Below are 56,026 nucleotides of genomic sequence, written 5' to 3'. Positions count from 1 at the left end.
GACGGGCGCGGTGTGCCGGCGGGCCCTGAAGGACGCGGGCATGGCGGCGGGTGAGCTGGACGGCGTCATCCTGGTGGGTGGCTCCACCCGCGTGCCCGCGGTGCGCCGCTTCGTGGCGGAGCTGTTCGGCCGCGAGCCCCTGGGCGACATCGATCCGGATCAGGTCGTGGCGCTGGGCGCGGCGGTCCAGGCCAGCCTCCTCACCGACGGCGACCGCCAGGACGAGGTGCTGCTGCTGGACGTCATCCCCCTGTCGCTGGGCCTGGAGACGATGGGCGGCATCACGGAGAAGCTCATCCCCCGCAACTCCACCATCCCCACCGCGGCGGCGCAGGTGTTCACCACGTTCAAGGACGGCCAGACGGGCCTGGACGTGCACGTGGTGCAGGGCGAGCGCGAGCTGGTGCAGGACAACCGCAGCCTCGCGCGCTTCACGCTCTCCGGCATCCCCTCCATGGCGGCCGGCATGGCCCGCGTGGAGGTGCGCTTCCAGGTGGACGCGGACGGCATCCTGTCCGTCACCGCGAAGGAGCAGAGCACCGGCGTGGCGCAGGCCATCACCGTGAAGCCCAGCCACGGCCTGTCGGAGGAGGAGATTGAGAAGATGCTCCTCGACTCCATCGACTTCGCGGAGGACGACATCCAGGCCCGCCAGCTGCGCGAGCAGCAGGTGGAGGCAGAGCGCGTCCTCTCCGAGGCCGACCGCCAGCTGCGCGAGAACGCGACCCTGCTCCAGGCGGGCGAGCCGGAGGCCATCCAGGCCGCCATGGGCCGCGTGCGCGAAGCCGCGCAGGGCAAGGACTACCTGGCCGTGAAGGAGGCCCTGCACGCGCTGGACGAGGCGTCCCGGGCCTTCATCGAACGGGTCATGAACCGCGCCATCACCCAGGTGGTGTCCGGCCATTCCGTGGAGGAGTACTGAGCCGTGCCCAAGGTCACCTTCAAGAGCCCCCTGGCCGAGGTCGCCGTGGACGTGCCCCCGGGCACCACCCTGCTGGACGCCGCCGAGAAGGGCGAGGCCCAGGTGGGCCACAGCTGCGGCGGCGTGTGCGGGTGCTCCACCTGCCATGTCTGGGTCCGCAAGGGCCTGGACTCGCTGAGCGAGCAGCGGGACGACGAGATGGACCGCCTGGACATGGGCTTCGACGTCCGGCCGTACTCCCGCCTGTCCTGCCAGACGGAGGTCGGCGGCGAGGACGTCACGGTGGAGATCACCGAGGAGTCCCTGGTCGCCTTCATGGACGAGAACCCGGCCATCCGCCGGAAGCTCGAGTCCGAGGGCCGCTGGCCGCTGAAGAAGTAGGCGGAAAAAAGGGTGTTGACCGGGCGGGGGAGGTTCTTTATACGTCTCGCCCATCACGGCGCCGCGAGGCACCGCGAGCCACCTGCCCAGGTGGTGGAATTGGTAGACACACTAGATTCAGGGTCTAGCGCCTGCAAGGGCATGGAGGTTCGAGTCCTCTCCTGGGCATGAAGTAATCGAAGGGCCCCGACCACAAGTCGGGGCCCTTTTTGTTTTTCCGGCTCAGGGCGGCGCGGGCTCCACGGCCTCATGCGCCACGTGGTGCGCGGCGGCGTTGGCCAGCCGGCCGCCCTTGCGCAGGTCGCGGATCCGCAGCTTGGAGCGGTGCACGCACCAGGCGCCCACCGCCACCTGGCTGATGACGGTGCCCAGGTGGGTGAGCGTGGCGAAGGCCGCCGCGTCCTCCGGGTTGGAGCCCAGCGCGCGCGCCGCCCAGCTGGTGACGAAGTAGTAGATGCCCATGCCCGCCGGGACGCCCGGCAGCGACTGCCCCAGGGAGATGGCGCCCAACACCACGGCGCCCGCGAAGAGGCCCCCGGGGATGTGGACGCCGTGCAGCGCCAGGCCGTACGCCAGCGCGGAGGCGAACACCGGGAAGATGGAGAAGAAGAACACCTTCGCCATGCCCTTGAAGGAGCGCGCGGTACCCAGGCCCTCGCCCACGTGGTTCAGGAAGCTGTCCACGCGGGGCATGGTGTGACGCTGGTGCAGCCAGCGGCCCAGGGGCGCCGCCCAGTGGGCCAGCAGCACCACCAGCGCCACCAGGCCGATGCACAGCGACAGCGCCACGTGCAGCTCCGTCCGGAAGTGCGCCATGGTCTCGCCGAAGGGGCCCAGGAAGGACAGGGCCACCAGCAGCATCAGGCAGGCGAACTCCATCAGCTTGCACACGCCCACGGAGCCCAGGCTCCGGATGAAGGGGAGGTTGTGCGTGCGCGACAGGAGGAAGGAGCGCGTCACCTCGCCCAGCTTCCCCGGCAGCGCGTTGTGCACGAAGACGCCAATGCCCACCAGCTGGAAGCGGTCCTTGAATGGGATGTGCCTGCGCAGCGTGGCCTGCCACTGCACCGCGCGCAGCGGCACCAGCGACGCCTGCAGCAGCATGAAGGGCACCAGCCACACCAGGTGCCCCGGCAGGTCACGGACGAACTTGTCCAGGGGGAAGCGCGGCGTCAGCAGGTCCCCGGAGCCGCTCAGGTTCCATTTGAAGAACGCGGTGGAGAGCAGGAGCAGGGACAGGACGAGCCCCACCACTCCGCCCAGCACCTTGAGCCACGTGCGTCCACCGGCGTTGGGAAGCCGCATGGTCCTCCCCTTCCTCGGTTTCAATGGAGAATCCGCGGTGAGCCGGTGTCCAGGTAGGCCTCCGCCAGGCGCTCGTGCAGCCGCGCGCAGTGGCTCAGGCCGGACAGGTCCACCGGGCCGTTCGCGGGCCACATCACCAGACTGTCGGACTCCACGCGCGTCAGGCCGCCGTGCGAGCCGAACTCCCACGCGAAGCCCACCGTGCCGCCCTTCTGCACGGCCTCACCGAAGAGGACCAGGTCCCCCGCGGTGTCCATGCGCGGCAGCCCGTGGAGGAAGTCCGCCACGGCGCGCTTGCTGTACTCGGTGGTGAGCGGCGCGCGGTCCAGGTCGTCCACCCCGTAGACGCCTCCGCCCATCACCACCACCGCCTCCGCGCCCCGGCGCATCGCCACCATGCCGATGTCCGGGTTGTTCGTGGCCCGGGCAAGCACCTCCGGATGCCGCGCCAGCAGTTCGCGCGACTCCAGCGGCACGGGACGGCCGCTCAGGTAGATGTGCGCGAAGTTGCCGGCCTCCACCACCACCGGGATGAAGGGCTCGCGCGCGGCGGTGTCCGGGGCTGGAGGCTGGCGCCCATCCAGCAGGCCGCGGCGCACGTCGTCCTTCAGCGGAGGCACCTCGCCCTCGAAGAGGACGGCCTCCAGGCGCCGGCCCTGGCGCTGCTCCAGCGGCAGGCTGTCCACGTGGCCGTGATCCGACAGGAGGATGACGTCGTAGGGCTCCGGCGCGGCGCGGGCCACGGCGAAGAGCTCCGCCAGGGACGCGTCCACGCGGTGGAGCTCCTGCATCGCCAGCTCCGAGCGCGGGCCCCGGCGGTGGGCCACCTCATCGTAGTTGCCGTAGACCAGGTAGATGAGCGGCACGCCGCGCACCATGTCCACCAGGGACTTGGTGTACGCGAAGCTCCAGCCCAACCGCTGGAGGAGGATGCGGCTGACGAGGAACCCCTGCTCGTGGCGCCAGTCGTTGACGGAGCGCGCCCACTGGCGCACCTCGCGCATGGCCTGCCAGGACTCCATGCCGAAGGAACGCAGGAAGTCCCACGCGCTCTTCGTGCGCGCCGACCCCAGGCCTTCAATTTCGTAAGCGAACGAGCGCGCCATCAGCTTGAAGCTCGACAGCGTGCTCATGCACATGCGGTTCATGGCGCCCGCGTGGAAGAGCGAGAAGTACGTGTGGCCGCCGTGGTCCAACAGGCTCGTGCGGCCGTGGCCGCGCAGGCGCGCGTCGATGGCCATCGCGTCGCCCGGGGTGTTCATCTGCACCTTGCGGCCGAGCGCCCGGTCGTACCAGCTGTAGCCCGGCAGGTTCGGATGCCTCAGCCCGTAGAGCAGCCCCGCCTGGAAGAACGGCGTGGACGTGGGCGCTCCCCAGAATGCGTTCTCCAGGTGATACGCGCCAGAGCGGACCAGCTGGGAAACAAAGGGCATGCGCCCTGTGACGACGGCCTCGTCGAGGAGCGCCTTGGGCACACCGTCCAGGTGGACGAGCAGAGCGTTCCGGGGCCGACGCGCCGCCACGGGCGGAACTTTCGCTCCAATCCTCCGGACGAGGGTATTCGCCCAATTTCGTGAATTCTCGCTGACGAGCTCGTTGAGACTTTCGCGCACGTTGACGGCTCCCCCATCCCCCAAGGCAAAATGGGCATTCAGGGGGACAGGAGCTTCCGGGGCCGTGTTGCTCTCTTGGAGAGCAGGCGGGCGGATGAGCTGGCTGTCCCGGGCTGGAATCGACGCGCCCCCTCGGGGCTTCACGGGGTTTCGATGCTGGCTCCAGTCGTCTTCCTCTTCTTCATGCTGCTGTCGCTGAGCGCCGTGGCGGCAGGCCGCTCCGCGCCCGGGCTCGTGCCGGTGAAGCGGACGCCGACGATGGACGGCATCGCGCTGCCGCTCGTGTCCTTCAGCTCGGATCAGGGCTTCGGCTACGGCGCTGTCGGCGGCATGTACCTCTATGGCGACGGCAGCAAGACGCCCTACGCGCATGCCCTGTCCGCGCAGGTGTTCTTCACCGCGCGCGGCGCCATGAATCATTACCTCCGTTACGACGGGCCGCAGTTGCTGGGGCCCCTGCGTCTGGAGGGACGGCTGGAGTACCGCCAGGAGAAGAGCAGCCCCTTCTTCGGCGCGGGCAACCTGTCCGCCCCGGACTTCCGGGGGGACGTGGACAACCAGCGCTACAACTACGACAAGGGCTCGCCGGGCCTCTGGGTGCGTCTGCGCGGGCGGCCCTTCGGTGAGAAGCACCCGTTCCAGTCGTACGTGGGCTACGGCTGGCGCTACACGCGCGTGTCACCCTACGAGACGTCCATCCTGGCGCAGGAGAGGCCCATCGGCATCGAGGGTGGGCCCAGCGGGCAGCTGCTCGCGGGCGCGCTCTGGGACACGCGTGACGACGAGTCCGACCCCACGTCCGGCGGTGTGGAGGAGGTGGCGCTGCGCGTGTCGGGCCTGGCCACCTTCAGCCGCTACCAGTACGCGGGCGTGACGCTGAGCGAGCGCCGCTACATCCGCATCACCCCGCGGCTCGTCTTCGCGCAGCGGCTCACGCTGGACATGCTCTTCGGGGAGGTGCCGTTCTTCGAGTGGATGACCACGGGCGGCGTCAACGTGTCCGAGGGCATTGGTGGCATGAGCAGCGTGCGCGGCATCGAGCGCAACCGCTTCGCCGGCAACGTGAAGGCGTTCAGCAACTCCGAGCTGCGCTTCCAGGCGGCGCGGATGGGCTTCTTCGGGCAGCCGCTGACGCTGGGCGCGGTGGTGTTCCTGGACCTGGGCCGCGTGTGGCATCCGGGCGTGACGGACGGCAAGTGGCATGAGTGGCACCCGGGCATCGGCGGCGGCCTGCGCTTCTCGCGCCGCGCGGCCGTGGTGCGCATGGACTACGCGCGCTCCACCGAGACGGGCCGTCAGCGCTTCTACATCACGTTCGGTCACATGTTCTAACGGCGGGCCCGGGCGCGCGCCGCGCGGAATTTCACGTGAGCGCGTCCACCCAGCCGCGAAGCCGCGCATCCGCCTGCGCTTCGCCGCGCACGCCCTGCTCCACCTCCAGCGTCAGCGTGAGGAAGCCGCGCGACTCCAGGCCCTCGCGCAGCGCTTCGCGCGCCTGTGCGTCCGGGGCGAAGAGGATGCAGCCGTCACCGCCGCCCGCGCCGGAGAGCTTGCCCGCGCAGTGGTAGGACGCGGCGATGGCCAGCACGCGGCGCATGCCTTCTGTCTCCAGCGGGCCCAGTTCCAGGAGCAGCGCGTGCTGGGCCTTCACGGCTTCGGCGAAGGCGCGGAAGTCACCGCCGCCCAGGCCGTTCTCAATGGCATGGCCCAGCGCGTCCGAGCGCTCCACGTAGGCCTTGCGACCTGCCTCCGCGAGGCGGGCTTCCACCTGGCCGATGAGGAGCTTGGTGGACGCGCTCTCGCCGGTGAAGGCGTAGAGCATGGACACGCGCGGCACGGGCATGCGCCAGAGGTCCACGGGCGGGGACTCGGCGAGCGCGGCGTTGAAGCGGCCGGTGTTGGCGGCGTCCGCGAGCGCGGTGACGTCGTAGCGCCGGTAGCGCACGGCACCGCCAGCGAAGCTCGTGGCCACGTCACCGCCGCTGCCCTTGCCGCCCTGCCCCAGCGTGTGCGCGGTGAGGGCGAGCTTGAGGACGTCGAACTTCTCTTCCAGCACGAACCGCGCGGCCTCCGCGGCGAGCACCGTCGCGGAGGCGCTGCCGCCGATGCCCAGCTTGTGGCCGCCCGGGCCGAGCGCGCCTGGAGCCACCGCCACGTCGAAGCCCACGCTCGCGCGGCCGTGCGCTCGCAGGGCCTCATCCAGCGTGCGGGCGACGAAGGAGAAGCCGGCGGGCACTTCGCGGTCCCACTTCACGCCCCGGGGCGTGGTGAGGCCCTGGAGCGTCCCCTCCTCCAGGCAGATGTGCACGCGCGAGTCCTGGCGCCTGCGCACATAGGCGGCCGTGCGTGGCGCCACGGCCGCGAGGCGGGACACGCCGCCCCACAGCACGGCGTACTCGCCGGAGATGAACAGCTTTCCCGGGGCGGAGAGCGCTCGGTCCATCAGAACAGGTGCTCGGTGAGCAGCGTCGCGTCACCGCCGGGCACGCAGCGCACCACGTCCACGGCGCCGCAGGCGCGGGCCAGGGCCTCCGCCGCGACCTCGTGGGCCGCGTCCGTCAGCAGCACCGGGTTCGGCCCCGCGTCGAGCGTGAACCACACCGGCACGCCCTTCTTGCGCTGCTCGCGCAGGTGCTGGATGAGCCCCAGCGTCGCCGAGTTCAGGTAGCAGAGCGGCGGATCCGCCGCGAGCGAGGTGGAGTGCATCCGCCATGCGTTGCGCTCACACAGCTCGCCCAGCGCCTCCAGGTCCTTCTTCGCGATGAGCTCCCGGGCGCGAGGCACTTCCGCCTCCGCGTCCTTCACCCACGCCGGATAGTAGGGGCTCGTCTCCACCGTGTTCTTCATCCCGTCCCGCGACTTCACCTCCTTCTCGCCGCGGTCGAGGATGGCCACCACCATGCGCAGGTCCGCCCAGTGCCCCGCGTCGAAGCGCTGCACGGCGTAGCTGTCCTCGCCGTCCTCGCGCTCGCCGCGCATCCACTCGCAGAAGCCGCCCTGCACGCTGCGGCACGCGGAGCCGCTGCCCCGCCGCGCCAGGATGCTGGAAGCCCGCGTGTCCTGCGGCAGCCCCGCCGCCGCGCGCCCCGCCACCGCCAGCGCCGCGAAGCCCGCCGCGCTGCTCGCCAGGCCCGCCGCCATGGGGAAGTCCCCGCGCGACACCACCTTCGCGGGCCCCAGGTCGCGCCCCGCCTGCACGCGCACCGCGTCCAACAGGCGCAGCACGCGGTCGCGCTCGCTGCCCCTGGCCACGTGGCCGTGCAGCTCGACCGTGTCCGACGGCGCGCCGAACTCCACCGTCGTCGTCACGTGGATGGGAGCCAGCGTCAGCGACAGGCTGGACTGGTGCGGGAGGATGAGCGCCTCGTCGCGCTTTCCCCAGTACTTCACGAGCGCGATGTTGGGATGCGCCCGGACCGTTGCCTTCATGGAATGTCTCCCTGGACCCGAGGCCCCGCGAGCTGACTCGCGAAGCAGCGCACGCCGTCGCGCGTCAGCTGCGCGACCACGGGCTCCGGTTCGGGGAAGAGGCCGATGACCGCGCCACCGTCACCTCCTGCCCCCGTGAATTTGGCCCCCAGCGCGCCCAGCGAGCGCAGCCGGAACACCATGTCCTCCAGCGCTGGTGACGACAGCCCCAGCGCGTTCAGGAGGCCCTGGTTGACGTTCATCGCGTCCCCCAGCCCCTCCAGGTCGCCCGCCTCCACCGCCTTCGCCGCCTCGGTGACGAGCCTCCCCACCTGACCGAAGAGCCGCTTGTAGCGCTCCGGCCACCGCGCCTGCCGCTCGCGCAGCGCCCCCACCGTCAGCTTCGTGGGACTGCGCGCGCCCGCCAGCGCCACCACCACCGACACCGGCTTGGGACTCTTCAATTCGCGCGCGCGGCCCGTGACGCCCGCCGGAGCCTGCACCCGCCGGTAGAGGATGAGCTTCTCCTCCGCGCTGGTGGTGTGGTCCACGCCGGACGGCGTGCCGTGGAACTCCTGCTCCATCTCCCACGCCAGCCGCGCCGTCGCCTTCGCCGTGGGCGCCTGCCCCGCCGCCTGCAACAGCACGCGCGACGTGGCCACCGCCAGCGCCGCGGAGCTGCCCAGCCCCGCGGACAGGGGCAGCTGCGGCTCCAGCGTCACCTTCACCTTCGGCTCGCCCACGAGCTTCGCCGCCCGAGCGAACGCCTTGCGCATCATCCGCTTCTGCGCCGCGTCCGCCGTCACCGGCACGTCCAGCACGCACGAGCGCGAAGGCCCACCGCGCGCCACCACGCCGATGCACAGGGGACCCGCGATGGCAGGGTAGCCGTACACCACGCTGTGCTCGCCCAGCAGGATGACCTTGCCGGCACCGAAGGCGACCAGGGGATTCATTGCGGAAGTCATGGCACCAGGCACGCGAAGGGGGCGGGCGCCTTCATTCCGCGCCCCGCCCTGCCCCGTCAAGCGCTCCCTGTGTCAGGGGAGCGCCCGGGGGCGGACGTCAGCCGTTGGTGAGGGTGGCGACGGCGGGCGTCTCCGGCGGCAGGTTCGCGAGGATCTCCCGCGCCTTCTCCACCTTCACGTGCCCGGCCTTCACCAGCAGGTTGGCCACCTTCTCCACGTCCCCGCCGCGCGCGCCCGCCGTGACGGCGACGCTGCGCGCGTGCATGGCCATGTGGCCCTTCTGGATGCCCACGGAGCCCAGGGCGCGGAGCGCCGCGAAGTTCTGCGCCAGGCCCACCGCCGCGAACACCATGGACAGCTCACGCACGCTGGTGGCGCGCATCAGCTTGAGCGCCACCTGCGCGCCCGGGTGGATCTTGATGGGGCCGCCCACCAGCCCCAGCGCCAGCGGCAGCTCGATGCGGCCCACCAGGTGCCCCTCCTCCAGGTACCAGGTGGACAGCGGGCGGTACTGCCCCTTGCGGCACGCGAACGCGTGCGCGCCCGCCTCGATGGAGCGCCAGTCCTGCCCCGTGGCGATGGCCACCGCGTCGATGCCGTTCATCACGCCCTTGTTGTGCGTGGCGGCGCGGTACGGGTCGGCTTCCGCGAAGCGGCTCGCCTGCGCGATGCCCTCGGCGATGACCTCGCCCGGCAGGCCGAAGTCCGCCAGCAGCGGCAGCGGGATGCGGCACGTGGCGCGCGCGAGCCGCTTGTCCGCGAGGTTCGACAGGATGCGCAGGTACACCCGGCCGCCCGTGAGCTGCTCGATGAGCGGCGCCACGCCCTCCGCCATGGTGTTGATGAGGTTCGCCCCCATCGCCTCCTGCGCGTCGATGAGCAGGTGGACGATGAGCAGCGGCTCGCCGCGCGGCCCCTCCGGCGCGGGCAACAGGCGCACCTCCACGTCCTTCGCCCCGCCGCCGCGGGCCACCATGGCCGGGTGGAAGCTGTTGGCCAGGGCGAGGATTTCATCCTTCGCATCCAGGATCTTCTCGGACGCGCGGCCGGGGTCTCCGTAGTTGGAGACCTGCACCTGGCCGATCATCATCGACTCGTCGGCCTCCGCGATGAAGCCGCCCGACTCGCGGACGATCTTCGACGCGAACGACACCGCCGCCACGACGGAGGGCTCCTCCACGGCCATGGGCACCAGGTAGTCGCGCCCGTTGACGGTGAGGTTCAGGCCCAGGCCCAGCGGCAGGGAGAACGTGCCCACCGCGTTTTCGATCATCTGGTTGGCGATGGACAGGTCCAGGCCGTTCTCGCCGCGCAGCTGATCCAACTCCGCCTCGGTCAGCCGGAACATCTGGCCAATGCGCGCCAGGCGTTCCTCCAGGGGCAGCTTGTGGAATCCGGCGAGCCGGGACGTCACGGTGTCAGACATGTTCTTCCTTCCCAACCTGGGATCCACCCTGCATCACAACGCCGCCAACCAATCCTTCAACGCGCCGGTCACCACGCGAGGCCGCTGCCGCAGCTGAGCGACGGTGCGGCTGCCCGTCAGCACCAGCGCCTGGCGCAGGCCCGTGAGGATGACCTTCAGCGCCTCCTCCGCGGCCGGCAGCCCGCCCTGCTGCTGGGCCCGGAACAGCGGCAGCGCCATGCCCGCCAGGTCCGCGCCCAGCGCGAGCACCTTCGCGGACTCCAGCCCGCCGCGAACCCCGCCGCTGGCCACGAGCCGGACCTCCGGCCCCACCGCCTTGCGCACGCTGGCGATGGCCGCCGCGGTGGGGATGCCCCAGCCGCTGAACTCCTCGCCCACCTGGACCTGCGAGCCCACCGCGCGGAGCTGCTCCACGCGCACCCACGACGTGCCGCCCAGCCCGGAGACGTCCACGTTGCGCACGCCCAGCTCCACCAGGCGCCGCGCCACGTCCGGACCGATGCCGCACCCGGTCTCCTTCACCAGCAGCCGGTCGCCCATGGCGCGCGCCAGCTCCTCCACCACGCGGTAGCCGCCGCGGAAGTCGCGGTCGCCTTCCGGCTGCGTCAGCTCCTGGCCCGCGTTGAGGTGCAGCGCCATGCCGTCCGCGCCAATGGCGTCCATCAACCGCCGCACGCCATCCACGCCCAGGCCAATGGCCTGGTACAGCCCGATGTTGCCCAGGAGCGCCACCGTGGGCGCCACGTCGCGCACCGCGTACGACGCCGTGCGCGAGGGGTGCTCCGCCATGGCGCGCTGGCTGCCCACGCCGAAGGCCAGGCCGTGCCGCTCCGCGAGCAGCGCCAGGTCCCGGTTCACCGCGCCCGCGCGGTCCGTGCCACCCGTCATCCCGGTGACGAGCAGCGGCGCCTGCAGGCGCTTGCCCAAGAACGGCGTGGACAGGTCCACGTCCTCCACCGCCATCTCCGGCATGGCGCAGTGGATGAGGTGCACGCACTCCAGCAGCGTGGAGTTCTGTGCCGGTTCCACATCGCCGGTCGCGCACAGGTCGAGGTGGGCATCCTTCCGTCTGGCTGTCGTCTCGTCGCCCATGTCGCTGAAAGCCACCCGCGCTGTCGCTGCAAAAAACCTGTAAGCCTGGAAGGTCGTTAGGTTCCTACCAAGCGCCAGGGCCGAGGTGCAAGCCAAAGGGCCCCACCGGCCGCCCTCCGGGTGTGAATGGACGCGGTGGCTTCTGGACGGTATGAGCGACCGCGTGAGCGCGCCGGACAACAGGGTCGTCGTCTTCCTGCACAGTGGCGAATACGACCGGGTGCACCAGGGGCTCTCCATCGCGGCGGCGGCGACGGCCGCCGGGCGGCGTGTGGAGGTGTACCTGTTCTGGTGGGCGCTGGAGCGCTTCCTCCTGGACAGGCTGGACGAACCAGACTTCGCCGGCCGCGAGGACGTGGCGGACCGCTTCGAGGCGCGGGGCATGCCCACCGTGCGTGCGCTCCTCGAGCACGTGCGCGAGTCCGGGCTGGGCACGGTGGCGGGCTGCACGGGCTCGCTCGGTGCCCTGGGGAGCGAGTCGAAGGCGGGCGACAGTGGCATTGACGTCTGGCTCGGGTGGAGCGCCATCCTTCAGCGTACGGCGGGCGTGGCGGATCGTTTCTATCTTTAAGGCCGGCACTACCTTTGGGACGGGCGGCAGCCGGGGCCATGGGCCTCCGGGGTAGCCTGGACCCGTTACGTTGACGCCCCCTTGCTCCTGCTTACGTTTCGTGTGGCCCCCATGGCGGGGCGAAAGGCACGGAACGAGGAACATGGCGCAGCGTGACCCCCACATGACAACCCGAGGACCGGCCGCACCGGCGCTCAAGGGCGGCGGGTGGCACCGGCTGGGCAATGCATTGAAGACGACCGTGCTGCTGGCGGGCTTGACGGGCCTGGTGCTCGTCATCGGACAGCGGCTGGGCGGCGCGCAGGGGCTGATGATGGCGGGCCTCTTCGCGGTGGTGATGAACTTCGGCTCGTACTGGTTCAGCGACCGCATCGCGCTGGCCATCCACGGCGCGCAGCCGCTGTCCTACGAGCAGGCGCCGTGGCTGCATGAGATGGTGGAGCGGCTGTCCGCGAGAGCGGGCATGCCGAAGCCGAAGGTCTACCTGCTGCCCACCGCGCAGCCGAACGCGTTCGCCACGGGCCGCAACCCGAGCCACGCGGCCGTCGCGGTGACGGCGGGCATCATGGACATCCTGGACCGGCGCGAGCTGGAGGGCGTGCTGGCGCACGAGATTGGCCACGTGCGCAACCGGGACACGCTCATCGGCACGGTGGCGGCGACGCTCGCGGGCGTCATCAGCTACGCGGCGCAGATGCTGTTCTGGTTCGGCGGCAGCATGCTCAGCCGCGGCGACGACGACAGGGACGGTGGCGTGGCCGGAGCGCTGTCGAACCTGGGCCTGCTGCTGGTGGCGCCCATCGCGGCCACGCTGCTGCAGCTGGCGGTGAGCCGCTCGCGCGAGTACGGCGCGGACGCCACGGGCGCGGAGCTGTGCGGCGACCCGGACGCGCTGGCGAGCGCGCTCCTGAAGATGGAGCGGAGCGCGGAGGTCATGCCGTATGACCGGGCCCCCGCGACGTCGCACCTGTTCATCGTCAACCCGCTGCACCGCGGCGGGGTGATGTCGCTGTTCTCCACGCACCCGCCCATCCCGGAGCGCGTGCGCCGGCTGCGCGAGATGAGCGCGAGGATGGGCCAGCGCGCCCGCGGCCGTGGCGGCTGGGAGTACGCGTACTAGCGGCTCGTAGGAAACGGAGCATCCGGCGGGGGACCGAAGGCCTCCACCGGGTGCTCCAGCATCTCGCGCAGCGTGCTGGCGATGACGCCCGCGTGGTAGCCGTCGAGGAAGCGGTGGTCGAAGGACGCGTTGATGTTCATCACGTGTCCGGGCACCACCCTCCCCTCCTCCACCACCGCCACCTCGCGCACCGCTCCGGGCGCGAGGAAGATGGGCACGCGGGTGAAGGGCGCCAGCGGCAGGTACGCCGTCTCCAACCCCAGCTCGCCCACGTCCACCACCACCGCGGCGCCGAACGGATCCCTGGGCAGGCCGAGCCACGACGGATCCACGTTCAACGTGTACGTGAGGAACGACACGAGCCCGGTGAAGCGGTGCAGGAGCAGGTGCGGCACGCGCGCGAGCAGGCTCCGTCCCTGCTCCACCTGCGCATCCCGGCCCTCGCGCACGCGCGCCGCGGTGGACTCCACCTCCAGCGCCAGCGCGTGCACGGACTTCTGGTCCACGTCCTCGATGCGCACGGGCGTGAGGCCGCGTTGTTCAGCGCCGGGGAGCACCGCGCACACGGTGATCCGCTGGCGCAGGTAGATGCGCTGGTAGCGCAGGAGGGCGTTGGCGTCCGGGCAGCGGCGCAGCGCTTCGCCCATGGCCTTGAGGACCAGGTGGGTGGCGGTGAGCCGCACGCCGGTGCGCTGGTGGATGGTGTCCATCCAGGCGAGCGCCGCGTCCATGCGCACCGCCAGCGTGCCGTAGACCGTGGGGTCATACGCGGTCGCCCAGCTGCCGATGGCGAGCTTGCGGAAGCTCGACACGTCCCGCTTCGGCTTCAGCTCCAGGTGCGCCATGGGACGCGAGCGTGCCCCAGGATGGCGCTGACTGGGGAGCCAGAATGCAGGCGGACGCCACGACCCGGCCAGCGCGGCGGGTGGGGCCCGCCGGGTTGCCTGCCAGTGAAGCCTTGACGCGCCATGTCCCAGCGGTAGGCTGCCCCGCTTTTTGCATCTTTCTGTGGAGGTCGTTCCCTTGCTGGTTGCACTCATCCTTGTATCGATCGGGTTCGCCGTGACGCTCGGTCTGCTGCTCTTCGGAGACAAGAGCGGCGCTGGTGCCAACGCGGGCCGTCCCTCGCTCTCTTCTTCCTCTTCCGCGCCGTCGTTCCGGGGCGAGCTGGAGTCCGAGAGCAAGGCGCGCGCGAAGGCGGAATCGGAAGTCCAGCGCAAGCAGAAGGAGCTGGACGAGCAGCGCGCGCAGCTCCAGGAGGTCAAGGAGCAGCTCAAGCAGACCAAGCGGAAGCTCTTCGAGCAGAAGGAAGGCGAGAAGGGCTCGAACGACCTGGTGAAGGCCCGCGCCGAGGTGGAACGCAACGCCAGCATCCAGCTGGAGCAGACCCGCGCGGAGCTGTCGCAGGCCCTGACGGAGAACGCCCGGCTGCGCGCGGAGACCGAGTCGCGCAATGGCCCCCGCCGCCGTGAGGCCCCCGCGCAGACGACCGCGCCCGCCGCCGTCCCCGCCGCCGCTGTTCCGGCCGCGGCTCCGGCGGATCAGATCGCCGCGCCCGCGAGCGAGCCCGTGGTGAGCGCGGCGGTGGCCGTGACGCCCGCGCCCGTCGCCCCGGCGGAGCCCGTGCGCCGCTACCGCGAGCTGAACGACGCGGACCGCGAGAAGATGAACCGGCTGGAGCAGGCGGCGAACAAGGACCGCGCGCGCGCCGCGGAGCTGGAGAAGGAAGTCCGCCGCCTCAAGGGCCGCGCCGACACGCACGCGCGCATCCTGTCGGTGACCAAGTCCGAGGCCGACCTGGGCAAGGACAAGTACAAGGCGCTGGAGAAGCGCCTCAACCGCACGCTGCTGGAGCGCGACCTGCTTCGCCGGGCCATCAAGGACCTGGAGAAGAAGACGGGCATGCTCGCGGACCGCACGGAGCTGACGCCGGACGAAGTCGCCGCCAGCGACCAGCGCAGCGACGAGCAGGCCCGCGCCCGCGCCGAAGCAGAGGCCCGCGCCACCGCCGCGGCCACGCCCACGGAGGCCCCGGCCGCCACCGAGCCGACGGCCGCCACCGAGCCGACGGCCACCACCGAGGGCGAGGCGAAGCCCTCCGAGGCCCCGCCGTCCAACGCCTGAGCCGCACCCCGGCGTGAAGCACAGAGGCCCCGCGGTCCCCTCACCGGGACGCGGGGCCTTCGTGTTTCAGCGATAGGACTCGACGATGTCGACGCCCGCCGAGGAGAACTCCAGGATGGCCGTTCCTGGCTTGGAGTCGGGCCGCTTCCGCAACTGCCCCTTGGAGAGCCGCGCCACGGCGCAGATGGGAATCTTGTCGCCGTCGGGTGGATGCGCCTCGTAGTACCGGACCACCACCTGGGGTCCTCCGGTCCACACCCGCCCGTAGAGACGGGTGGTCGTTTCAAGAGGCCCGAGGCTGGAGATGAGCATGCTCTCCACGGGGCCGTCGTAAAGCGTGATGGGGCTGACGTCGTCCTGATTGATGTCGAGCGTGACATTCGCTCCGTCACCCACGCGCAGACGGAGGATTCGCATCGTGTTCAGCGCGTCCTCGGGGCAGTCCTCGGGCTTGGGCGTCCCATCCGAATGAAGCCCCACGCCCCCTCGGGTCGTGGTGCAGCCCAGCGACAGGGCCAGCACGAGGGCAACCGGGGACCACTTGCGCGGTGCGTTCATGTCGCGTCGATCTACTCCCGGATGAAACGCTGTTCCAGGACGAGGTAGGCCTGCGACAGGCCGTCGGACCGGAACAACTCCAGCGCCAGTTGCTCCAATCCCTGTGGTGACTGGAAGGCGCTGTCGTCAGCGACGACGGCGATGCGGCCCATGGCGCCCGGAGCAATCTCCTCCTGCTGCATGCGCAGCGCGAACGCACGTGAGTTCCCGCCGGAGACCGTGGACAGCCGGGCCTCCATCATCCGCCAGGGCTTCTTCGCATCGCGGTTGGTCAGGGTGAACAACACCGCCATCTTCGGAAGCGTCTTGCTGGAGAGCACCTCCACCAGGATGTCCGCCCCTTCTTCCTTGAGGCGCCAACCCTGGCGGCGGGTGAAGGGCGTGTGCTTGAGGTTCCCCTGGGCCAGGAGCGTCGCGAGCGCATGATCCGCGGAGAGTTCCTCCACCCGCAGGCGCTGGTTCTCCTCCTCCAGGGCGCGACGCTGTTTGAGCGAGTCCATCAGCGTCGAGTACATGGCGTCATAGCCGCGCGGGTCCTCGAACACGTTCACCTGTTGATCCACCGCGTTCCGCCCTCCCTCCTCCGCGGGCTTGAGCAGGAACGGCACCTGCTTGCCGTTCGCGAGCGTCACCAACAAGGGAACACCTTCGTCCTCCCCCAGGTCCCGGAGAGGCTCCACGACCACCTTGCGACCACCCACCAGCAGCGGCTCGAACCGGCCCTCCCACGCCAGCATGCGGGTCCGCGCGGGGTCCACGGACGTCTCGAAGCGGAGGACGGTGGCCACCTTCCCCCTCACGTAGAGGGTGGGCACGGAGTCCGACGGGTGCTCCGACAGCAGCACCGTGCGGATCGCGAACTCCTCCTGCTCACGCGCGCTGGCTTCCGCGGTCGTCAGGAGAAAGGCCAGGGCCAGAGCAAACCGGGCAGGCAGACAGTCCCTCATGGGACCTGGAGCGTAGCAGCTTCAGTCGCGCGGGGGCGGCATCACCACCAGGGCTTCGGTGTTGGCGCGGGTCTCCCCGGTGCTGTCGTCCACGCCGCCCACCACGAGCACGGAGCCGTCTGGCAGCGCGGAGCACGTGTGCCACACGCGCGGCTGCGGCATCAGCGTCAGGCCCAGCACGGTGGCCTGCGCGCCCGCGTACAGGGTGATCAGCTCCGCCCACGGGACCGCGTACGTCGTGCCGATGCCGGTGCCCCGTCCGCCCAGCGCCACCACCCGGCCGTCCGGCAGCGACACCGCGCACGGGTTGCTCCGGGGCATCAGCGCGGGGCCGTCGCTCACGGCCATCACGTCCTCCAGCATTTCGGAGGCGCCCACCGCCCGCGCGTCCAGGGTGGGCTCCACGTCGTCGAAGCCGCCCATCAACAGCGGGCGCGGGGCCTCGTCCGGCCGTCCCAGCACCGCCACGGTGGCGCCCACGCGGGGTACGCGCAGCCGGGGCGGCGCGTTCGACAGGCGCTCCAGGTCCGTCCCACTGAAGCCGACGGCCACGACCTCCGCAACGGGCCCCTGGGTGTCCGCGCCGCCCGCAATCAGGAAGGTTCTTCCGTCCGCCATCACCGTCAGCGTCGTGTCGACGCGGCGCACCTCACCGGCCACCTCCACGAAGCGGCCGGAGGCGCTGTCGAAGGCCTCCGCCGTGAACACCCCGCTCCCTTCCGTGGCACGCCCGCCCACCAGCAACACGTGGCCCGCCGCATCCACCGCCGCCGAGTGCTGATAGCGCGCCACCTTGGGCGTGAGCTCACTCACCGCGCCCGTCGCCACGTCCACGAGGCGCGCCGTGGACTGCAATGACACCGGGGCGAAGGACTCCGCGCCGCCCGCCAGGAACACGCGGCCATCCGGCAGCAGCGACGCCGTGTGGAACGCCCTCGCGCCCACGTCCGGCCCGGCGCTGAACGTGCCGTCCGCCGGGTCGAACACCTCCGTCGTCCCCGACACGGGCCGCGTCCCGTTTGCCTCTGGCAGATAGCCCCCGGTGATCAACACCCGTCCATCCGGCAGCGTCGTGGCCGTGTGCGCCGCGCGCGCTTCGGCCGGCAACGAGCACGTCCTCGGGTCCGAAGCCAGGTTCACCGGCACGAACTCCCCCAGCCGCCGCAGGAACACCCGCACCTTGGGCGCCTGTCCCTCCGCCACGTCGAACGGCGCCGTTCGGCCCACCGACACCAGCTGTCCGCCCTGGCCCGGTGCCCCCACGTAGGCCCGCACCTCCAGCACCCGCGCGCTCCCCGGCGGCAGGGCCGGCACGTCCTCGGGTGCCCACTCCACCGTCGACACCCGCTCACGGGGCGTGTCGATGCCCGGCCCCGTCACGCGGAAGCGCAGGTGCGTCACCCCGGACAGTGGCTGGGTGCCGGCGCAGGAGTCGGTGAGCAGGTCCAGGGCGGGGCGGACCTCCTTCTCCCCGCAGGCGGGGGTGAGGGACACCAGGGCGGCGGCGAGGAGCGTGGAGCGGACGAAGCGCGGAGCCATGCGGTGGACGCTACCAGCCCTCCTCCCTGGAGAGGTGGAGTCCAGGCGGCCGGAAGCAGGCGGCGCGGCGGGGATTGCGCTGTAATGCGCCCGCGCCAGGACGTATGTCCTGTCCCCTCCTCCATGAAGCTCTCGCTCGCCACCCGCATCTTCCTGGGCTACGCGCTGGTGCTGCTGACGTTCGGGGCGGTGTCCCTCTTCAGCGTGGCGGAGCTGCACCGCAACCGGCTGGAGATCCGGCTCGTCAGCCAGGGCTACCTCCAGCTGTCCCAGGACGCCGCCGCGCTGGAGACCTTCCAGACCAGCCAGGAGAAGGACACCGAGCGCGTGCTGGAGCAGAACAGCGTGGAGACGCGCCGCGCGCTCATCCGGCTGGCGAGCCTGTACTACGCGCCCCAGATGGCCCAGCGCCTGGAGGCCGCCCGCGCCAAGGCCCGCGAGGTGCTCACCTTCGCCCCGGAAGGCGAGGTGCCCTTCGTGATGGAGCTGGACTCACGCTTCGCGGAGCTGTCACGCAACTCCAAGGCCTACGGCCACGCGGTGGAGGCCGTCTTCACCGCGCTCGCGTCCGAGTCCCCCGAAAGCCAGGAGGTGGCGCGCGCCACCAACGAGCTGCGCCAACTGGAGAGCGTCATCGGCCGTGAGCTGCGCGTGCTGCGCGCGACCTTGACCAACCGCATCCGCGAGCGCGTGGACGGCGCGGAGGAGCGCGAGCGCAGGACGGGCCTCACCATCATCGCGCTGTCCATCATGGCCATTGGCGTGGGCGTGGGCGTCACCGCCTGGTCCGCCCGCACGCTGCGCCCGGTGCGCACGCTGATTGAGGGCGTGTCCCGCATCGGCCGGGGTGACTACTCCGCCCAGCTGGGCGTGCGCGGCGAGGACGAGGTCGCGCTGCTCGCGCGCGAGTTCGACCAGATGGCCCGCTCGCTCCAGGCGCGCGAGGCGCAGCTCAAGTCGCAGGCGGAGGCGCTGATGCGCGCGGAGCAGCTGGCCGCGGTCGGCCGCATCTCCGCTCAAATCGTGCACGAGGTGCGAAACCCCCTGTCCTCCATCGGCCTCAACGTGGAGCTGCTCCAGGACGCGGTGGACAGCGCTCGATTCGATTCGCAGGACACCGCCACGGAGGCGCGCGAGCTGCTCTCCGCCGTCACCCATGAGGTGGACCGCCTCACCGACGTCACCGAGCAGTACCTGCGCATGGCCCGCCCCGCCCGGCCGGACCTGGAGCCGGAGGACATCACCGCGGTGCTGGACGGCGTGCTCGACTTCACCCGCGAGGAGCTGGTGCGCGCGGGTGTGGAGGTGGTGCGCGACTTCGCGCCCGGCACGCCCCGCGTGCTCGCGGACCAGGGCCAGCTGCGGCAGGTGTTCCTCAACCTGCTTCGCAACAGCCGCGAGGCCATGCCCACCGGGGGGCGGCTCACGGTGGCCACCGTCCCGCGTGAAGGGGACGTGGAGGTCACCGTGCGGGACACCGGCGCCGGCATGACGGAGGAGGCCCGCCGCCACCTCTTCGAGCCCTTCTTCACCACCAAGGAGGGCGGCACGGGCCTGGGGCTCGCGGTGAGCCAACAGATCCTCCAGGCCCACGGGGGCTCGCTCTCCTGCCAGAGTATTCCCGGCCAGGGGACGACCTTCGTGTTAAGGCTTCCTCGCGCATGAGCTTTACACCGTACCGGGACGTGCTGCCCTCCGGGCTGCGCGTCGTCACCGTCGAAACGCCCCACCTGCACACCGCCCTCCTGGCCGTCTACGTAAGGACCGGCAGCCGTCATGAGACGGTGGAGAACAACGGCGTCAGCCACTTCCTGGAGCACCTCTTCTTCCGGGGAAGCGAAGCCTGGCCGGACACGGTGAAGATGAACGCGGCCGTGGAGGAGGTGGGCGGCAACCTCAACGGCGCCACCACCCGCGACCACGGCTACTACTACACCCCGCTGCACCCGTCGCACCTGAGCGTGGGCCTGGACGTCATCGGCGACATGCTCACCCGCCCCCGCCTCACCGACATGGAGGTGGAGCGGCAGATCATCCTGGAGGAGATGCTCGACGAGGTGGACGACAAGGGGCGCGACATCGACCTGGACAACCTGTCCAAGCGCCTGCTGTTCCCCGGCCACCCGCTGTCCCTCAAAATCGCCGGCACCCCTGAGTCCGTGAAGGCCCTCACCCACGCCCAGGTGCTGGAGCACTTCGCCCGGCACTACGTGGCCGGCAACCTGGTGGTGTCCGCCGCGGGCAGCGTGAAGCACTCGGAGGTGCTGGCCCTGGCCGAGCGCGCCTTCGCCCACCTGCCCAAGGGCAGCGCCACCACGGAGAGCGCGCCGCCGCCGCTGGGCCCCGGGCCGCACTTCCACTTCGTCTCCCACGACGAGTCGCAGACGGAGTTCAAGCTCACCTTCCGCGCCGTGCCGGAGCAGCACGAGGACTTCCCCGCGCTCCAGATTCTGCGGCGCCTCCTGGACGACGGCCTGTCGTCGCGGCTGCCCTTCGAAATCGTGGAGAAGCGCGGCCTCGCGTACTCGGTGCAGGCGGGGCTGGACACGTACCACGACCTCAGCCTCTTCGAGATTGAAGCGGCCAGCGCGCCGGAGAAGGCGTCGCTCGTGGTGGCGGAGTCGCTGCGCGTGCTCTCCGAGCTCTGCGAGAAGGACGCGAGCGAGGAGGAGCTGAACCGCGCCAAGCGCCGCCACCGGATGCTGCTGGAGTTCTCCCAGGACTCGCCGGGGGAGCTGGCCGGGTGGTTCGGCGGCGTGGAGCTGTTCCGCCGTCCGGAGACGTTCGGCCACCGCGCGGATCAGGTGGACCGCCAGACGGCCGCGCGCGTGCGGGAGGTGGCCCGGCGCTACTTCACGCGTGAGAACCTGCTCGTGGTGGCGGTGGGCCAGCGCAAGGGGCTCAAGGCGCTGGAGAAGGTCGTCATGGACGCGGAGGGGCTGCCCTCCCCCGCGCCCGCCGTCAGCGCCGCCCGCGGATGATGACGGGCCCCGTCGGGGCCTTCTTCTTCTTGGGCGTCGCCTTGTCGATGGCCTTCTGGATGCGCAGGTACTCGGGGTTCTGCGGCTCGCGCTTCAGGGCCTCCTCGATGAGCTTCTTGCCGCGCGGCAGCTGCGTCTCGAACCGGGCGTAGAGGTTCGCGAGCGCGGCCTTCTCCTCCACGGTCGCCTCGTTCAGGCTCGCCAGCCGCTCCAGCACCTCCTGCGCCTCCGGCTTGCGGCCGGCCTTCAGGTGCAGCCTCCACAGGCGTGACAGCGCGGGCGGGAAGGCGGGCTCCGCCTTGAGGGCGAAGCGGTAGCTGTCCTCCGCCCCGCGCGCGTCGCTCTGCTCCTCCAGCACGCGGCCGCGCACGTACAGCGCGCGGGCGAAGCGCGGGCGCAGGTGCAGCGCGCGGTCCACCAGCTGCTGGGCCTCCGACGCGCGGCCCTGCGCGCAGACGATCTCCGCCAGCCACGCGACGGCCTCCGCGTTCTCCGCGTCGTCCTCCAAGAGCTTGCGGAGCGCGCCTTCCGCTTCGGCCGGGCGTCCGAGCGCCATGAGCACGCGGGCCTTCATCGCCACCACATCCGTGGTGTCCGCGTCCTCGGGCGGCACGGACTGGAGGTCCGCTTCCGCCATGTCGTTGACGCCGCTCATCAGGAAGTAGCGCGCACGGAGCAGCCGCGCGGGCGTGAAGCTGGGGGTGCCCTGGAGCACGCGGTCCATCAGGTTGGCCGCGAGCAGCTCCTCGCCCTTCATGAGCAGGATCTCGGCCTCCACCGTCTTCGTCGGCGCGTCGTCGGGGTTCTCCCGGAGGATGCGCTCCAGCGTGGTGAAGGCCTCGTCCGGGTGGCCCTGCCGCGCCTGGAGGCGGGCCAGCGATAGGATGTCCTCGTTGGACAGCTTGCCCTCGTCCCTCAGCGACACGAGCGTGGAGATGGCCTGGGGAATCTGCCCCTCCCCCATGTACAGGTCGGAGAGCTGCTTCTGGATGACGGGGTCGGTGCCCGGGATGAGGCCCTCCGCCTGCTTGAGCGTGAGGATGGCCGCGCCCGGGTTGCCGGCGCCCTGGTGGGCCCGGGCCAGGAGGAGGAGCGGCTCCACGCTCTCTGGCGCGGCGTTGGCGGCCTTCTGCAGCTCGGAGATGGCGCGGACGTACTGGCCCTTCGTGAGCGCTTCACGACCCTGGGACAGGGAGTTCTGGACCTGGACGGCCTGTTTCTGCGCGGCCGCCGTCTCTGGGTCCTTGCAGGCAAGCGGCAGGAGCAGGACGAGCGTCCAAGGACGGGGGAAAAATCGATGGGGCATCGCTGAGGGACAGGGTAGCGGATGTTATCCTTCTCCGTCGATGGACCCCTTCGTGCGCCGCCTCGTGGAGAGGCTTCATGATCCCAGCCGGCCGCTGTCGCGGAACCGGCATTTCCACACGTTCGACACCCCCGAGGGTCGAATGGCGCTGAAGGTGTTCCGCCGTCTGCGCAGCCTCCAGCAGGACATCCTGGCCTGTCACAAGGAAGGCCGCCGCGCCCGCATCTCCCGCCAGGTCAACCCGGACGGCGACCACCGCATCGAGCTGTGGATGGAGCGCGTCGCGGGCCGCCGCGTGTCCATGCTCCAGCCCGCGGAGTACGAGCTGCTCGCCCGGCTGCCGGGTGTCCGGGACGCGCTGGAGATCCTGGACGAGGCTGCCTGAAGCCCCGGCGCCGCTAGAAGACCCAGGGCCCCAGGCCCGTGGGTGCCCCGTCACATGCGGCCCTGAGCCGCGCCTGGGCGTCCTCGTAGGAGAGCCGGGCCGCGTCCGCCTGGAGCGTGGGTGACGCCCAGTCCCGCCACGAGCGCAGCACCGCGACGTGGCGGCCGTCTTCCTCCTGCGCCTCGGAGAAGTGGACCAGCAGCCGTTCCTCCAGCGCCTCGCGCGCCTTGGTCCACGGGCCTTCCTTGTCCAGGGGGACGCGCTTGTCCCGCTCCACGGTGGAGAGCAGCGCGCGGGCGTCCGGGGACAGGCCCTGGAGTGACGGACGGCGGCGCGAGGGCTCCATGGCGACGCGGTAGACGGCGGGCCAGAGCGTGAGGTCCACGAAGGCGACCTTGCCCTCCACCAGCCGCACCGCGAGCACGTCCTTCGACGCGCGCAGCATGCGCCCCAGCCGGTACGCGAGGCGCCCCTTCGCGTGGTCGCGCCAGCTGCCGGTGGGCCTGCCGCCCATGACCTGTTCGACGAGGGACGTGGGCCCGTGGGTGGGCACCTCGGTGATGACGTGGCGCGTGCGCACCAGCTCCTCCGCGTCCCTCAGCGTCTTGATCATCCGTGCTCCCCTCCTGTGGAGAAAACATTCCGCGCGGCGGACGGATTCCGGCGCCTGCCTCCTTCAGGGCTTCGCGGCCTGGGACACCTGCCACTGTCCCGGCGGCATCCCGCTCCAGCGGCGGAAGGCGCGGGTGAAGGCACTGGGGTCGCTGAAGCCCAGGAGGAAGGCGATCTCGAAGTGGGGCAGCTGTCCGTCGCGCAGCAGTTGGAAGGCGCGGTCGCGGCGCACGGCGTCCTCCAGGCCCGCGAACGTGACGCCCTCCTCTCGCAGGCGGCGCTGGAGCGTGCGCTCACTCACCGCGAGCCGCGCCGCCACGTCCGCGGGGATGAGGTCCCCCGTGCGGGGCTGGGCCGCGAGCACCTCCGCCACGCGCTCGCGCCAGGAGCGGACCTCGTGGGCCTCCACCCGCGCCAGCTCCGCTTCGGCGCGGGCGTGGAGCAGGTTGCCCAGCTCGATGTCCGCGTGGCGGATGGGGAGGTTCGCGGCGGCCTCGTCGCCCTGCACCAGGTTGGCGCTCGCGCCGTATTCGATGCCGACGCCGAGGAACTCCTCCACGGCCGGCGAGGCCGCATGGCGCGGATGCGTGACGCACACGCGCGTGGGGCGCCAGTCCTCGCCGCTGAGCTCGCGGCCGCTGGCCACCATCGCCACGAGCAGCCCCTCCACGGGGTGCTTCAGGCGCGAGGCCCATTCATCCCGCGGATCCAGCTCCAGCTCCACGCGCATCATCCCGGGCAGCTGGAGGACGCGCCACGTCGTGCGCGGATCCAGCAGCGCGTGGATGCGGCAATAGCGCTGGAGGGACGTGCGCAGGTCGGGGCTGTTGACCAGCACATAGCCCACGAGCCCCACGTGGGTGGGCTCCAACGCCTGCGCGAGCCGTACGGCCAGCGGCTCGGAGCCGCCCACCTCCACGAGCAGGGTCCACACGCGCTGGAGCGCCGCGTAGGGAACCCGCACGTCCGGCCGCGCGAGCAGGGCTTCATCCACGCCCACCGCTTCGAGCAGCCGCTCCCGGGCGATGCCCAGCGACATGCCCACCTGGAACAGGGGGCGGAACAGCGAGGATTGGAGCGTCTGGGGACGCATCGCGGGCCAGCATGGCCTGACGTCCCCTCGCCTCGCAATGCGCGGTGGCGCCCGCGGACAATGCGTTGGCGCCCCGGGACCATGCACGCCGGGCATGTGGGGCGCGATACCTCCCTCCAGGAGGAAGCGCCCGATGACCACCGCCGCCGCCACCGTCACCCGCCAGCCCCCAGGCCCCAGGGGCCATCTGCTCATGGGCATCCTGCCCGACGTGCGCCGCGACCTCCTGGGATGCCTGGGCACCCTCCATCGCCAGTACGGAGACGTGGTGCGCTACCGGCTGGGCCCCATGCGCTCGCACCTGGTCGCGCATCCGGACGCCGTGAAGCACGTGTTGCAGGACCACGTGAAGAACTACACGAAGGACCACCTCACGTACCGCATGGGCCGGTGGATCACCGGCAACGGCCTGCTCACGAGCACGGGGGACTTCTGGCTCCGGCAGCGGCGCCTGGCCCAGCCCGCCTTCCACCGGCAGCGCATCGCGGGCATGGCGGCGGGGATGGTGCGGCAGACGCAGGGGCTGCTCCAGCGCTGGGAGACGGCCGCCGCGGACGGCACGCCCGTGGGCATCAACGAGGAGATGATGCGGCTGACGTTGGCCATCGTCGGGGAGGCCCTCTTCGGCACGTCCGTGGAGGCCCAGGCCGGACAGGTGGGCGCGGCCTTCACCGAGCTGAGCCAGCAGATCGCCGAGCGCTTCCGCACCTTCCGCATGCTGCCGCCCGTGCTGCCCACCCGCTACGACCGCGCCTTCCGCGACGCGCGCGCCACGCTGCTGGGGACCGTGCGGGGCATCATCACCACGCGGCGCGAGCGCGGCGACGACACGGGCGACCTGCTCTCCATGCTGATGCTCGCGCGCGACGAGGACACGGGCGAGGGCATGACGGACGAGCAGCTGGGGGCCGAGGTGATGACGATGCTCCTCGCCGGCCACGAGACGACGGCCACGTCGCTGAGCTGGGTGTGGGGACTGCTGGCGAAGCACCCGGAGGTGGAGGCCCGGCTCCATGCGGAGCTGGACGCGGTGCTGGGAGGACGCACGCCCACGGTGGAGGACGTGCCGAGGCTTACGTACACGAAGCAGGTGGTGGAGGAGGCGATGCGGCTGTACCCCGCCGCGGTCATCTTCAGCCGCGGCGTGGAGGAGGACGACGTCATCGGCGGCTTCCGCATCCCGAAGGGGACGTCGGTGGACGTGAGCCCCTACGTCACGCAGCGCCATCCGGAATTCTGGGAGGAGCCGGACGCGTTCCGCCCGGAGCGCTTCGCCCCCGAGGCCGCCGCGAAGCGCCACCGCTTCGCGTACTTCCCCTTCAGCGGCGGGCCACGACAGTGCATCGGCAACAGCTTCGCGATGATGGAGGCACAGCTCGTGCTGGCCACCGTGGCCCAGCGCTACCGCCTGCGCGAAGCGCCCGGCTTCACGCTGGAGCCGGATTCACACCTGACGCTGCGTCCGAAGGGCGCGCTCCCCATGTACCTGGAGCGCCGGAGCTGAGCACTCACTGAGGCGTCACGGACGCGCGCTGCACCTGCGTGACGCCGGGCAGCGTGGGCGCGGGGTTGAGCGCCTGGACCAGCATGGCGCGCAGGGCCTCCGTGAGGTCTTCACCGGGAGCGATGACACCCGCCGGGGCGCCCTGCAGCGGCCCGGGGACCTCCGTGCCCACCACCACGATGGGGATGCGGACCTCCCACGCCAGGTAATGCGCCAGCCGCACCGCCGACTCCGAGGTGTCCATCAACAGCGCGCCAATGGACCCCGCGCTGAACGGGCGCCACAGCGGGCGCGCGGCCTCCGCGGGCGGCAGCACGCAGAAGTCCACGTTGAGCACGTCGCTCAGCTCCAGGCGACCCAGCGTCCCGAAGCCGCTCTTCACCGCGGTGGGGTCCGCGGACATCGCCTCCAGCCCCGGCACCCGCGCCAGGATGCGGCGCGCCGCGGACGAACCACTGCCACACACGAAGACCTTCGCCGTCGCCACCTTCGTCAGCGTCCGCGTGCGCAACAGGCGCCCACGCAGCGCGTGCACCTCCGCCGCGCCGATGAGGTCGCCCGCGCCCAGGTTCTGGCCTTCGCTCTCCGTGGGGCGCGCCACGCCCTTCTGGAGCAGCGTGGACAGCACGCCCAGGACCTCCATGTCCGTCGCGGGCGCCAGGTCCAGCACCTCGCCCAGCGCGCGGGGCTGGCGCAAGAGCTCCATCACCTGCGCCGTCACCGGGTGCTGCTCCTCGGACAGGTCCACCTCCGGCGCCAGCATCAGCCGCGTGTGGCGCGGCGGCAGGCCCGGCAACAGGCGGTTCACCTCGTCCGACTGGCGCATGCCCTCCAAGAGCGCGTCGTCCATCGCGCGGTTGATGCGCGGACGCGCGGCGCTGGTGCCGGGCGTGAAGGTGAAGTTGCCCTCCGTCCACGACAGGAGCCGGAACAGCGCCTTCTCCCCTTCCACCCTCCCCAGCCGCGCGTTCACCGTGCGGCCGTCGGAGACGGTGATCTCTCCGCGCTCCGCCCCGCGCTCCAGCGCCAGGCGCCCGTTGCGCTTGTTCATGCCCAATATCTGCATGAGGTCCGGGATGCTGAGCTGGCTGAGCGAACCTTCGATTTCCTGCTGCTCGCTCTTGAGGTCCTTGGCCGCTTCGTTGCGGCGGAAGATGTGCTCGATGCGGCTGAGCACCTCATCCAGGTTGAAGGGCTTGCGCAGCGTGCCGTCCCGCATGCCCCGCGCCCGGTCCGAGTCCAGGCTGGACGTGGTGAGCACCACCGGGATGTCTTCCGTGCGCGGGTTGGTGCGAAGAATCTGCACGAACGTACGCGCGTCCAGGAGCCGGCACGCCTCGTCGAAGAGCGTCAGGTCCGGGTGCCGGAGCACCGCGACCTCCAGCGCCCGCGAGCCATCCGGCGCGTAGTGCACCTGATAGCCCTTCGTGCGCAGCGCCCGCGACAGGGCGCGCACCGAGTCGAGGTCGGGGTCGGCGATGAGGATCTTCCGCACCTGGGCCAAGGTCGCTTGCTCCGCTTCGTGACGTCAGTAGGGCTGCAGGTCGTATTCGGCCTGCAGCTTGGAGATGAGCCCGTCCACCACCGCGGTGTCCGAGGTATGGAACCCCCACGTCGCGCCCCGCCCGCGCCGTTGGATGAGCGCGTACGACGCGCTCTCCGACAGCCAGAGGATGAACTCGTGGCGCGCCACCCGCTCATCCCCTTCCAGGAACACCGGCGTGAGCGCCGCGTGCGATTCCAAATCCACGCGGCGGCCCAACAGGTAGATGCGAGACGACAGGTCCGGCGGCGCCTGCTCCAGCCCCACCGCCAGCGGCAGGTCCGCGCGGATCTCCGGGCCGCCCACGTAGAGCAGCCCGCGCGAGCCCGGATCGCGCACCAGCTCCCGGGCGATCTCCACCTGGAGCTCGTCGAAGAGCACGTCCGCCACCTTGCCCCGGCGGCTGGGCTCCGCGCGGTCGTCCGTGGGCAGGCGCGGGCTGTTGGGCGTGCCCAGGAGCAGATCCACCTCGTCCCAGAACGGCAGCCCGTCCAGCATCAGCCTGCGCTGGAGCGACGCGCGGCGCTCGTCCATGCGGCGGCGGCAGCGGTGCACCAGCTCGTCGAAGTCCTCGCCGTCCTTGGGGAACGTGCTGGCCCCGCCCACGAGCGCCAGCGGCAGGCGCTGCTCCACGTCCTGCACCTCCGGCTCGTCGCGCACGGCGGCGACGGCGCGGCGCACGAACATCATGGCGCCGAAGAAGTCCGTCTCCGGCAGCAGGAGGTAGAACTCCTGGTCGCTCGCCTTCGCGATGACGTCCGAGTCGCGGATGATTTTACTGAGCGCCTTGATGATGCCGCGCACCGCCTTCTTCGCGTCCTGCGCGCCCAGCCGCACGCGCACCAGCGGGAGGTTGTCGATGCTGAAGGTCAAGAGCGAGAACGTGCGGCCGTACCTGCGCGCCTTGTAGATCTCCTTGGACGCGTAGTCGGTGAAGTAGCTGAGGTTGTACGCGGCGGTGTCGCGGTCGCGCAGGCCCAGGCGCTGGAGCGCCATCAGCTTGCGGCCGTTCTTCACGCCCACCGCGGCGAAGTCCGCCAGCACCTTCGCGTCGCGCGTGTGCTCCAGGCGGAAGTCGCCGGTGAGCGGGTCGGACAGCTGCGCCAGGCCCATCACCTCCCCGGCGGCCACCAGCGGCACGTACAGCACCGGGGAGCGCTCATCGCGCGCGAGCCACGGAGCGGCCTCGCGCAGGCGCAGGGACAGCGGCCCCTCCGGGCTCATCTTCTCCGGCAGGAACTGCTTGTCGAGCAGGCCCCGGTAGGAGCGCAGCGCCAGGTCTCCCCGGTCGTCCACCACCCACAGCGCGGCGCTCTGCGCGTCGCACACCGCGCCCAGGTCCGCGATGACGCGCTCCTGGAGCCACTCCAGGTCCGGATGGGAGAGCAGCTCCAGGCAGCGCTGCTGGAGGTTGTGGAAGCGGGCGAACTCCAGGTTCTCGTCCTGGAGCCGGGCGCGCTCGTGGCGCAGCTGGGCGCGCTCCATGGCGCGGTCCACCGCGAGCAGCAGGTCCGACTCCTCCACGGGCTTGACGAGGCAGTCCGCCACGCCCAGGCGCAGCGCGACCTCCGAGCCCTGCACGTCGTCGCGCGTGCTGACGAGGATGACCTCCTGCTCCGGGTCGCGTTCGCGAAGGCGCGCGGTGAGCGAGAAGCCGTCCACGCCGGGCATCACCACGTCGGTGAGCACCAGGTCGAACGTCGCCCGGCCCACCTCTTCCAGGGCCAGGGTGGCGTTCTCCACCGCCACCACGCGGTGCCCCCGGCGCGACAGCAGGTCCGTGGCGAGTTGTCGGAAGAACAGGTCGTCGTCGACGACGAGGATGGGACCGGCCACGGCGCTCGGGGGGCGAAGGGAGGAAAGACGAAGGCTATCGGGCCCTTGGAAGCGCGACAACGCCTTCGAAGACGAAGGCCACCGGGCCTCGGAGCCGGATGTCGGACAGGTCGTCCGGAACGCGGATTCTCAGGTCGCCGCCCGGCAGCGTGACGCGCAGCCAGGCATTCGAGGGCAGGCGCTTCGCCAGCACGGCCGCCACGGCGGACGCACACGCCCCCGTGCCGCAGGCCTGGGTGAGGCCGCAGCCGCGCTCCCAGACGACGACGGTCAGGCCGTCCTCGTCCACGCGGACGAACTCCACGTTGGTGCGGTCCGGGAAGGCGGGGTGCCGCTCCAGGCCGGGGCCCAGGCGCTCGGCGGCCTCCAGGGGCTGGTCCAGGAGCACCAGGTGCGGGTTGCCCATGTTCACCGCGGTGCCGAGCAGGCCCTCATGGCCGGGCACGGGGGCGCCCACGAAGGGCTGGCCGGTCGTCCCGGAGGGCAGGTTCGCGGCCACCAGCCGGGCCGGGCCCATGGAGATGTCCACGCCGACGACGCCGCCGTCGCCGTAGCCGGGCTCGCAGGTGAGCACGCCGGCCCCGGTCTCCACGTCGATGAGCGCGGGGTGCTCGCCGGAGTGGTCCACCAGATACTTCACCGCACAGCGCAGGCCGTTGCCGCACATCTCCGCGATGCTGCCGTCGGCGTTGTGGACGACCATGCGGGCAAGGCCGCGGGACGACGGAAGGAGGGCGAGCACCCCGTCCGCGCCGATGCCCCGGCGCCGGTCGCACAGCCAGCGGGACTGCTCCGCGCCGATGTCCACGCCCGTGCGGCGCCGGTCCAGGACGACGAAGTCGTTGCCCAGGCCGTGGTACTTGAAGATGCGTTCGCTTGCGTCCACGGGAGGAAGTGTAGACGCCCGCGTCTATTCGCGCTCGCCGACCTTCTTGGGCGGGGACGGAACGTCCAGGGCAGGCATGGCCAGGCGCGAGGAGCCAGGGGCGGCGGGGGCACTGCTGGCGCGGCGCAGCTCGACCAGTTCGGCCTCCCGGGCGGCGAGCTGGTCCTGCATCTTCTCCACGTGGGCCTGGAGGACCTCCATCTCCGCGGCCATCTCCAGCACGTCCTCCGGGGGCGCGGGGGTGGCGGACTTCGCCTCCTCCAGGGCCTGGACCAGGGTCTCGCGTTCGGTCTCCAGCGCTTCCAGCCGGGCCTGCTGTTCGCGGATCCGTGCGGAGAGCTGGTCGCGTTCCGCGCGCTCGGTGTCCAGGAGGCGCGCGGCATCCGCGGCGGCGGTCTCCAGGGAGTTGGTGCGGCCCTCCAGGCGGACGCGGGCGGCGCGGGCGACCGTCAGGTCCGACTGGAGGCGCTCGCGCTCGGAGTCCGCGCGGCGGGCATGGGCCTCGGCGTCGGCGGCGGCCTGGGTCAGGGCGGCGACGCGGGACTCCAGCGCGGCCTGCTCGGTCCGCGCGTTCTCGAGCGCCGTGGCGAGCCGGGCCTCCATGGCGGCGAGGGATTCGCGGGTCTGTTCAGCGGACTGGGCGAGGCGGGCTTCGAGTTCAGCCTGGTTCGTCCCGGCGTTCGCGAGGAGCTCGTTGAGGCGCGTCTCCAGTTCGGCCTTCTCCATGCCGGCTCGCGCGAGTGCTTCGTTGAGGCGAAGCTCCAGCGTGGCCTTGTCCGTGCCGGCGCTGGTGAGCGCTTCGGTCAGGCGCAGCTCCAGCTCGGCCTGCTCCGTGCCGGCCTGGGCGGTGGCTTCCGCGAGCCGGGCTTCCAGGTCGGTCCGCTCCCGCTCCGCGCGCGTGGTGAGGTCCGCGAGCTGTGCTTCCAGGGTGGCGGTGCGCTCGTTCCCGGTCTGGACGGTCTCCGTGAGCCGGGCCGCGTCCGCGCGCGCGGCATCCAGCTCCACGCGCAGGCTTTCCAGCGAGGACTCCAGGTTCGTGGCCTTGCCCGCGAAGCGGCGCGCGGTTTCGAGCTGCACCACGAGCACTTCCGCGTGCTCGCGTGTCGCGGCGAGCCGGTCGCTGGCGTCCACCAGCTCCGCCTCCAGCCGGCCGACCTGCTGGCTTCGCTCATGCAGCGCGACGTGCGCCCGTTGCAGCTCGGAGCCCAGGCGCATCAACTCCTGGTGAGCGGCACCCAAGCGGGCCGTCTCGGCGCGCAGGGCCGTCAGCTCCTGCTCCTTCAGCCCCAGCTGGGCGCGCAGCTCGTCCAGGTCCTGCTGCTGTCGCTCGGTCCGCGAGAGCGCGCCTTCCAGCTGCGCTTCCATGGAGACCCGCAGGGCGCTGGCCTCGCGCAGTTCCTGTTCGCGCGCGGTCAGGGACTCCGTGAGACGCGCGGCCCGGGCTTCGGACTCGCGTGCCGCGTCCTGCGACTGAGAACCCTCCGCGAGCCGGGACTCCGCCTGAGCGAGCGAATCCTCCAGCGCGCTGAGGTTCGAGGTCTCCGCGGCGAGCCGGAACTCGACTTCCGTCAGGGAGGCTTCCAGTCCGACACGGCGCGAAGTCTCGGAGGCGGCGCGCTGCTCCGCGTCCGCCAGCGCCTGCTCCAGGGTGGCGAGGCGGGCCTCCGCCTCCTTCAACGAAGCTTCCAGCTCGGAGCGGCGAGCGGACCCGGCGGCAATCGTGGACTCCGCCGTGGCGATGGACGCTTCCAGTTCGGAGCGCCGCGTGGACTCAGCGGTCCGCCGGGCCTCCGCGTCCGCCAGGGTCTGCTCCAGCGAAGCCAGGCGCGCGGCATCCGCGGCATGACGCGCCTTCGCGTCCGCGAGCGCCTGCTCCAGCTCGGCCCCCTGCGAGGACACGGCGGCGTGCCGGGACTCCGCCTCCGCCAGGGACTGCTCCAGCGTGGTCCCGCGCGCGGTCTCGGTCGCGAGGCGAGCCTCGGCCTCCGTGAGGGCCTGCTGCATCGCGTGGAGACGGGCGGCCTCTTCGGCGAAGCGGGACTCGGTGTCCGACAGCGACGCTTCCAGTTCGGTGCGGCGGGCTTCGGCCTCCGCGAGCCGGGCCTGGACAGCGGCCCGTGCCTGCTCCGCTTCGGCCAGGCGCTCGCGCTGAGCCACGGACTCCGCGCGCAAGGTCTCCAGCTCCGAGCGGAGCGCAGCCTCCTCCTTCGCGCGCGACTCGCGGTCGCGAGCCTCCTGCGTGCGCGCATCATCGAGCGAGGACAGCGCCTCGGCCTCGGACCGCCGCGCGTCGGTGAGCTCCGAGCGCAGCTCGCGCACCGTCGCCTCCAGGGCCGCCTGCGCTTGCTTCGCCTCTTCCAGCTCCCGGGCGTAACCACGCGCCTCGTCCGCCGACGCCGCGTGCGACTGCCGCAGCTCCAGCAACGCGGCTTCGTTCGCGCGCTGCGCTTCGGCGAAGGAGGCCTGGACCTCCGAAAGGGTCTGGCGCGTCTGCTCGAAGGCGGCCTCGGTGGACAGCCGCGCGGCACGCGCCGCCGACAGGTCCGTCTCGAGCTGCGCCCGAGCCTCCTGCGCCGAAACCCGCGAGGCTTCAGCCCGGGCACGCTCCTCCTCCAGCGCCGCGGTGGAGTCCTGCTGGAGCTGGGCGAACGACGCCTCCAACCGGGCCCGCTGCGCGCGCTCATCCTCCAGGACCGTGCGCGCCACGCCCAGCGCGGCATCCAGCCGCAGCCGGTCCGCTTCCAGTGCGCTCTGCGCCTCGTTCCACGAAGACTCGGAACCCTCCAGCTTGGAGCGCAGGGCCCGCTCCGCGTCGAGCGACTCCTGGAGGTTCGCGAGCGCCACCTGTGCGCGGGCCTGCTGCTCACGCTCCGACAGCAACTGCGCCTGCGTATCGGCGAGCAACGCCTCCCAGCGAGCCGCGCGCTCCTGCTCGTTGCTCAGCGATTCGCGAGCCGCGTCGAGTTCCGCCTGCGCCGAGGCCCGGGCCTTCTGCTCCCGAGCGAGGTCCTCCTGGATGAGCGCCGCCAGGGCTTCCGAGTCGGTCAGCTCCTGCCGCAGCGAGCGGAGCGTTGCCTCCAGCTCCGTGTTGCGCGCCTCGGCGGTCTCGCGCGCCTGGTTCGACTCCGCGAGCCGGGCCCCGTGTTCCCACACCTCACGGGCCAGGGTGTCCCGGGCTTCGGAACGGACCTGTTCGACCGCGGCCTCGAGGTCCTCCGCGGCACGAGCCTCCGCCGCCGCGAGCCGGGCCTCCGCCTCGGCGCGCACGTTGGCGAGCACCTGCTCCGTCTGGCCGCTCGACTCGGCGCGGGCGTCGGCGAGCGCGGTGGCCGCGCGGGCTTCGACTTCGGCACGCACCTCCGCGAGCATCCGCGCCGCGCGGACCTCGGCTTCCTCCAACTGGCGGACGCGCTCGGCCTCGGACTCGGCGCGGGCTTCGGCCAGCGCCTGGGCCCGTTCGGCATCCGCCTCGGCACGCGCTTCCGCGAGGGCCTGCGCCGTCCGTACCTCGACATCCGCCAGTTGCCGGCTCCGCTGGGCCGAGGCCGTGGCACGGACCTCGGTGAGCGCCTGCTCGCGTCGGTCCTCCGCTTCCGCCAGGGCCGCGGCCCGTTCAGCAGCGGCGTCCGCGAGCGCCTTCGCCACCCGAGCATCCGCGTCGGCCCGCGCTTCGGCCAGGGCCCGCTCGACACGGGCATCCGCATCGGCCCGAGCCGCATCCAGCGCCTGAGCCGCGTCCGCAGCCGCACGCGCAACTCGGGCGTCCACATCGGCCCGAGCCGCATCCAGCGCCTGAGCCGCGTCCGCAGCCGCGCGCTCGACACGCGCATCCGCATCGGCCTGAGCAGCCTTCAGCGCCTGAGCCGCGTCCGCGACCGCGCGCTCGACACGCGCATCCGCATCGGCCTGAGCAGCCTTCAGCGCCTGAGCCGCCTCACGCGCATCCGCCAGCGCGCGCTCGACCCGGGTATCCGAGTCGGACCGGTTCGCCTCCAGCGCCTGAGCCGCGTCGCGCGCATCCGCCAGCGCACGCTCGACACGGGCATCCGCGTCGGACCGGGCCTCCTCCAGCGACTGAGCGAGCCGCGCCGCCGCGTCGGACCGGGCCTCCTCCAGCGACTGAGCGAGCCGGGCCTCCGCCTGCTCACGGGCCTCCGTCAGCGCGAGCTCCGTGAAAGCCCGTTCGTCCTCCAGCGCCTTCGCGAGCCGCGCCTCCTCCTGCTCGCGAGCCTCCGCCAGCGCGCGTTCCTGCCGCGAATCCGCGTCGGCATGCGCGGCGGCCAGCGCGTTCGTCACCCGCTCGTCGGCCTCGGCGCGAGCCTGGGCCAGCGCCTCCTCAAGCCGTGCCTGCGCCTGGCCCCGCTCCGCGTCGATGGCCTGGACGAGCGCGGCCTCCACGCGGACGCGCTCCGTCTCCGCCGCCGCCAGCCGCTGCCCCGCCACATGCTGCGCGGACTCGACCCGCTTCTGCTCCGCCTCCAGCGACTCCAGGCGCAGCCTGGCCGCGTGAAGCTCTTCCTCCAACCGCGCCGCCAGCGCCCGGGCCGCCGACTCCGACTGCGCGCGGCCCTCCAGCTCCTGCCGCAGCCGGCCTTCCGCCTCACGAGCAGCAGTGAGCTCCGTCTCCAGCCCACGCTGCAACGCCTCGCGCTCCGCGAGCCGCGCCTCCGCGTCCTTGCGCGCCCCTTCGGCGGAGTGCATCCGCTGCTGGGCCTCGGCGAGCTCCCGGCGCGCGCGCGCCAGCTCCGCATCCTTCACCGGCACCGCGTCGCCCGCCGTCCGCGCCGACTCCTGCGCGCGCGCCAGCTCCGCCTTCAGGTGCTCCACCGCCGCGAGCGCCGTCGAATACTGCTCCGCGATGCGCAGCTCCCGCTCGCGAGCCGCCTCCGCCTGACGGCGCTTGTCCTCCGCCCCGTCCTGCGCGCGCTCCGCCGCCAGCCGGTCCCGCTCCCGGTCGATGCGCAGCGAGCCCAGTTCGTCCTGCAGCGCGCGCAGCTCCGTGTACGCCTGAGTCAGCCGCTCGCGAGACTCGTCCAGCGTCGCCGCCGTCTCCTCGCGCCGCGCCCGCTCCAGCCGCAGCGTCTCCTGCGCGGCCAGCACCTGCACACCCGCGTCCGCCTGCGCGCGCTGCGCCGCCTCCACCTCCAGGCGCTGCGCCGTCAGCCGCCGGTCCGCGTCCGCGATCCGCTCCGTCGCGACCTGCAACTCCAGCTCACGGCGCCGCAGCCGGCTGCTCAGGTCGTCCCGCTCGCGCGCGGACTCCACCGTGCCCCGAGCCTGCTCCAACTGCGCGGTCAGCCGCGCCATGTCCTGCCGGGCGCCCTCCAGCGCCGGCTTGAGCGACACGACCTCCGCCTCGCGGTCTCCAATCTCCGCGCGGAGCTTCGACACCGCTTCCTTCAGCCGCCCTGCCCGCTCCTCCCACGTCTTCGCCCGGGCCGCGACCTCGTCCAGCTTGCCGCGCGTGAAGGCCAGCGGCTCCGGAGGCAGCTGCACCCACGTGGGGTCCACCACCCGCGCCGGCTCCAGGCCCGCCATCACCACGAAGTACGCCGCCTCGCTGTGCCGCACGAGCGAGCCGTCCACCTGCAGCCCCTCGCCCCGCTCGAACGCGAGCTGGTAGCCCAGCACCGGCGACTGCGTGGCCACCTCCACATGGGGGAAGTGCGCCGTCAGCGCGTCCAGCAGCTGCCCGTACGTGGGCGGCACCGTCTCTTCCGGCTCCAGCAACTGCGGCAGCGCCAGCCCCGCGATGTTGCGCAGGCCGCCCATCAGGAAGCCCTGCCGGGCCACCAGCCGCGCCAGCTCCGCCAAGAGCTCCGGCGCGCGCACGTAGGGCGCCAGGTCCGTCACCAGGACCAGGTCGAAGCTCCCCGCCTCCAGGTCGTCATAGACGTTGGCGCGGTAGCGCACCTGCGGGTGCGCATGGGCCTTCTGCGCCGCCTCCACCGCGGCCACGTCCGCGTCGCACGCCACCACGGTGCGCGCGCCCCGCTCCACCAGGAAGCGCGCGCTCTCGCCGCCCGTGGAGGCCACGGCGTCGACCTCCAGCACGCGACGGCGCGCGAACAGGCTCTCAGCGAAGATGTAGCGGGGCAGCAGTTCGCTGGGCCCCATGCGACGAAAGGTGGGTTGCAAATGATGTTCCCGAGGGGGCGAGAACTGTAGCGTTGGAGTCCCAGAAGACCCAATTTCAGGGCCAGACACCCACGGGCCCATGCCCGTCCGACCGGAGAGCAGGCGACATGACCACCCATTCACCGCAGGGATTCGGCTACCGGGCCCGCCGCACCTTCACCCGGCTCGTCGTCTTCCTCGTCATCCTGGGCCTGGGTGGCGGCGTCGTCTTCCTCCTGGGCCAGCTCAACGCCCGCACCTTCACCGTCGTGCAGGAGAGCGGCGAGCTGGTGGTGATGAAGGGCCGCGCCCTGCCCACCGGGGCCGCCGCCTACCGCCCCGGGGACCCGCGCCTCGCGGACGCCTACGCCCCCCTCCCCCTGGAGGGCCAGGACGTCACCCTGCTGACGCAGCAGAAGTTCACCGACCGGGACGACCTGGACCGCGCCCTCTTCCCCCTCCTGGAGACCCTGGCCCGCCCGCGCATCGCGTCCGGCGAGCCCGCCAAGGTGGAGCGCGGCCTCTATTACCTGCGCCGCGCGGAGAAGCTCTCCGGCATCACGGAGGAGCAGCACCGCAGCCTCCAGTCCATGCTCACCGACGTCGCCTTCTACCAGGCGCGCCAGAAGCTGGAGGACGCCCGCCGCCTCGTGTCCGAAGGGCTGGCCCAGCTCAAGCTCGCCGCGGAGACGGAGAACCGCCACGCCCGCGCCGCCAACCAGATGCTCACCACCGTGGGCCCCACCGCCCGCGACCTGGAGGACGCCCTGCGCCGCGCCGTCCACAGCGAGAGCGCCCCGAACAACACCCCTGTAGCACCGGCGCCCCGGCAGCCCGCCCCGTCACCCGCCGGTGACGCGTCTGGAACGCCTCCGTCAGCCGCCCCAACCTCCGACGCGGGCCCCCAGCCCTGATCTCCAGGGGTTGGGTGACCCCATGAAAAAGACGGTCCCGAAGGGGCTTTTCCAGCTCTGTAAATGTCGTGCGGAAGACGGCCGGAACCGTGTCGGTGAGTGATCATAGATTGCAATGATCGATCCGACCCTGGCGGCAGGTTTACACAGGATCTAGCGTTGACACACCGGGTGACCCCCCATAGCTTGGGTTCGCCCGAGCGGTGACCCCCAAGTCCGGGGGCTCGCTCCCGGAACCCGGAGGCTGGTGTGGTTTTCTTGATCGACACACACACCTGCCCCACAATTCGCTACATGTCGGGCCGCTGTCGCCAGGCCCCCGGGTCCTGATCGGAAGTCAGTTCCTCCCTGCCATCACCGGAGCCTTCACCCACGGGGTCAGTCCGCCCTGGTGGCTCCGCATTGCCTTGTCCTGGAAGTGAGACGCCCGTGACCGTCCAGACGCCCTTCAAGCCGAACGCCGTCGCCTCGCCGCCCCCCGACTCCGCCGCCGTGGCGCCCGCCACGCAGGCCCCGTCGGCTCCCGGCGACTTCACCACCACCATGCGGGTGAAGAAGCGCAACGGCACGGCGGAGCCGGTGGACCTCAACAAGATCGTCCGGGCGGTGGGCAAGTCGTGCGTGGGCCTGTCGCGCGTGGACGTGATGCGCGTGGCCACCAAGACCATCAGCGGCCTGTATGACGGCGCCACCACGCGGGAGCTGGACAGCCTGTCCATCCAGACCGCCGCGGCGCTCATCGTGGAGGAGCCCGAGTACGCCCGGCTCTCCGCGCGCCTGCTCTCCACCTTCATCCAGAAGGAGGTCAGCAACCAGGACATCCAGTCCTTCAGCCAGTCCGTCGCCGCCGGCCACAAGCACGGCCTCATCGCGGACCGCCTGCTCACCTTCGTCCAGGCCAACGCGCGCAAGCTCAACGCCGCCATCGACCCGGTCCGCAACGACCTGTTCGAGTACTTCGGCCTGCGCACCGTCTACGACCGCTACCTGCTCAAGAACCCGCAGACGCGCGAAGTGATTGAGACGCCGCAGGACTTCTTCCTGCGCGTGGCCTGCGCCCTGTCCGGCGACAACGCGCGCGAGGCCATCGAGCTCTACCGCCTGTTCAGCTCGCTGGAGTACCTGCCGTCCTCCCCCACCCTGTTCAACTCCGGCACGCGCCACGAGCAGCTCTCCAGCTGCTTCCTGCTGGACTCGCCGGCGGATGAGCTGGACGCCATCTACAAGAAGTACTCGGACATCGCGATGCTGTCGAAGTTCTCCGGCGGCATCGGCGTGGCGTACCACCGCGTGCGCGCGCGCGGTTCGCTGATCAAGTCCACCAACGGCCACTCCAACGGCATCGTCCCGTGGCTCAAGACGCTGGACGCGTCCGTGGCGGCGGTGAACCAGGGCGGCAAGCGCAAGGGCGCGTGCTGCGTGTACCTGGAGACGTGGCACGCGGACATCGAGGACTTCCTCGAGCTGCGCGACAACACCGGTGACGAGGCCCGCCGCGCGCACAACCTCAACCTGGCCAACTGGGTGCCGGACCTCTTCATGCGCCGCGTGGAGGCCGACCAGGAGTGGAGCCTCTTCGACCCGAAGACGACGCCGCACCTCACCGACCTCTTCGGCGACGCCTTCGACAAGGCCTACGTGGCGGCGGAAGCGCAGGGCCAGGCCGTGCGCAAGGTGAAGGCGCGCGACCTGTACGCGCGGATGATGAAGGTGCTGGCCCAGACGGGCAACGGCTGGATGACCTTCAAGGACATCTCCAACCGCAAGAGCAACCAGACGGGCCAGCCGGGCAACGTCATCCACCTGTCCAACCTGTGCACCGAAATCCTGGAGGTCACGAGCCAGGGTGAGACGGCGGTGTGCAACCTGGGCTCGCTCAACCTGAGCCGCATGGTGAAGGACGGGAAGTTCGACTTCGACCAACTGCGCTCCAACGCGATGCTCGCGCTCAAGCAGTTGGACCGCGTCATCGACCTCAACTACTACCCCATCCCCACCGCCGCGGACTCCAACCGCCGCTGGCGCCCGGTGGGCCTGGGCCTGATGGGCCTCCAGGACGTCTTCTTCCAGCTGCGCCTGCCCTTCGACTCCGTGGAGGCGCGCAACCTGTCCAAGAAGATTTCCGAGGAGATCTACTACGCGGCGCTCGTGACGTCCTCCGACCTGGCCGAGCAGTTCGGCGCGCACCCGTCCTTCCCGGAGACGCGCGCGGCCAAGGGCGAGCTCCAGTTCGACAGCTGGGGCATCGTCCCGGAGGACACGCTGCGCTGGGACGCGCTGCGCTCGCGCATCATGAAGGTGGGCCTGCGCAACTCGCTGATGATCGCCATCGCGCCCACGGCCACCATCGCGTCCATCGCCGGCTGCTACGAGTGCATCGAGCCGCAGGTGTCCAACCTCTTCAAGCGCGAGACGCTGTCCGGTGACTTCCTCCAGGTGAACCGCTACCTGGTGCGCGACCTGCAGCAGCTGGGCCTCTGGAACGAGAACACCCGCAACCGCATCAAGCTGGCCGAAGGCAGCGTGCAGGACCTCACGGAGCTGCCGGAGGAGCTGCGCGCCATCTACCGCACCGCGTGGGAGCTCCCCATGCGCGCGCTCCTGGACATGGGCGCGGACCGCGGCGCCTTCATCGACCAGAGCCAGTCGCTCAACCTCTTCGTGGAGACGCCCAACATCGGGAAGCTGTCCTCGATGTACTTCTACGCGTGGCAGAAGGGGCTCAAGACCACGTATTACATGCGCTCGCGCCCGGCGACCCGCATCGCCAAGACCACCGTGGGCCAGGGCGGCCCGACGATGACGGCCGCCCCCACGCCCGCGCCGCAGGTGGTGACCGCGGAGGCGGAAGCGGTGGCGTGCTCGCTGGAGAACCCCGAGGCGTGCGAGGCCTGCCAGTAGTCCTCTGGCGGTCCCCCACCCTGCTGTCCCCTGTCGTCGTGTGAGTAAGGGAGTGCCGAAGCAATGCTGCTCGATCCGGGAATGAACCTGACGCTGCGCCCCATGGCGTATCCCGTCTTCTTCGAGATGTACCGCAACGCCATCAAGAACACCTGGACGGTGGAGGAGATCGACTTCTCCACGGACCTGGTGGACCTGCGCTCGAAGATGACGGACGCGGAGCGTCACCTCATCCACCGGCTGGTGGCCTTCTTCGCCACGGGCGACTCCATCGTCGGCAACAACCTGGTGCTCAACCTCTACAAGCACCTGAACGCGCCCGAAGCGCGCATGTACCTGTCGCGCCAGCTCTACGAAGAGGCCCTGCACGTCCAGTTCTACCTGACGCTGCTGGACACCTACGTGCCGGACCCGGCGGAGCGCGCCAAGGCCTTCGCGGCGGTGGACAACATCCCGTCCATCCAGCGCAAGGCGCGCTTCTGCATGAAGTGGATGGACAGCATCCAGGCGGTGGATCAGGTCCGCTCCAAGTCGGACCGCCGCCAGTTCCTCTTGAACCTCATCTGCTTCGCGGGCTGCATTGAAGGCCTCTTCTTCTTCGCGGCCTTCGCCTACGTGTACTTCCTGCGCAGCAAGGGGCTGCTCAACGGCCTGGCCGCGGGCACCAACTGGGTGTTCCGCGACGAGTCCGCCCACATGGCCTTCGCCTTCGAGGCCATCCAGACGGCGCGCAAGGAGGAGCCGGACCTCTTCGACGCGGGCCTGGAGAAGGACGTCGTGCAGATGATGCGCGACGCGGTGGAGTGCGAGACTCAGTTCGCCCAGGACCTGCTGAGCGGCGGCGTGATGGGCCTGTCGGTGCAGGAGATGCGCGGCTACCTGGAGTACGTGGCCGACCAGCGCCTCCAGATGCTGGGCATGGCCCCCATCTTCCACACCAAGAACCCGCTGCACTTCATGGACCTGCAGGACGTGCAGGAGCTCACCAACTTCTTCGAGCGCCGCGTGTCGTCTTACCAGGTCGCCGTGGGCGTGGGCGCCGCCAACGACGTCGTCTTCGACGCCGCCTTCTAGGCCCCCTCCCCTGCTCCACACACCCAGGCCGTGCCCCGCGACAGCAGCGAGGCACGGCCTTCGTGCGTTCAACACGCTTCAGACAGGGCGCTCCACGTCGCGCTGTCCCACCACGCGCTCCCGGCGCTCCTCGTCCGTCGCCTGCTCCGCGCGCGCGGCGGTAATCTGCACCGCCGGGCGGTTCACCAGCCGGTACACCGCGGACGCGAAGGCCGCTCCCAACAGCGGCGCGATGATGAACAGCCACAGCTGGCGCAGGGCGTCCCCTCCGGCGAAGAGCGCCGAGCCCAGGCTGCGCGCCGGGTTCACCGACGTGTTGGTGACGGGGATGCCCACCAGGTGGATGAGCGTCAGCACCAGGCCAATGGCCACGCCCGCGAAGCCCACCGGCGCGCGCGAGTCCGTGGCCCCCAGCACCGTCAGCACCAGCAGGAACGTGAGCGCCACCTCCGTGAGGAAGGCCGCCCCGCCGCCATAGCCCTCCGGCGACGCCGCCCCGTACCCGTTGCTGCCCAGCCCCTCCGCGCCCGCGGAGTAGCCGCCCGGCGCGCCCTTCGCGATGAGCAGCACCACGAACGCCGCGAGGATGGCGCCCACGCACTGCGCGATGACGTAGCCAGCCACGTGACGCTTGTCGAACTTGCCCGCCATCAGCAGGCCCACCGTCACCGCCGGGTTCACGTGGCAGCCGGAGATGGGGCCCACCGTGTAGACCATGGCCAGGAGCGACAGCCCGAAGGCGAAGGCCACGCCCAGAAAGCCGATGCGGTCGCCCGCCAGCACCGCCGCCCCGACGCCGCCGAGCACCAGCACGAACGTGCCGACGGCCTCCGCCAGGTACTTCTGCATCGCGTCGCCATTCGAGGGGGCCGCCCGGGCGGCCCTCACGTTCCTGTCTCGCATGTCCAAGCCTCCTCAGGTGTCCTGAAGGAGAGGCTGCGCATGCGTGCGCCCCTCGACGCACGAAGGCCCTGCACACGGCCGCTGTGCGGCGCATGGACAGGGCCCTCGCAGTCCCGAGGCCCCCGCCCCGGAGGGAGGGGCACCCGGGCCCATCAGGTGTTGCTCAGGCGTGCTTCCAGATGCCGATGAACGGCAGGTTCCGGTACTTCTCGCCGTAGTCCAGGCCGTACCCGACGACGAACTTGTCGTCGATGACGAAGCCCTTGTAGTCGATGTCCACCTTCGTCTTGGCCCGCGCGGGCTTCTCCAGGAGCGAGCAGATCTTCACCGACGCCGGGTGGCGCGCCCGCAGGTTCTCCAGCAGGAAGCTCATGGTGAGCCCCGTGTCGATGATGTCCTCGATGATGAGCAGGTGCTTGCCCGCCATCGGCTTGGACACGTCCGTGGTGATGCGCACCTCGCCCGTGGACTCCGTGCCGCCGTGGTAGCTGGCCACGCCCAGGAACTCCACCGTCAGCGGCAGGTCAATGGCCCGCGCCAGGTCGATGGCGAAGAACGCGGAGCCCTTGAGCACGCAGATGAGCGTCAGCTCCTTGCCCTGGTAGTCGCGGGTAATCTGCGCGCCCAGCTCCTTCACGCGCGCCTGCACGGCCTCCTCGGAGATGAGGACGCCGACATCCTTCTCGTGGAACGTCGTCACCGGGTGCTCCCTCTACACGTAGGCGTTGTTCATGATCTCCCCGAAGCCGCCGCCGCCGGGGACGATGTACTGCCGGTCATCCAGCCCCCGCTCCTTCTCCCAGAGCAGGCCCGGCGCGGTGCCGAACACCTCCGGCGGGGACAGGCCGCGGTCCAGACGGAGCGCGTAGATGATGACGTCCGGGTGCTCCGTCGTCATCCGGCGCAGGTACTCCGGCGTGACGATGAGGTTGAGCGTGATGATGCGCCGGGCCTTCCCGGGCACCCTCGTCTTGTACAGCTGGATGGCCGTGGCCAGGCTGCCGCCCGTGGCCCCCATGGGGTCCGGGAACAGCACGAACGCGTCATCCACGTCCCCGCCAATCTTCGCGCCGCCAATCTCCGAACCCACCACCGCCTGGGCCGCGTCAATCATCCGGCTCATGATGATGTGGTCCTGGCGCACCAGGGACGGGTCCACCGTGAAGTTGAGCAGGTCGTACGTCACCTGCGACGGCAGCGTGCCCGCCCGCGCGATGTTCACCGTCACCACGCGCAGCTGCGGGTCCACGACCTCCCCCTGGTAGATGCCCAGGGGCGTGGAGTCGATCATGCGGGTGGGAATGGTGACCATCTTGCGCGGGAACTCCGCGTTGATGACCGTCTTCACCAGGTCCGCGTAGAGCTGCTCCACCAGCCGGTTGATCTGCGGCTGCAGCGTGCCCTTGGCGCACAGTGTGGCCAGCTGGGAGAGGAGAAACGGATTACCCACCAGGTGGACGTTGGGCCCATAGTGGTGGGCCATCTCGTTCAACTTGAAGGGCACGTTCGCGTAGAGGGTGTCGCGCATCGGATGGGGCTCCCGCGCCGGGAAGAGGCGGCTGGCGGCTTTCAGTCGAACAGCTTCAGCGTCTGCGGAGGGCTCGCCTCCGCGGGTTCCGCCACGTGACACTTGCGGCAGCGCGGCTCGTAGGCACCCGCCGCGCCCACCACCACCCGCTCCTCGCTGCCAATGATGCGCTGCGAACGGTTGGCCGGGTTCCCGCACACCGCGCAGATGGCCAGCTCCTTCGTCACGTACTCCGCCACCGCCATCAGCTGCGGCATCGGCTCGAAGGGGCGCCCCTGGTAGTCCTGGTCCAGGCCCGCGCAGATGACGCGCATGCCCCGTTGGGCGAGTGCCTCGCACACCTGCACCACCTCTCCGCCCAGGAACTGCACCTCGTCAATGCCCACCACCTGCGTGTCGGGGGACAGGTGCCGGAAAATTTCTTCAGCCCTTTCGATGGGCAGGGACGTCAATTTCAACTGGCTGTGGCTGACCACCTGCGTGTCGTCGTAGCGGGTGTCGATGCGCGGCTTGAACACGCGCACCTTCTGCCGGCCGTACAGCGCGCGCTTGACGCGGCGGATCAACTCCTCCGTCTTACCGGAGAACATGGATCCGCAGATGACCTCTATCCACCCGATATCTTTGGGGAATTGATGCAATGGACGCTCGTCGGGGTGTGGCTGGGCGGGGGCAATCTCCGCGACCCACCCCTTCCCGTCAATTTCGTTTCCAGCCCGGCAAGCCCGCACCTCCGCCGCCTGCCCGGCTGCTTCCCATGAAGTCCCGGAAGCCCTGGCAAGGGATTTGAATAGCCCTGGACCCAGGGAGCAGGACGGGAACCTTGGGGGTGGGGCGTGGCGGCGACGGCGAACGAGGTGCAGGCGGGGAGTTGGGCGCAGCAGGCTTCTTTCTACACGTCACCGGCGTCGGTGGCGCTGCTCATGCTGAACCTGCTGGACGGGCTGTTCACCCTGCTCTTCCTGCAGCTGGGGGTGGCGGAGGAGCTCAACCCGGTGATGCGCGTGGCGTACGAGCAGTCACCGCTGCTCTTCATGTTCTCCAAGCTGCTCATCGTGAACGCGGGCCTGTGCCTCCTGTGCCTGCACCGCCGGCTCAAGGCCAGCCGCATCGCCATCCGCGTGGGCGCCGTCGTCTACGCCATCATCGTGGTCTACCACCTGGCCTTCCTCACCCACCTGGTGAGTCACTGGCCCTTCGGGGCATGACGGCTAGCGGAGCAGTGAACGGTCCCCGGCGCGACAGGTAGGGGGTGCTTGCTTTTCACCTTCAGTCTGTCCCAGGCTTCCCCGTAGCTCCGGCCTTCCAGGTTCGGGGGGGGACCATGAACATCACCGACGTCCGGGTGTTTCCGGTCGAAGAGGACAAGCTCAAGGCGTACGTCACCATCACCCTGGATCACTGCTTCGTCGTGCGCGACCTGAAGGTGATCCACGGCTCCACCGGGCTCTTCATCGCCATGCCCGCGAAAAAACGGAAGGACGGGACCTACAAGGACATCGCCCATCCGTTGAACGCGGACACGCGAAGCCAGATGGAGCGCGTCATCCTGATTGAGTACGAGAAACACCTTCACCAGGCGCAGAGCGGGACGCTCGGTCCCGTGGCGGCTGAACTCGACTAACGAACTTCCCTTCGGGGCGCTCACGGGTTAGTCAGCGCCCCATGCAGCCGTCGCGTGACTTCAAGGTGTTCGCCGGGAACTCCAACCCGGCGTTGGCGCAGCGCATCTGCGAGTACCTCCAGCGTCCCCTGGGCACGGCGACGGTGGACACGTTCTCCGACGGGGAGATCCACGTCGAGATCGGCGAGAACGTGCGCGGACAGGACGTGTTCATCGTCCAGTCCACGTGCCCGCCGACGAACCATCACCTGATGGAGCTGTTGATCATGTGCGACGCCCTCAAGCGGGCGAGCGCCGGCTCCATCACCGCCGTGATGCCATACTACGGCTACGCGCGGCAGGACCGGAAGGTGGCGGCCCGCACGCCCATCACCGCCAAGCTGGTGGCGGACATGCTGGAGGTCGCGGGCGTCAACCGGGTGGTGTCCATGGACATGCACGCCGGGCAGATCCAGGGCTTCTTCAACATGCCCTCGGATCACCTCTACGGCTCGCCGGTGTTCCTGGAGGACATCCGCAAGCGCTTCCCGGAGTCGAGCGAGCTGGTCATCGTCAGCCCGGACGCCGGCGGCGTGGAGCGCGCGCGCGCCTACTCCAAGCGGCTGAACACGGGGCTGGCCATCATCGACAAGCGCCGCCCGCGCCCCAACGCCTCCGAGGTGATGAACCTCATTGGCGACGTGAAGGGCAAGGACGCCATCCTGGTGGACGACATGGTGGACACCGCGGGCACGCTCGCCCAGGCGGCCCTCGCGCTGAAGGACAAGGGCGCGCGCCGGGTGCTCGCGTACGCGGTGCACCCCATCCTGTCCGGCCCCGCCATCCAGCGCATCACCGACTCAGTCCTGGAAGAGGTCGTCTTCACGGACACGGTGCCGCTCGCGGCCAACGCCAAGGCCTGCCCGAAGATCCGCGCCCTGCAGACGGACGCCCTCTTCGGGGAAGCCATCGCGCGCATCCACCGCGCGGACTCGCTGAGCTCGCTGTTCGTCTGAAGTCCGTCCGGGCTCGAGGGCCGCCTGGAAGCCGGGCGGCTTGACGAAGGACCCCGGGGGCTGGCATGTCCGGCCCCCTGCACCGGTTCCATGGGCCTTCAAACGGCCCGGGCGCCGTCTTCGGGGCCCACCATGGGGGTGGGATGCCGAGGGCGCCCAGACGCCGGTGAACACCGCGGTACCCCACCGAAAAGAGAGATTTCCATGGCCACCGACAAGAGCACCCTCGAAGCGCAGGCCCGTGAAGGTTCCGGCAAGGGCATTGCCCGCCGCCTGCGCGCGTCCGGCCAGGTTCCCGCCGTCGTCTACGGCAAGCACCTGAAGGCGCCGCTGCACATCTCCGTGGACCCGAAGGCCATCCGCACGGCCATCAACACCCCGCACAAGCTGAACACGCTCATCCAGCTGAAGCTGGCGGGCAATGATCAGCAGGTCCTCCTGAAGGACTACCAGATGGATCCGCTGACCCGCGACATCCTGCACGCGGACTTCATCGCCGTGACGGAGAAGGAGCAGGTCAAGGTGAACCTCCCCGTCGTGCTGACCGGCAAGGCCGTGGGCGTGGCGGACGGCGGTCTGCTCACGCAGGTGCGCCGCAACCTGGAGGTCTGGGCGCTCCCCGGCGCCATCCCGCTCCAGATTGAAGTGGACGTCACCAACCTGAAGATCGCGGAAGCCCTCCACGTGAACGACGTGAAGCTCCCCGAGGGCGTGTCCGTGAAGACGCACGTCAACTACACCATCGCGGTCCTCTCCGCGCCGGAAGCGGCGGAGGCGGCTCCGGCGGCGGCCGCGGCGGCTGCTGCCCCGGCGGCGGGCAAGGCGGACGCGAAGGCGGGCGACGCGAAGGCCCCCGCGGCGGCCGCGGCCAAGGCCCCGGCGAAGAAGTAGTCCTCTTCCGCCGTTCGGTGTCTCTTCGCGGGGCGGGCCTCTTCCAGGGCCTGCCCCGCTGTCTTTTTCCGGGGGTGGGCCCCCTCAAGCCCCCACCCTCCTTGGGAGCCTTCCATGAAGCTCATCTGCGGGCTGGGCAACCCCGGGCGCGAGTACGAGCGCCACCGCCACAACGTCGGGTTCATGGTGGTGGACGCGCTCCTGTCGCGCGCCCGCGCGGAGCTCACCCAGGACAAGTTCCAGGCGCGGGTGGGCCAGGGAAGCCTGGGCGGCGAGCGCATCCTCTTCGTGGAGCCGCAGACGTTCATGAACCTGTCCGGCCGCTCCGTGGCGGAGGCCGCGCGCTTCTACAAGGTCGCGGTGCAGGACGTGCTCGTGGTGCACGACGAGTTGGACCTGCCCTTCGGGCGGCTGCAGCTCAAGGCGGGCGGCGGCGCGGGCGGGCACAACGGGCTCAAGAGCATGGTGCAGTGCCTGGGCGAGGACGCCTTCATCCGCGTGCGCGTGGGCATTGGCAAGCCGGAGGGGCCCAACGCCAAGGAGCGCGTGGCGGGCTACGTCCTGTCCAACTTCGACGACGGCGAGCGCCGCCAGCTGGAGGAGCTCATCGGCAGGGCGGCGGACATGGCGGAGAGCTGGGTGCGCGACGGGCTCTCCACGGCGATGAACCGCCACAACCGCAAGGCCTGAAGCGCCAGGATGGCCGCCTGCCATCCCCTCCTCCTCTTGGCCGGGCTTGACTTTCCGGGAGGGGTCCTCTTAGAAGCCCCTTCCCCCGGAGTGCGTCCCACGCTGTCCGGTGGATGTTCTTTCAAAGCTTCCCGTGTTCACGCACGGGCCAAGGCGCGACGGTGACGGGCGCGCGAGAGGATTTCCCGTCCCCGGTGGTGGCCTTCGAGGGCCTCCGGCCGTTTCCCCGCTCCCCGGATGGTCCGGGGGGCACTCGACCCCAAGGGGAGAGAAACATGGCAGAGACGCAGGCCGCCAAGCGGCTTCGTGAGTACGAGACCATCTTCCTGGTCAAGCCGGACGTGACCGACGACAACGTGGACAAGCTGAAGGAGCGCGTCCGCGGCATCGTTTCGCGTGAGGGCGGCAAGGTCCTCCGCTTCACGGTGTGGGGGAAGAAGAAGACCCTGTTCCCCGTGGCCAAGCAGCCCCGCGCCATCTACGTCCACACGAGCTTCCTGGGTGACGGCAAGCTGGTGGCGGAGATCGAGCGCAACCTGCGCAACATCGACGACGTGACGCGCTACATCTCCGTGAAGATCGCGGACGAGGTGGATCCCGAGTCGCGTCCGGTGCTCGAGGACCTCAAGCTGGCCGGCGACGTCGAGGAGGCCCGTCCGGGCGCCCCCGCCGAGCGCGAGGGTGGCTTCCGCGGCGAGACGCCTGAGTTCGCGGGTGGCGATTCGGAAGAGGAGCCTGCGGAGGAGGCTTAAGCCTCCTCTGACGGGACCTTCCCCCAACCTTCCAGGAAACGAGAACATTCATGAGCAACGGCATGGATAGCAAGCAGGGCGCGGGCGCTTCCCGCGGCCCCGGTGGCGGTGGCGGTGGCGGCTACGGCGGCGGTTCGCGCGGTGGCGACCGTGGTGGTGATCGCGGCGGTGACCGCGACCGTGGTGGTGATCGCGGCGACCGCGGCGGCATGGGCGGCGACGACGACAAGCGCGGTGGCCGCGGCTTCGGCCGCAAGAAGGTCTGCCGGTTCTGCGCGGAGAAGAACGCGTCGGTGGACTTCAAGGACCAGGCGACGCTGAAGTACTTCGTCACCGAGCGCGGCAAGATCATCCCCCGCCGCATCTCCGGCAACTGCGCGAAGCACCAGCGTGAGGTGGCGGTGGCCATCAAGCGCGCCCGCGGCATCGCGCTCCTCCCCTACAACGCGGTGGTCGGCTAGTCGCCGGTCCGCAACACAGGAGACAGGAACATGAAGGTCATTCTGCGTGAGGACATCGACAACCTCGGCAAGTCCGGCGAGCTCGTCACGGTGAAGGACGGCTTCGGCCGTAACTTCCTGCTGCCGCGCAAGAAGGCGGTCCTGGCGAGCGAGCAGAACCTGCGTCAGCTGGAGCACGAGAAGGCCGTGCACACTGCGCGCAACGCCAAGCTGAAGGGCGCTGCCGACGAGCAGGCCAAGAAGCTGGGCGCCGTCAAGGTCACCATCAAGCGCAAGGTGGGCGAGCAGGACAAGCTGTTCGGCTCCGTCACGGTGCTGGACATCGCCGAGGCGCTCGCGACCCAGGGACAGCAGGTGGATCGCCGCCAGCTGCACCTGGCCGAGCCCATCAAGTCGCTGGGCAGCTACGAAGTGGAGCTCCGCCTGCACCGCGAGGTGACGGCGAAGATCAAGGTCGACGTGGTGGCCGAGTAGTCCACCGCTTCACCTGAAGCGCTCCATCGCTTCAAAGGGAAGGGCCGTCCGGGCAACCGGGCGGCCCTTTTCGCGTCTCCGGGGTGGAGGCCGTCCGGCTCGCGCCGCGGGCGGTCCGTTTCACGGCATCCGCGTGGAGCCAGGAGCGCAAGCGTGGGTACTTCAGCGGCGGACACCGTCAGGAGGTCCCCAGCGCATGAGCGCCCCACTCCGCCCCGCCGCCGTGCACCACCCCGACCTGGACTGGCTCCGGGTGCTGGCCATCGTGGTGCTGCACCTGTTCCACACCGGGATGATGTTCAACACCTGGGACTGGCACATCAAGAGCCCCCAGGCGCTGCCGGCGCTGGAGCCCGTGATGGGAGTGCTGCACCTGGTGCGCATGCCGCTGTTGATGGTCATCTCCGGCGCGGGCACCGCGTTCGCGCTCCGGCGGCGCTCCTTGAGGGCGTTCACGAAGGACCGGACGAAGCGGCTGTTGCTGCCGCTGGTGTTTGGCATGTTCGTGGTGGTGCCGCCGCAGATCTACGTGGAGCGGCTGTTCCAGGGCCGCGTCCAGGGGAGCTACGCCGCGTTCTACCCGACGGTGTTCGACTTCGTGCCCTACCCCGCGGGCAGCTTCAGCTGGCACCATCTGTGGTTCGTGGCCTACCTGTTCGTCTACTGCCTCATGGCCCTGCCCCTCTTCGCGGCGCTGCGCACGCAGGCCGGGGGGCGGTTCCTCGCGTGGGCGGACGCGTGGCTGTCGCGAGGGGTGAACGTGCTGTGGCTCGGGGTGCCGCTGGCGCTCAACCGGGTGCTCTTGCGCGACTTCCCGGAGACGCACGCGCTGCTGGATGATCCGCGCACCTTCGTCCACTACGGCCTGCTGTTCCTCTACGGGCACCTCTTGGGACGCTGCCCGGGCGTGTGGGGCCGGCTGGTGGCGCTGCGTCACGGGCTCCTGGCCGTGGCCCTGGCGGCGCTCGTGGTGGAGCTGGTGTGGCCGTGGCCGGTGATGCCGGTGGTGCCCGCCATCGTGGGGGGCACGGTGCTCATCTGGAGCGGACTGCTGACGGCGATGGCCTTCGCGCGGCACCACGTGCGCACGGCCCCCGCGTGGCTAACGCACGCGCAGGCACTGTCGTATCCGTTCTACATCTTCCACCAGACGGTCATCGTCTGCGTGGGATACCTGTGCCTGCGCCTGCCGGTGGGTCCCTGGGCCATGCTCCTCGCGGTGCTCACGCTGTCCTTCGCCGTCACGCTGGCCTTGTGTGAAGGCGTGTCCCGCGTGTCGTGGCTGCGGCCGCTCTTCGGCATGAAGCCCCGGGCCGCGCGTCCGGCGGTGCTCACCCCGGAGGCCGTGGGGTGAGCGCCTGGGCGGAGGTTCCCTCCACGCGGTGGCGCTGGCCCCGGTTGCGGTCGCGCCCGGCGCTGAAGGTCCTGGCGTTCGGGTTGGTCCTGGGCGTGTGGCAGGGCAGCGCGGTGCGGCTGATGCAGCTCATGCGGCCGCATCCGGGCCATTGGGCACCCGCGTTCATCTGGGAGGTGACCAGCGCGATCGCCGTCACGCTGCTGCTCCCCGTCCTGATGACGGCGGTGCTCAACGCGCCGTCGCCCCGCGTGGGCTGGGCGCGCTTCCTGGGCATCCACGCGGCGGCGTTCATGGTCTTCACGTCGCTGCACATCGCGCTGATGGCGGGGCTGCGGCACGGCGTCTACGCGCTGCTGGAGCTGGGGGACTACGACCTGGGGCCCCCCGTGTACGCGCTCCCCATGGAGGCGCAGAAGGACCTCATCACCTACGGCCTGGGCTGCGCGGTCATCGCGCTCCTGCACGAGTGGCGGGAGCGGCAGGCCCGCGCGCTGCGCTCGGCGGAGCTGGAGGGCGAGCTGAGGGCCGCGCAGCTCCAGTCCCTCACGGGCCAGCTGCACCCGCACTTCCTCTTCAACGCGCTGCACACCATCGGGTCGGTGATGTACGAGGACCTGCCGCGCACGGACCGGCTCCTGAGCGACCTGGGCCAGCTCCTACGCGCGAGCCTGGAGCGCACCGAGCCCACCTGGACGCTGGCCGAGGAACGCGGGCACACCGAGCGCTTCGTCGCCTTGCTCTCGGCGCGCTTCGGCGACCGGCTGGAGGTGCGCTGGGATGTGGCGCCGGGACTGGAGCCCCAGCGCGTGCCCTGCTTCGCGCTGCAGACGCTGGTGGAGAACGCGGTGAAGCACAACCAGGACCTGCGCGGCGCGCTGGAGGTGCGCATCCGCGCGCGAGCTGACGCCGACCGCTGGGCGCTGGAGGTGGAGGACACCGGACGCGGCTTCGGGGCGACCTCCCCTGCTTCCGGGCCCGGCGTGGGGCTGACGCAGTTGCAGCGCGTGCTCACCCTGCTCCACGGCGACCGTGCCCGGCTGGAGCGCGGCGCGGGACCGGAGGGCGGCGCGCGCGTGACGGTCTGGCTGCCCAGGGTGGAGGTCGCATGACGGTGTTCCGGGTGCTGGTGGTGGACGACGAGGCGCCCGCGCGCGCGAAGGTGAAGCGCCTGCTGGCGGACGACGCGCGCTTCACCTGCGTGGGGGAGGCCTCGGACGGGACGGAGGCGCTCGCGCGCATCGAAGCGCTGAGGCCGGACCTGGTGGTGCTGGACGTGCAGATGCCCGGCCTCACCGGCTTCGAGGTCCTGGAGACGCTCGGGCCGGACGCCTGCCCCGCCGTGGTCTTCTCCACCGCCTACGAGCGCTTCGCGCTCCAGGCCTTCGAGGCCCACGCGGCGGACTACCTCCTCAAGCCCTATGACGCCGGCCGCTTCACGCGGGCGCTCGACAAGGCCCATGCGCTGCTGAGCGCGGGCACGCACGGCTCCGCCGCGCTGGACGCCCTGCTCGCCACGGTGGCGAAGGCCCGCCCGGAGCGGCCCCTGGAGCGGCTGGTGGTGAAGGTGGGCGAGGGCTGGGTGCCCCTGCGCCTGGACACCGTGTGGCGCCTGTCGTCGGAGGACAAGTACGTGCGGCTCTTCACCGCCCAAGGCGAACACCTGGTGCGCCAGACGCTGCGGGCCCTGGAGGAGCGCCTGGACCCCACCCGCTTCGTGCGCGTGCACCGCGGCGACCTGGTGAACCTGGAGGCCGTGGCCCGCCTGGAGCCGTGGACGCATGGGGACGGCATCCTGGTGCTCAAGGACGGCTCCACGGTGATCCTCAGCCGCACCTTACCGGGAGGCCTTCCTCCAGCAGTGGGGCGCCGCCGAATAGGCCGACGCGCCGGGTCGGTTCACCCGGAGGCCGGGCGGAGCTCCTACGGCGGGTCGCGGCATCCCTCCCGGACCTACCGGGTGCTACAGGTCTGTTGCCTGGAAACTGGACGTCCGCTGGAACGTGTCAGACGCTGCCTGTAGAGGTTCCAAGCAGCCATGCAGAACGTCCTGGACGGTAGGGAAGGACGGCGGGTCCACGAGGATCTCGCCGCGGAGCGTGCGGTGCTGGGCGCCGTGCTGGCGGACAACGGGCTCATCACGCCCGTGGCGGAGGTCGTCCACGCGGACGACTTCGCCAGCCCTTCGCACGCGCAGATCTTCGCCGCGATGATGCGGCTGGATCAGCAGAGCAAGCAGGTGGACCACCTGACGCTCGCGGAGGAGCTCAAGGTCCTGGGCCAGCTCGTCGCGGTGGGCGGCCCCGCGTACCTGATGGGGCTGGACCAGGTGGTGCCGCTGGCGGCCAACGCCGTCCAGTACGCCCACATCGTCAAGGACCAGGCGCTGCGCCGGCGCCTGGCCAACGTGGGCCGGGAGATCCAGGACCTCGCCAGCCAGGAGACGGGCGAGCTGGAGGTCCTGCTCGACGAGGCCGAGCGCAAGGTCTTCCTCCTCGCGGAGAAGAAGCGCGAAGGCGACCTGCGTCCGGTCAGCGAGCTGATGGAGCAGACGCTCGACCTGCTGGACAAGATGAAGACCGCGGCGACGGGCGTGACGGGCCTGTCCACGGGCTACATCGACCTGGACAACCAGCTGACCGGCCTGCACGCCGGTGAGCTCATCATCCTCGCGGCGCGTCCCGGCGTGGGCAAGACGTCCTTCGCCATGAACATCGCGGTGCACGCGGCGCTGAAGGAGAACAAGGCCGTCGGCATCTTCAGCCTGGAAATGCCCGCGGATCAGCTGCTCATGCGTCTGCTCGCGTCCACCGCGCGCGTGGACATGAAGAAGCTGCGCGGCGGCCGGCTGTCCCCGCACGACGAGGAGAAGTTCCAGGAGATGGCGGGCGCGCTCTACAACGCGCCCATCTACATCGACGACTCCGGCGGCCTGTCCCCGTTCGACCTGCGCGCGAAGGCGCGGCGCGTGAAGCAGAAGGACCCGCGCCTGTCGCTGCTCGTCATCGACTACCTCCAGCTGATGCACCAGAAGGGCAAGGTGGAGAGCCGCCAGCTGGAAGTGGCGGAAATCTCCCGCGCGCTCAAGCAGCTGGCCAAGGAGCTGGAGGTGCCCATCATCGCGCTCAGCCAGCTCAGCCGTAAGGTGGAGGAGCGCAAGGGTGGCAAGCCCATGCTCTCCGACCTGCGTGAGTCCGGCTCCATCGAGCAGGACGCCGACGTGGTGATGTTCATCCACCGCGAGACGGAAGAAGAAGGCGGCGAGGGTGGCGGCGGAGGTGGCGGCGGCGGGGGTGGCGGACAGAGCAGCACGGTCATCCCCGTGGAGCTCATCGTCGCCAAGCAGCGAAACGGCCCCATCGGGTCCGTGGAGCTGGTGTTCCTCGCGGAGTACACGCGCTTCGAAAGCCGCGCCCGGAGCGAATAGCCTCCCGCGGTCAGTCCCGGCCGGTGCGCAGGTAGCCCGTGACGTGCTCACGGGCCGCCCGCACCGCGGCCTCCGGCCCCGTGCCCCGGCCCAGCTCCGCCGCCAGCGCGGACGCCAGCCGGCAGCCCGTGCCCCGGCGCTCCGGGGGCCGCTTCAACCGGCGCCCCCGCATCACCACCGTGCGCCCGGAATACGCCAGCACGTCCGCCAGCCCCTGCCCTTCCGGCAGGTGCCCGCCCTTCACCAGCACCGCGCCGAAGCCGCGCTGACACAGCGCCTCCGCCGCCTCCTGCGCGTCCTCCACCGTGCCCAGCGCGGGCCGGCCCAAGAGCCACGCGGCCTCCTCCAGGTTCGGCGTCACCAGCACGCGCGGGCCCGCGAGCGCCAGGTAGTGCCGGGGCGTCAGCCGTGACAGCACCTGCCCCCGGGAGGAGCGCACCACCGGGTCCACCACCCACCACGCGTCCGCGTCCTTGAGCGCCGCCCTCGCCGTGGCCAGCTGTGACGGCCCGGGCACCACGCCCCACTTCACCGCGTGCAGGGGGCCCCACTCGCGCGCGGCCGTCACCTGCGCGGCCAGCATGCGCGGGGACGCCGGCACCACCGCGAAGGTGTGCGAGCCCTGCGCCGTCTGGGCCGTGGGCACCGCCACCGCGTCGCCGCCCCGCGCCCGCACCGCGGCCACGTCCGCCAGGAGCCCGGCCCTGCCCGTGGGCTCCAGTCCCGCCAGGAGCAGGACGCGCGGCCTCACCGGCGGTGCTCTCGCGCCTTCTGCACCAGCGCCTTGTAGACGCCCAGGTGCACCGGGATGGTCCCCAGCATCAGCTCCGGGTGCCACTGCACGCCCAGCGCGAAGGTGTGCGCGGTGGACTCAATCGCCTCCACCACGCCGTCCGGCGACACCGCGCTCACCGTCACGTCCGTGCCCGGCTTGTTCACCGCCTGGTGGTGCGTGGAGTTCACCATCAGCTGCCCGTGCCCCACGGCCTCCGCCAGGAGCGTGCCGTTCTTCACCTCCACCGGGTGCTGCGGCTGGGTGCGGTCGTGCTTCTGCTCGTGGTCGCGCGCGCCCGGAACCTCTTTCAGGATGTCCTGGAACAGCGTGCCGCCCAGCACCACGGCGAGCAGCTGCATGCCCCCGCACACGCCCAGCACCGGCAGGTTGCGCTTGAGCGCGCCGCGGATGAGCTGCGCCTCGAAGGCCGTGCGGCCCTCCTTCAGCGGCCCCATGCCCTCGCGGGCCTCCTCGCCGTACGCGGACGGGGGGATGTCGAACGCGCCGCCCGTCACCACCAGCCCGGACACCCGCTCCAGGTAGGCGTCCACGCAGGACGGGTCGTCGGTGTACGGCAGCACGAAGGGCAGGCCCCCCGCGCGCAGCACCGCCTCCGCGTAGGGCACCTTCAACTCGTAGCGGGGGAAGGCGGAGTCGGCCGGCTGGACCCAGTCCGGGCTGAGGCCGATGTTGGGACGGCGCGGCGTCGTCCCGTGATGACGCGGAGGCGGATGGTTCATGGTGGGGGTACCGCCTCTTAGAGGCCAGTCCCCCGCGCGCTGTCAAACGCCGCCGCCAGCTGCCGCACCCGCTCGGCGATGTCCTGGGCGAGCAGGGCGTCGGACACCACCGCCGCGCCGTGCGCCCCGGTCGCCGCCACGCTCGCGATGTTGGACAGGCCCACCCCGCCAATGCCCACCACCGGCAGCGGGCTGTCCGCCACCACCCGCCGGAAGGCCTCCAGCCCCAGCACCGGCGCCGCCACCACCTTCGTCGTCGTGCCGAACAGCGGCCCCACGCCCACGT

At 70.9% G+C, this 56,026-nt stretch carries 50 protein-coding genes and 1 tRNA gene (1 of these 51 cut by a window edge); 26 read left to right on the top strand and 25 right to left on the bottom strand.

The window, feature by feature from the left end; all coding sequences use genetic code 11:
• From hscA to D7W82_RS10410, 3 genes are all read left to right on the top strand, one after another.
• Positions 1-922 carry the end of a Fe-S protein assembly chaperone HscA gene (hscA, locus tag D7W82_RS10420; protein ID WP_120618191.1) on the top strand. Its footprint begins 923 nt before the window's first position, so 922 of the gene's 1,845 nt are visible here — the last part of the coding sequence; its start codon lies beyond the left edge, outside the window; its stop codon occupies positions 920-922.
• Between the two features lie 3 nt (positions 923-925).
• Complete coding sequence (locus tag D7W82_RS10415; RefSeq protein WP_014395282.1) at positions 926-1,303, top strand: 2Fe-2S iron-sulfur cluster-binding protein; 378 nt, start codon at positions 926-928, stop codon at positions 1,301-1,303.
• A gap of 84 nt (positions 1,304-1,387) precedes the next feature.
• Positions 1,388-1,471: transfer RNA gene (locus D7W82_RS10410), tRNA-Leu, on the top strand.
• A gap of 54 nt (positions 1,472-1,525) precedes the next feature.
• On the opposite strand, the gene D7W82_RS10405 is transcribed toward D7W82_RS10410, so the two are convergent.
• Complete coding sequence (locus D7W82_RS10405; RefSeq protein ID WP_120618190.1) at positions 1,526-2,608, bottom strand: lysylphosphatidylglycerol synthase transmembrane domain-containing protein; 1,083 nt, start codon at positions 2,606-2,608, stop codon at positions 1,526-1,528.
• A 20-nt stretch (positions 2,609-2,628) separates the two neighbouring features.
• Positions 2,629-4,131 carry an alkaline phosphatase family protein gene (locus tag D7W82_RS10400; RefSeq protein WP_370450976.1) on the bottom strand — a complete coding sequence of 501 codons (1,503 nt, stop codon included), beginning with the start codon at positions 4,129-4,131 and terminating at the stop codon, positions 2,629-2,631.
• Between the two features lie 243 nt (positions 4,132-4,374).
• Between D7W82_RS10400 and D7W82_RS10395 the strand changes: the two genes are divergently transcribed.
• Positions 4,375-5,553: a BamA/TamA family outer membrane protein gene (locus D7W82_RS10395; protein ID WP_120618189.1), complete on the top strand. Its 1,179-nt coding sequence runs from the start codon at positions 4,375-4,377 to the stop codon at positions 5,551-5,553.
• Between the two features lie 31 nt (positions 5,554-5,584).
• Here D7W82_RS10395 and D7W82_RS10390 read toward each other — a convergent pair whose 3' ends face one another.
• From D7W82_RS10390 to fni, 5 genes are all read right to left on the bottom strand, one after another.
• Positions 5,585-6,664 (bottom strand): mevalonate kinase, encoded by a 1,080-nt coding sequence (locus D7W82_RS10390; protein WP_120618188.1) that lies wholly within the window; start codon positions 6,662-6,664, stop codon positions 5,585-5,587.
• Positions 6,664-7,650 (bottom strand): diphosphomevalonate decarboxylase, encoded by a 987-nt coding sequence (gene mvaD, locus D7W82_RS10385; protein WP_120618187.1) that lies wholly within the window; start codon positions 7,648-7,650, stop codon positions 6,664-6,666. The genes D7W82_RS10390 and mvaD overlap by 1 nt, the downstream gene beginning before the upstream one ends.
• Positions 7,647-8,585: a mevalonate kinase gene (gene mvk, locus D7W82_RS10380; RefSeq protein ID WP_120618186.1), complete on the bottom strand. Its 939-nt coding sequence runs from the start codon at positions 8,583-8,585 to the stop codon at positions 7,647-7,649. Before mvk ends, mvaD begins: the two co-directional genes overlap by 4 nt.
• Before the next feature lie 109 nt (positions 8,586-8,694).
• Positions 8,695-10,023 (bottom strand): hydroxymethylglutaryl-CoA reductase, degradative, encoded by a 1,329-nt coding sequence (locus tag D7W82_RS10375; RefSeq protein ID WP_120618185.1) that lies wholly within the window; start codon positions 10,021-10,023, stop codon positions 8,695-8,697.
• Between the two features lie 33 nt (positions 10,024-10,056).
• Positions 10,057-11,115, bottom strand: a complete 1,059-nt coding sequence (fni, locus tag D7W82_RS10370) for a type 2 isopentenyl-diphosphate Delta-isomerase (protein WP_120618184.1) — start codon at positions 11,113-11,115, stop codon at positions 10,057-10,059.
• A 151-nt stretch (positions 11,116-11,266) separates the two neighbouring features.
• On the opposite strand from fni, the gene D7W82_RS10365 reads away from it, so the two are divergent.
• Positions 11,267-11,686 (top strand): hypothetical protein, encoded by a 420-nt coding sequence (locus D7W82_RS10365; RefSeq protein ID WP_120618183.1) that lies wholly within the window; start codon positions 11,267-11,269, stop codon positions 11,684-11,686.
• Between the two features lie 163 nt (positions 11,687-11,849).
• Positions 11,850-12,806, top strand: coding sequence for a zinc metalloprotease HtpX (locus tag D7W82_RS10360; RefSeq protein ID WP_120618192.1), 957 nt, complete (start codon positions 11,850-11,852; stop codon positions 12,804-12,806).
• On the opposite strand, the gene D7W82_RS10355 is transcribed toward D7W82_RS10360, so the two are convergent.
• The gene (locus D7W82_RS10355; protein ID WP_120618182.1) at positions 12,803-13,651 is read right to left on the bottom strand and encodes a 2-oxo acid dehydrogenase subunit E2; all 849 of its coding nucleotides are present in this window, start codon (positions 13,649-13,651) and stop codon (positions 12,803-12,805) included. The two genes, D7W82_RS10360 and D7W82_RS10355, sit on opposite strands and share 4 nt — an antisense overlap.
• A gap of 178 nt (positions 13,652-13,829) precedes the next feature.
• Here D7W82_RS10355 and D7W82_RS10350 point away from each other — a divergent pair, with 178 nt between their 5' ends.
• A complete protein-coding gene (locus tag D7W82_RS10350; RefSeq protein ID WP_120618181.1) occupies positions 13,830-14,930 on the top strand; it encodes a cell envelope biogenesis protein TolA in 1,101 nt (366 codons plus the stop codon).
• Between the two features lie 66 nt (positions 14,931-14,996).
• Here D7W82_RS10350 and D7W82_RS10345 read toward each other — a convergent pair whose 3' ends face one another.
• Genes D7W82_RS10345 through D7W82_RS40485 form a run of 3 tightly spaced genes read right to left on the bottom strand, consistent with a single transcriptional unit; the run spans position 14,997 to position 17,974 of the window.
• Positions 14,997-15,488, bottom strand: coding sequence for a serine/threonine protein kinase (locus tag D7W82_RS10345; RefSeq protein WP_120618180.1), 492 nt, complete (start codon positions 15,486-15,488; stop codon positions 14,997-14,999).
• Between the two features lie 11 nt (positions 15,489-15,499).
• On the bottom strand, positions 15,500-16,435 hold the full coding sequence (locus D7W82_RS10340; RefSeq protein ID WP_120618179.1) for a DUF2381 family protein: 936 nt from the start codon (positions 16,433-16,435) through the stop codon (positions 15,500-15,502).
• Between the two features lie 21 nt (positions 16,436-16,456).
• Positions 16,457-17,974: a kelch repeat-containing protein gene (locus D7W82_RS40485; protein WP_158617631.1), complete on the bottom strand. Its 1,518-nt coding sequence runs from the start codon at positions 17,972-17,974 to the stop codon at positions 16,457-16,459.
• Positions 17,975-18,097: 123 nt separating this feature from the next.
• Here D7W82_RS40485 and D7W82_RS10320 point away from each other — a divergent pair, with 123 nt between their 5' ends.
• Together D7W82_RS10320 and D7W82_RS10315 are read left to right on the top strand one after the other, a co-directional pair.
• Positions 18,098-19,639 carry a HAMP domain-containing sensor histidine kinase gene (locus D7W82_RS10320; RefSeq protein WP_120618176.1) on the top strand — a complete coding sequence of 514 codons (1,542 nt, stop codon included), beginning with the start codon at positions 18,098-18,100 and terminating at the stop codon, positions 19,637-19,639.
• Entirely contained in the window at positions 19,636-20,955 is a 1,320-nt protein-coding gene (locus D7W82_RS10315; RefSeq protein WP_120618175.1) for a pitrilysin family protein, read from the top strand. Before D7W82_RS10320 ends, D7W82_RS10315 begins: the two co-directional genes overlap by 4 nt.
• Here D7W82_RS10315 and D7W82_RS10310 read toward each other — a convergent pair.
• Complete coding sequence (locus tag D7W82_RS10310; protein ID WP_120618174.1) at positions 20,936-22,261, bottom strand: lipopolysaccharide assembly protein LapB; 1,326 nt, start codon at positions 22,259-22,261, stop codon at positions 20,936-20,938. The two genes, D7W82_RS10315 and D7W82_RS10310, sit on opposite strands and share 20 nt — an antisense overlap.
• Before the next feature lie 142 nt (positions 22,262-22,403).
• Here D7W82_RS10310 and D7W82_RS10305 point away from each other — a divergent pair, with 142 nt between their 5' ends.
• Positions 22,404-22,646: a hypothetical protein gene (locus D7W82_RS10305; RefSeq protein WP_223741836.1), complete on the top strand. Its 243-nt coding sequence runs from the start codon at positions 22,404-22,406 to the stop codon at positions 22,644-22,646.
• 13 nt (positions 22,647-22,659) lie between these two features.
• Here the strand turns inward: D7W82_RS10305 and D7W82_RS10300 are convergent, their stop codons facing one another.
• Positions 22,660-23,259, bottom strand: coding sequence for an RNA methyltransferase (locus D7W82_RS10300; protein WP_120618173.1), 600 nt, complete (start codon positions 23,257-23,259; stop codon positions 22,660-22,662).
• Between the two features lie 63 nt (positions 23,260-23,322).
• Complete coding sequence (locus D7W82_RS10295) at positions 23,323-24,351, bottom strand: AraC family transcriptional regulator (RefSeq protein ID WP_158617630.1); 1,029 nt, start codon at positions 24,349-24,351, stop codon at positions 23,323-23,325.
• Positions 24,352-24,484: 133 nt separating this feature from the next.
• Here D7W82_RS10295 and D7W82_RS10290 point away from each other — a divergent pair, with 133 nt between their 5' ends.
• Positions 24,485-25,855: a cytochrome P450 gene (locus D7W82_RS10290; protein WP_120618171.1), complete on the top strand. Its 1,371-nt coding sequence runs from the start codon at positions 24,485-24,487 to the stop codon at positions 25,853-25,855.
• 4 nt (positions 25,856-25,859) lie between these two features.
• On the opposite strand, the gene D7W82_RS10285 is transcribed toward D7W82_RS10290, so the two are convergent.
• Genes D7W82_RS10285 through D7W82_RS10270 form a run of 4 tightly spaced genes read right to left on the bottom strand, consistent with a single transcriptional unit; the run spans position 25,860 to position 36,237 of the window.
• Positions 25,860-27,359 carry a DUF4388 domain-containing protein gene (locus tag D7W82_RS10285; protein WP_120618170.1) on the bottom strand — a complete coding sequence of 500 codons (1,500 nt, stop codon included), beginning with the start codon at positions 27,357-27,359 and terminating at the stop codon, positions 25,860-25,862.
• 24 nt (positions 27,360-27,383) lie between these two features.
• Positions 27,384-29,234, bottom strand: coding sequence for a response regulator (locus D7W82_RS10280; RefSeq protein WP_120618169.1), 1,851 nt, complete (start codon positions 29,232-29,234; stop codon positions 27,384-27,386).
• 34 nt (positions 29,235-29,268) lie between these two features.
• Positions 29,269-30,120, bottom strand: a complete 852-nt coding sequence (gene dapF, locus D7W82_RS10275; protein ID WP_120618168.1) for a diaminopimelate epimerase — start codon at positions 30,118-30,120, stop codon at positions 29,269-29,271.
• 24 nt (positions 30,121-30,144) lie between these two features.
• Positions 30,145-36,237 carry a methyltransferase domain-containing protein gene (locus tag D7W82_RS10270; RefSeq protein WP_233587405.1) on the bottom strand — a complete coding sequence of 2,031 codons (6,093 nt, stop codon included), beginning with the start codon at positions 36,235-36,237 and terminating at the stop codon, positions 30,145-30,147.
• Positions 36,238-36,365: 128 nt separating this feature from the next.
• On the opposite strand from D7W82_RS10270, the gene D7W82_RS10265 reads away from it, so the two are divergent.
• The 3 genes from D7W82_RS10265 (at position 36,366) to D7W82_RS10255 (ending at position 41,126) form a co-directional block, all read left to right on the top strand.
• Positions 36,366-37,151 carry an IF-2 protein gene (locus D7W82_RS10265; protein WP_120618166.1) on the top strand — a complete coding sequence of 262 codons (786 nt, stop codon included), beginning with the start codon at positions 36,366-36,368 and terminating at the stop codon, positions 37,149-37,151.
• A gap of 543 nt (positions 37,152-37,694) precedes the next feature.
• Positions 37,695-40,052 carry a ribonucleoside-diphosphate reductase subunit alpha gene (locus D7W82_RS10260; protein WP_199727722.1) on the top strand — a complete coding sequence of 786 codons (2,358 nt, stop codon included), beginning with the start codon at positions 37,695-37,697 and terminating at the stop codon, positions 40,050-40,052.
• 63 nt (positions 40,053-40,115) lie between these two features.
• Positions 40,116-41,126 carry a ribonucleotide-diphosphate reductase subunit beta gene (locus tag D7W82_RS10255; RefSeq protein WP_120618164.1) on the top strand — a complete coding sequence of 337 codons (1,011 nt, stop codon included), beginning with the start codon at positions 40,116-40,118 and terminating at the stop codon, positions 41,124-41,126.
• 78 nt (positions 41,127-41,204) lie between these two features.
• Here the strand turns inward: D7W82_RS10255 and aqpZ are convergent, their stop codons facing one another.
• The 4 genes from aqpZ to D7W82_RS10235 all read right to left on the bottom strand — a co-directional run bounded on the left by aqpZ (position 41,205) and on the right by D7W82_RS10235 (position 44,198).
• A complete protein-coding gene (aqpZ, locus tag D7W82_RS10250; protein WP_120618163.1) occupies positions 41,205-42,029 on the bottom strand; it encodes an aquaporin Z in 825 nt (274 codons plus the stop codon).
• 163 nt (positions 42,030-42,192) lie between these two features.
• On the bottom strand, positions 42,193-42,729 hold the full coding sequence (hpt, locus tag D7W82_RS10245) for a hypoxanthine phosphoribosyltransferase (protein ID WP_120618162.1): 537 nt from the start codon (positions 42,727-42,729) through the stop codon (positions 42,193-42,195).
• Between the two features lie 12 nt (positions 42,730-42,741).
• Entirely contained in the window at positions 42,742-43,557 is an 816-nt protein-coding gene (locus tag D7W82_RS10240) for a uracil phosphoribosyltransferase (RefSeq protein ID WP_120618161.1), read from the bottom strand.
• A 41-nt stretch (positions 43,558-43,598) separates the two neighbouring features.
• The gene (locus D7W82_RS10235; RefSeq protein WP_043321219.1) at positions 43,599-44,198 is read right to left on the bottom strand and encodes a thymidine kinase; all 600 of its coding nucleotides are present in this window, start codon (positions 44,196-44,198) and stop codon (positions 43,599-43,601) included.
• A gap of 195 nt (positions 44,199-44,393) precedes the next feature.
• On the opposite strand from D7W82_RS10235, the gene D7W82_RS10230 reads away from it, so the two are divergent.
• The 12 genes from D7W82_RS10230 to dnaB all read left to right on the top strand — a co-directional run bounded on the left by D7W82_RS10230 (position 44,394) and on the right by dnaB (position 54,225).
• On the top strand, positions 44,394-44,765 hold the full coding sequence (locus tag D7W82_RS10230; protein WP_120618160.1) for a DUF5658 family protein: 372 nt from the start codon (positions 44,394-44,396) through the stop codon (positions 44,763-44,765).
• A 116-nt stretch (positions 44,766-44,881) separates the two neighbouring features.
• Positions 44,882-45,181, top strand: coding sequence for a septation regulator SpoVG (gene spoVG / locus D7W82_RS10225; protein WP_120564020.1), 300 nt, complete (start codon positions 44,882-44,884; stop codon positions 45,179-45,181).
• Between the two features lie 41 nt (positions 45,182-45,222).
• Positions 45,223-46,176 (top strand): ribose-phosphate pyrophosphokinase, encoded by a 954-nt coding sequence (locus D7W82_RS10220; RefSeq protein ID WP_120618159.1) that lies wholly within the window; start codon positions 45,223-45,225, stop codon positions 46,174-46,176.
• A gap of 204 nt (positions 46,177-46,380) precedes the next feature.
• Positions 46,381-47,067 carry a 50S ribosomal protein L25/general stress protein Ctc gene (locus tag D7W82_RS10215; protein ID WP_120618158.1) on the top strand — a complete coding sequence of 229 codons (687 nt, stop codon included), beginning with the start codon at positions 46,381-46,383 and terminating at the stop codon, positions 47,065-47,067.
• Positions 47,068-47,181: 114 nt separating this feature from the next.
• Entirely contained in the window at positions 47,182-47,757 is a 576-nt protein-coding gene (pth, locus tag D7W82_RS10210) for an aminoacyl-tRNA hydrolase (RefSeq protein WP_120618157.1), read from the top strand.
• Between the two features lie 275 nt (positions 47,758-48,032).
• Positions 48,033-48,509, top strand: a complete 477-nt coding sequence (gene rpsF / locus D7W82_RS10205; protein ID WP_120618156.1) for a 30S ribosomal protein S6 — start codon at positions 48,033-48,035, stop codon at positions 48,507-48,509.
• 50 nt (positions 48,510-48,559) lie between these two features.
• The gene (gene rpsR, locus D7W82_RS10200; protein WP_120564015.1) at positions 48,560-48,970 is read left to right on the top strand and encodes a 30S ribosomal protein S18; all 411 of its coding nucleotides are present in this window, start codon (positions 48,560-48,562) and stop codon (positions 48,968-48,970) included.
• Positions 48,971-49,000: 30 nt separating this feature from the next.
• Complete coding sequence (gene rplI, locus D7W82_RS10195; protein WP_120618155.1) at positions 49,001-49,444, top strand: 50S ribosomal protein L9; 444 nt, start codon at positions 49,001-49,003, stop codon at positions 49,442-49,444.
• Positions 49,445-49,640: 196 nt separating this feature from the next.
• On the top strand, positions 49,641-50,798 hold the full coding sequence (locus tag D7W82_RS10190) for an acyltransferase (RefSeq protein ID WP_120618154.1): 1,158 nt from the start codon (positions 49,641-49,643) through the stop codon (positions 50,796-50,798).
• Entirely contained in the window at positions 50,795-51,910 is a 1,116-nt protein-coding gene (locus D7W82_RS10185; protein ID WP_120618153.1) for a sensor histidine kinase, read from the top strand. The genes D7W82_RS10190 and D7W82_RS10185 overlap by 4 nt, the downstream gene beginning before the upstream one ends.
• Positions 51,907-52,821, top strand: a complete 915-nt coding sequence (locus tag D7W82_RS10180; protein WP_233587404.1) for a LytTR family DNA-binding domain-containing protein — start codon at positions 51,907-51,909, stop codon at positions 52,819-52,821. Before D7W82_RS10185 ends, D7W82_RS10180 begins: the two co-directional genes overlap by 4 nt.
• Positions 52,822-52,836: 15 nt before the next feature.
• On the top strand, positions 52,837-54,225 hold the full coding sequence (dnaB, locus tag D7W82_RS10175) for a replicative DNA helicase (protein WP_120618152.1): 1,389 nt from the start codon (positions 52,837-52,839) through the stop codon (positions 54,223-54,225).
• 10 nt (positions 54,226-54,235) lie between these two features.
• Here dnaB and D7W82_RS10170 read toward each other — a convergent pair whose 3' ends face one another.
• The 3 genes from D7W82_RS10170 to D7W82_RS10160 all read right to left on the bottom strand — a co-directional run.
• Positions 54,236-54,976 carry a bifunctional hydroxymethylpyrimidine kinase/phosphomethylpyrimidine kinase gene (locus D7W82_RS10170; RefSeq protein WP_120618151.1) on the bottom strand — a complete coding sequence of 247 codons (741 nt, stop codon included), beginning with the start codon at positions 54,974-54,976 and terminating at the stop codon, positions 54,236-54,238.
• Positions 54,973-55,740 (bottom strand): gamma-glutamyl-gamma-aminobutyrate hydrolase family protein, encoded by a 768-nt coding sequence (locus tag D7W82_RS10165; RefSeq protein ID WP_120618150.1) that lies wholly within the window; start codon positions 55,738-55,740, stop codon positions 54,973-54,975. The genes D7W82_RS10170 and D7W82_RS10165 overlap by 4 nt, the downstream gene beginning before the upstream one ends.
• 17 nt (positions 55,741-55,757) lie before the next feature.
• Positions 55,758-56,026 (bottom strand): thiamine phosphate synthase (locus D7W82_RS10160; protein WP_147439286.1); only part of this gene is annotated, 269 nt, incomplete at its 5' end.

It is taken from the genome of Corallococcus sp. CA049B (assembly GCF_003611685.1).
Classification (GTDB): domain Bacteria; phylum Myxococcota; class Myxococcia; order Myxococcales; family Myxococcaceae; genus Corallococcus; species Corallococcus coralloides.
The sequence above is the reverse complement of the archived record's forward strand: the minus strand, read 5'-3'. Positions and strand labels throughout refer to the sequence as shown.

What these genes read in the sequence shown, in the direction of transcription:
- D7W82_RS10365 (WP_120618183.1), top strand. Translation starts at nt 11,267, where the DNA reads ATGAGCGACCGCGTGAGCGCGCCGGACAACAGGGTCGTCGTCTTCCTG.
- D7W82_RS10220 (WP_120618159.1), top strand. Translation starts at nt 45,223, where the DNA reads ATGCAGCCGTCGCGTGACTTCAAGGTGTTCGCCGGGAACTCCAACCCG.
- fni (WP_120618184.1), bottom strand. Translation starts at nt 11,115, where the DNA reads ATGGGCGACGAGACGACAGCCAGACGGAAGGATGCCCACCTCGACCTG.
- D7W82_RS10180 (WP_233587404.1), top strand. Translation starts at nt 51,907, where the DNA reads ATGACGGTGTTCCGGGTGCTGGTGGTGGACGACGAGGCGCCCGCGCGC.
- D7W82_RS10190 (WP_120618154.1), top strand. Translation starts at nt 49,641, where the DNA reads ATGAGCGCCCCACTCCGCCCCGCCGCCGTGCACCACCCCGACCTGGAC.
- D7W82_RS10260 (WP_199727722.1), top strand. Translation starts at nt 37,695, where the DNA reads ATGCGGGTGAAGAAGCGCAACGGCACGGCGGAGCCGGTGGACCTCAAC.
- D7W82_RS10360 (WP_120618192.1), top strand. Translation starts at nt 11,850, where the DNA reads ATGACAACCCGAGGACCGGCCGCACCGGCGCTCAAGGGCGGCGGGTGG.
- aqpZ (WP_120618163.1), bottom strand. Translation starts at nt 42,029, where the DNA reads ATGCGAGACAGGAACGTGAGGGCCGCCCGGGCGGCCCCCTCGAATGGC.
- D7W82_RS10390 (WP_120618188.1), bottom strand. Translation starts at nt 6,664, where the DNA reads ATGGACCGAGCGCTCTCCGCCCCGGGAAAGCTGTTCATCTCCGGCGAG.
- pth (WP_120618157.1), top strand. Translation starts at nt 47,182, where the DNA reads ATGAAGCTCATCTGCGGGCTGGGCAACCCCGGGCGCGAGTACGAGCGC.
- D7W82_RS10240 (WP_120618161.1), bottom strand. Translation starts at nt 43,557, where the DNA reads ATGCGCGACACCCTCTACGCGAACGTGCCCTTCAAGTTGAACGAGATG.
- D7W82_RS10255 (WP_120618164.1), top strand. Translation starts at nt 40,116, where the DNA reads ATGCTGCTCGATCCGGGAATGAACCTGACGCTGCGCCCCATGGCGTAT.
- dnaB (WP_120618152.1), top strand. Translation starts at nt 52,837, where the DNA reads ATGCAGAACGTCCTGGACGGTAGGGAAGGACGGCGGGTCCACGAGGAT.
- spoVG (WP_120564020.1), top strand. Translation starts at nt 44,882, where the DNA reads ATGAACATCACCGACGTCCGGGTGTTTCCGGTCGAAGAGGACAAGCTC.
- rplI (WP_120618155.1), top strand. Translation starts at nt 49,001, where the DNA reads ATGAAGGTCATTCTGCGTGAGGACATCGACAACCTCGGCAAGTCCGGC.
- D7W82_RS10315 (WP_120618175.1), top strand. Translation starts at nt 19,636, where the DNA reads ATGAGCTTTACACCGTACCGGGACGTGCTGCCCTCCGGGCTGCGCGTC.
- D7W82_RS10340 (WP_120618179.1), bottom strand. Translation starts at nt 16,435, where the DNA reads ATGAGGGACTGTCTGCCTGCCCGGTTTGCTCTGGCCCTGGCCTTTCTC.
- D7W82_RS10320 (WP_120618176.1), top strand. Translation starts at nt 18,098, where the DNA reads ATGAAGCTCTCGCTCGCCACCCGCATCTTCCTGGGCTACGCGCTGGTG.
- rpsR (WP_120564015.1), top strand. Translation starts at nt 48,560, where the DNA reads ATGAGCAACGGCATGGATAGCAAGCAGGGCGCGGGCGCTTCCCGCGGC.
- D7W82_RS10355 (WP_120618182.1), bottom strand. Translation starts at nt 13,651, where the DNA reads ATGGCGCACCTGGAGCTGAAGCCGAAGCGGGACGTGTCGAGCTTCCGC.
- mvaD (WP_120618187.1), bottom strand. Translation starts at nt 7,650, where the DNA reads ATGAAGGCAACGGTCCGGGCGCATCCCAACATCGCGCTCGTGAAGTAC.
- D7W82_RS10265 (WP_120618166.1), top strand. Translation starts at nt 36,366, where the DNA reads ATGACCACCCATTCACCGCAGGGATTCGGCTACCGGGCCCGCCGCACC.
- D7W82_RS10300 (WP_120618173.1), bottom strand. Translation starts at nt 23,259, where the DNA reads ATGATCAAGACGCTGAGGGACGCGGAGGAGCTGGTGCGCACGCGCCAC.
- D7W82_RS10310 (WP_120618174.1), bottom strand. Translation starts at nt 22,261, where the DNA reads ATGCCCCATCGATTTTTCCCCCGTCCTTGGACGCTCGTCCTGCTCCTG.
- D7W82_RS10395 (WP_120618189.1), top strand. Translation starts at nt 4,375, where the DNA reads ATGCTGGCTCCAGTCGTCTTCCTCTTCTTCATGCTGCTGTCGCTGAGC.
- D7W82_RS10375 (WP_120618185.1), bottom strand. Translation starts at nt 10,023, where the DNA reads ATGTCTGACACCGTGACGTCCCGGCTCGCCGGATTCCACAAGCTGCCC.
- D7W82_RS10405 (WP_120618190.1), bottom strand. Translation starts at nt 2,608, where the DNA reads ATGCGGCTTCCCAACGCCGGTGGACGCACGTGGCTCAAGGTGCTGGGC.
- D7W82_RS40485 (WP_158617631.1), bottom strand. Translation starts at nt 17,974, where the DNA reads ATGGCTCCGCGCTTCGTCCGCTCCACGCTCCTCGCCGCCGCCCTGGTG.
- rpsF (WP_120618156.1), top strand. Translation starts at nt 48,033, where the DNA reads ATGGCAGAGACGCAGGCCGCCAAGCGGCTTCGTGAGTACGAGACCATC.
- D7W82_RS10295 (WP_158617630.1), bottom strand. Translation starts at nt 24,351, where the DNA reads ATGCGTCCCCAGACGCTCCAATCCTCGCTGTTCCGCCCCCTGTTCCAG.
- D7W82_RS10305 (WP_223741836.1), top strand. Translation starts at nt 22,404, where the DNA reads ATGGCGCTGAAGGTGTTCCGCCGTCTGCGCAGCCTCCAGCAGGACATC.
- D7W82_RS10290 (WP_120618171.1), top strand. Translation starts at nt 24,485, where the DNA reads ATGACCACCGCCGCCGCCACCGTCACCCGCCAGCCCCCAGGCCCCAGG.
- D7W82_RS10345 (WP_120618180.1), bottom strand. Translation starts at nt 15,488, where the DNA reads ATGAACGCACCGCGCAAGTGGTCCCCGGTTGCCCTCGTGCTGGCCCTG.
- D7W82_RS10215 (WP_120618158.1), top strand. Translation starts at nt 46,381, where the DNA reads ATGGCCACCGACAAGAGCACCCTCGAAGCGCAGGCCCGTGAAGGTTCC.
- mvk (WP_120618186.1), bottom strand. Translation starts at nt 8,585, where the DNA reads ATGAATCCCCTGGTCGCCTTCGGTGCCGGCAAGGTCATCCTGCTGGGC.
- D7W82_RS10165 (WP_120618150.1), bottom strand. Translation starts at nt 55,740, where the DNA reads ATGAACCATCCGCCTCCGCGTCATCACGGGACGACGCCGCGCCGTCCC.
- D7W82_RS10270 (WP_233587405.1), bottom strand. Translation starts at nt 36,237, where the DNA reads ATGGGGCCCAGCGAACTGCTGCCCCGCTACATCTTCGCTGAGAGCCTG.